At 45.0% G+C, this 51,962-nt stretch carries 49 protein-coding genes and 1 pseudogene; 26 read left to right on the top strand and 24 right to left on the bottom strand.

Features of this window, described 5'->3' with window-relative positions; genetic code table 11:
• The 15 genes from BCT49_RS15770 to BCT49_RS15695 all read right to left on the bottom strand — a co-directional run.
• On the bottom strand, window positions 1–1,058 hold a 1,058-nt coding region (locus tag BCT49_RS15770; protein WP_102436447.1), incomplete at its 3' end, for a flagellin.
• Between the two features lie 709 nt (window positions 1,059–1,767).
• On the bottom strand, window positions 1,768–2,904 hold the full coding sequence (locus BCT49_RS15760) for a flagellin (RefSeq protein ID WP_004736187.1): 1,137 nt from the start codon (window positions 2,902–2,904) through the stop codon (window positions 1,768–1,770).
• A 422-nt stretch (window positions 2,905–3,326) separates the two neighbouring features.
• On the bottom strand, window positions 3,327–4,517 hold the full coding sequence (flgL, locus tag BCT49_RS15755; protein ID WP_004736186.1) for a flagellar hook-associated protein FlgL: 1,191 nt from the start codon (window positions 4,515–4,517) through the stop codon (window positions 3,327–3,329).
• A 9-nt stretch (window positions 4,518–4,526) separates the two neighbouring features.
• On the bottom strand, window positions 4,527–6,407 hold the full coding sequence (gene flgK / locus BCT49_RS15750) for a flagellar hook-associated protein FlgK (protein ID WP_102436445.1): 1,881 nt from the start codon (window positions 6,405–6,407) through the stop codon (window positions 4,527–4,529).
• Between the two features lie 209 nt (window positions 6,408–6,616).
• Entirely contained in the window at window positions 6,617–7,552 is a 936-nt protein-coding gene (gene flgJ, locus BCT49_RS15745) for a flagellar assembly peptidoglycan hydrolase FlgJ (protein ID WP_102436443.1), read from the bottom strand.
• A gap of 10 nt (window positions 7,553–7,562) precedes the next feature.
• Complete coding sequence (locus tag BCT49_RS15740; protein WP_017106350.1) at window positions 7,563–8,654, bottom strand: flagellar basal body P-ring protein FlgI; 1,092 nt, start codon at window positions 8,652–8,654, stop codon at window positions 7,563–7,565.
• Window positions 8,655–8,747: 93 nt separating this feature from the next.
• Window positions 8,748–9,524, bottom strand: coding sequence for a flagellar basal body L-ring protein FlgH (gene flgH / locus BCT49_RS15735; protein WP_102436441.1), 777 nt, complete (start codon window positions 9,522–9,524; stop codon window positions 8,748–8,750).
• 151 nt (window positions 9,525–9,675) lie between these two features.
• A complete protein-coding gene (flgG, locus tag BCT49_RS15730; protein WP_004736180.1) occupies window positions 9,676–10,464 on the bottom strand; it encodes a flagellar basal-body rod protein FlgG in 789 nt (262 codons plus the stop codon).
• A 21-nt stretch (window positions 10,465–10,485) separates the two neighbouring features.
• Window positions 10,486–11,235 (bottom strand): flagellar basal body rod protein FlgF, encoded by a 750-nt coding sequence (locus tag BCT49_RS15725; protein WP_004736179.1) that lies wholly within the window; start codon window positions 11,233–11,235, stop codon window positions 10,486–10,488.
• A 262-nt stretch (window positions 11,236–11,497) separates the two neighbouring features.
• A complete protein-coding gene (gene flgE / locus BCT49_RS15720) occupies window positions 11,498–12,802 on the bottom strand; it encodes a flagellar hook protein FlgE (protein WP_004736178.1) in 1,305 nt (434 codons plus the stop codon).
• A gap of 50 nt (window positions 12,803–12,852) precedes the next feature.
• On the bottom strand, window positions 12,853–13,566 hold the full coding sequence (gene flgD, locus BCT49_RS15715) for a flagellar hook assembly protein FlgD (protein WP_004736177.1): 714 nt from the start codon (window positions 13,564–13,566) through the stop codon (window positions 12,853–12,855).
• Between the two features lie 17 nt (window positions 13,567–13,583).
• Entirely contained in the window at window positions 13,584–13,997 is a 414-nt protein-coding gene (gene flgC, locus BCT49_RS15710) for a flagellar basal body rod protein FlgC (protein ID WP_004736176.1), read from the bottom strand.
• Between the two features lie 4 nt (window positions 13,998–14,001).
• The gene (gene flgB / locus BCT49_RS15705; RefSeq protein WP_004736175.1) at window positions 14,002–14,397 is read right to left on the bottom strand and encodes a flagellar basal body rod protein FlgB; all 396 of its coding nucleotides are present in this window, start codon (window positions 14,395–14,397) and stop codon (window positions 14,002–14,004) included.
• 254 nt (window positions 14,398–14,651) lie between these two features.
• Window positions 14,652–15,479 (bottom strand): protein-glutamate O-methyltransferase, encoded by an 828-nt coding sequence (locus tag BCT49_RS15700; RefSeq protein ID WP_102436439.1) that lies wholly within the window; start codon window positions 15,477–15,479, stop codon window positions 14,652–14,654.
• A gap of 11 nt (window positions 15,480–15,490) precedes the next feature.
• Complete coding sequence (locus tag BCT49_RS15695; RefSeq protein WP_017106345.1) at window positions 15,491–16,417, bottom strand: chemotaxis protein CheV; 927 nt, start codon at window positions 16,415–16,417, stop codon at window positions 15,491–15,493.
• Window positions 16,418–16,494: 77 nt separating this feature from the next.
• Here BCT49_RS15695 and flgA point away from each other — a divergent pair, with 77 nt between their 5' ends.
• The 3 genes from flgA to BCT49_RS15680 all read left to right on the top strand — a co-directional run bounded on the left by flgA (window position 16,495) and on the right by BCT49_RS15680 (window position 18,229).
• The gene (flgA, locus tag BCT49_RS15690) at window positions 16,495–17,241 is read left to right on the top strand and encodes a flagellar basal body P-ring formation chaperone FlgA (RefSeq protein WP_102436437.1); all 747 of its coding nucleotides are present in this window, start codon (window positions 16,495–16,497) and stop codon (window positions 17,239–17,241) included.
• Window positions 17,242–17,420: 179 nt separating this feature from the next.
• Entirely contained in the window at window positions 17,421–17,738 is a 318-nt protein-coding gene (gene flgM / locus BCT49_RS15685; RefSeq protein ID WP_029223448.1) for a flagellar biosynthesis anti-sigma factor FlgM, read from the top strand.
• A gap of 65 nt (window positions 17,739–17,803) precedes the next feature.
• Window positions 17,804–18,229: a flagella synthesis protein FlgN gene (locus BCT49_RS15680; protein WP_102436435.1), complete on the top strand. Its 426-nt coding sequence runs from the start codon at window positions 17,804–17,806 to the stop codon at window positions 18,227–18,229.
• Between the two features lie 280 nt (window positions 18,230–18,509).
• Here BCT49_RS15680 and flgP read toward each other — a convergent pair whose 3' ends face one another.
• Together flgP and BCT49_RS15670 are read right to left on the bottom strand one after the other, a co-directional pair.
• Window positions 18,510–18,941: a flagellar assembly lipoprotein FlgP gene (flgP, locus tag BCT49_RS15675; RefSeq protein WP_102436433.1), complete on the bottom strand. Its 432-nt coding sequence runs from the start codon at window positions 18,939–18,941 to the stop codon at window positions 18,510–18,512.
• A 9-nt stretch (window positions 18,942–18,950) separates the two neighbouring features.
• Window positions 18,951–19,586, bottom strand: a complete 636-nt coding sequence (locus BCT49_RS15670) for a FlgO family outer membrane protein (protein WP_017106341.1) — start codon at window positions 19,584–19,586, stop codon at window positions 18,951–18,953.
• A gap of 192 nt (window positions 19,587–19,778) precedes the next feature.
• Between BCT49_RS15670 and BCT49_RS15665 the strand changes: the two genes are divergently transcribed.
• Both BCT49_RS15665 and BCT49_RS15660 read left to right on the top strand, forming a co-directional pair.
• Window positions 19,779–20,912, top strand: coding sequence for a flagellar assembly protein FlgT (locus BCT49_RS15665; RefSeq protein ID WP_102436431.1), 1,134 nt, complete (start codon window positions 19,779–19,781; stop codon window positions 20,910–20,912).
• 139 nt (window positions 20,913–21,051) lie between these two features.
• Window positions 21,052–21,558, top strand: a complete 507-nt coding sequence (locus BCT49_RS15660) for a hypothetical protein (RefSeq protein ID WP_017084506.1) — start codon at window positions 21,052–21,054, stop codon at window positions 21,556–21,558.
• A 141-nt stretch (window positions 21,559–21,699) separates the two neighbouring features.
• Here the strand turns inward: BCT49_RS15660 and BCT49_RS15655 are convergent, their stop codons facing one another.
• The 3 genes and pseudogenes from BCT49_RS15655 to BCT49_RS15645 all read right to left on the bottom strand — a co-directional run bounded on the left by BCT49_RS15655 (window position 21,700) and on the right by BCT49_RS15645 (window position 24,459).
• On the bottom strand, window positions 21,700–22,941 hold the full coding sequence (locus BCT49_RS15655; RefSeq protein ID WP_102436429.1) for an NAD(P)/FAD-dependent oxidoreductase: 1,242 nt from the start codon (window positions 22,939–22,941) through the stop codon (window positions 21,700–21,702).
• A gap of 25 nt (window positions 22,942–22,966) precedes the next feature.
• On the bottom strand, window positions 22,967–24,040 hold the full coding sequence (locus BCT49_RS15650) for a methyltransferase (RefSeq protein WP_102436427.1): 1,074 nt from the start codon (window positions 24,038–24,040) through the stop codon (window positions 22,967–22,969).
• A 29-nt stretch (window positions 24,041–24,069) separates the two neighbouring features.
• Window positions 24,070–24,459: pseudogene (locus tag BCT49_RS15645) on the bottom strand (hypothetical protein).
• 72 nt (window positions 24,460–24,531) lie between these two features.
• Here BCT49_RS15645 and BCT49_RS15640 point away from each other — a divergent pair.
• The 17 genes from BCT49_RS15640 to BCT49_RS15560 all read left to right on the top strand — a co-directional run bounded on the left by BCT49_RS15640 (window position 24,532) and on the right by BCT49_RS15560 (window position 40,256).
• Window positions 24,532–25,299: a beta-ketoacyl synthase chain length factor gene (locus BCT49_RS15640; RefSeq protein WP_102436425.1), complete on the top strand. Its 768-nt coding sequence runs from the start codon at window positions 24,532–24,534 to the stop codon at window positions 25,297–25,299.
• On the top strand, window positions 25,296–26,066 hold the full coding sequence (locus BCT49_RS15635; RefSeq protein WP_102436423.1) for a lysophospholipid acyltransferase family protein: 771 nt from the start codon (window positions 25,296–25,298) through the stop codon (window positions 26,064–26,066). The genes BCT49_RS15640 and BCT49_RS15635 overlap by 4 nt, the downstream gene beginning before the upstream one ends.
• A 104-nt stretch (window positions 26,067–26,170) precedes the next feature.
• A complete protein-coding gene (locus BCT49_RS15630; RefSeq protein WP_004736154.1) occupies window positions 26,171–26,431 on the top strand; it encodes a phosphopantetheine-binding protein in 261 nt (86 codons plus the stop codon).
• A 10-nt stretch (window positions 26,432–26,441) separates the two neighbouring features.
• Window positions 26,442–26,699, top strand: a complete 258-nt coding sequence (locus BCT49_RS15625) for an acyl carrier protein (protein WP_017040432.1) — start codon at window positions 26,442–26,444, stop codon at window positions 26,697–26,699.
• Complete coding sequence (locus BCT49_RS15620) at window positions 26,699–27,256, top strand: septation protein IspZ (RefSeq protein WP_102436421.1); 558 nt, start codon at window positions 26,699–26,701, stop codon at window positions 27,254–27,256. The genes BCT49_RS15625 and BCT49_RS15620 overlap by 1 nt, the downstream gene beginning before the upstream one ends.
• Before the next feature lie 6 nt (window positions 27,257–27,262).
• Window positions 27,263–28,651 (top strand): AMP-binding protein, encoded by a 1,389-nt coding sequence (locus BCT49_RS15615; RefSeq protein ID WP_102436419.1) that lies wholly within the window; start codon window positions 27,263–27,265, stop codon window positions 28,649–28,651.
• Between the two features lie 89 nt (window positions 28,652–28,740).
• Complete coding sequence (locus BCT49_RS15610) at window positions 28,741–29,103, top strand: 3-hydroxyacyl-ACP dehydratase (protein ID WP_102436417.1); 363 nt, start codon at window positions 28,741–28,743, stop codon at window positions 29,101–29,103.
• Window positions 29,096–30,901, top strand: coding sequence for a glycosyltransferase family 2 protein (locus BCT49_RS15605; RefSeq protein ID WP_102436415.1), 1,806 nt, complete (start codon window positions 29,096–29,098; stop codon window positions 30,899–30,901). The genes BCT49_RS15610 and BCT49_RS15605 overlap by 8 nt, the downstream gene beginning before the upstream one ends.
• Window positions 30,879–32,426 (top strand): HAL/PAL/TAL family ammonia-lyase, encoded by a 1,548-nt coding sequence (locus BCT49_RS15600; RefSeq protein WP_102436413.1) that lies wholly within the window; start codon window positions 30,879–30,881, stop codon window positions 32,424–32,426. The genes BCT49_RS15605 and BCT49_RS15600 overlap by 23 nt, the downstream gene beginning before the upstream one ends.
• 73 nt (window positions 32,427–32,499) lie before the next feature.
• Window positions 32,500–33,003, top strand: a complete 504-nt coding sequence (locus tag BCT49_RS15595; protein ID WP_102436411.1) for an acyl-CoA thioesterase — start codon at window positions 32,500–32,502, stop codon at window positions 33,001–33,003.
• Complete coding sequence (locus tag BCT49_RS15590) at window positions 32,990–33,688, top strand: LolA family protein (protein WP_102436409.1); 699 nt, start codon at window positions 32,990–32,992, stop codon at window positions 33,686–33,688. The genes BCT49_RS15595 and BCT49_RS15590 overlap by 14 nt, the downstream gene beginning before the upstream one ends.
• Window positions 33,660–36,032 carry an MMPL family transporter gene (locus tag BCT49_RS15585; RefSeq protein ID WP_102436407.1) on the top strand — a complete coding sequence of 791 codons (2,373 nt, stop codon included), beginning with the start codon at window positions 33,660–33,662 and terminating at the stop codon, window positions 36,030–36,032. The genes BCT49_RS15590 and BCT49_RS15585 overlap by 29 nt, the downstream gene beginning before the upstream one ends.
• A complete protein-coding gene (locus BCT49_RS15580; protein WP_102436405.1) occupies window positions 36,029–36,652 on the top strand; it encodes a DUF3261 domain-containing protein in 624 nt (207 codons plus the stop codon). Before BCT49_RS15585 ends, BCT49_RS15580 begins: the two co-directional genes overlap by 4 nt.
• Window positions 36,653–36,657: 5 nt before the next feature.
• On the top strand, window positions 36,658–37,857 hold the full coding sequence (locus BCT49_RS15575) for a beta-ketoacyl-[acyl-carrier-protein] synthase family protein (protein ID WP_102436403.1): 1,200 nt from the start codon (window positions 36,658–36,660) through the stop codon (window positions 37,855–37,857).
• Entirely contained in the window at window positions 37,850–38,314 is a 465-nt protein-coding gene (locus BCT49_RS15570) for a hotdog family protein (RefSeq protein ID WP_017106323.1), read from the top strand. The genes BCT49_RS15575 and BCT49_RS15570 overlap by 8 nt, the downstream gene beginning before the upstream one ends.
• The gene (locus BCT49_RS15565) at window positions 38,311–39,036 is read left to right on the top strand and encodes a 3-ketoacyl-ACP reductase FabG2 (RefSeq protein WP_004736137.1); all 726 of its coding nucleotides are present in this window, start codon (window positions 38,311–38,313) and stop codon (window positions 39,034–39,036) included. Before BCT49_RS15570 ends, BCT49_RS15565 begins: the two co-directional genes overlap by 4 nt.
• The gene (locus tag BCT49_RS15560; protein WP_102436401.1) at window positions 39,033–40,256 is read left to right on the top strand and encodes a beta-ketoacyl-ACP synthase; all 1,224 of its coding nucleotides are present in this window, start codon (window positions 39,033–39,035) and stop codon (window positions 40,254–40,256) included. Before BCT49_RS15565 ends, BCT49_RS15560 begins: the two co-directional genes overlap by 4 nt.
• An 83-nt stretch (window positions 40,257–40,339) precedes the next feature.
• On the opposite strand, the gene gltX is transcribed toward BCT49_RS15560, so the two are convergent.
• Window positions 40,340–41,767, bottom strand: coding sequence for a glutamate--tRNA ligase (gene gltX / locus BCT49_RS15555; protein ID WP_065113415.1), 1,428 nt, complete (start codon window positions 41,765–41,767; stop codon window positions 40,340–40,342).
• Between the two features lie 331 nt (window positions 41,768–42,098).
• On the opposite strand from gltX, the gene BCT49_RS15550 reads away from it, so the two are divergent.
• A complete protein-coding gene (locus BCT49_RS15550) occupies window positions 42,099–44,882 on the top strand; it encodes a heavy metal translocating P-type ATPase (protein ID WP_102436399.1) in 2,784 nt (927 codons plus the stop codon).
• Window positions 44,872–45,312: a DUF411 domain-containing protein gene (locus BCT49_RS15545; protein WP_041472752.1), complete on the top strand. Its 441-nt coding sequence runs from the start codon at window positions 44,872–44,874 to the stop codon at window positions 45,310–45,312. Before BCT49_RS15550 ends, BCT49_RS15545 begins: the two co-directional genes overlap by 11 nt.
• A 249-nt stretch (window positions 45,313–45,561) precedes the next feature.
• Here the strand turns inward: BCT49_RS15545 and BCT49_RS15540 are convergent, their stop codons facing one another.
• Both BCT49_RS15540 and BCT49_RS15530 read right to left on the bottom strand, forming a co-directional pair.
• Entirely contained in the window at window positions 45,562–46,254 is a 693-nt protein-coding gene (locus BCT49_RS15540) for an oligogalacturonate-specific porin KdgM family protein (protein ID WP_065104930.1), read from the bottom strand.
• 536 nt (window positions 46,255–46,790) lie between these two features.
• Window positions 46,791–49,442 (bottom strand): beta-N-acetylhexosaminidase, encoded by a 2,652-nt coding sequence (locus BCT49_RS15530; RefSeq protein WP_102436397.1) that lies wholly within the window; start codon window positions 49,440–49,442, stop codon window positions 46,791–46,793.
• 405 nt (window positions 49,443–49,847) lie between these two features.
• Between BCT49_RS15530 and BCT49_RS15525 the strand changes: the two genes are divergently transcribed.
• Both BCT49_RS15525 and BCT49_RS15520 read left to right on the top strand, forming a co-directional pair.
• A complete protein-coding gene (locus tag BCT49_RS15525) occupies window positions 49,848–50,735 on the top strand; it encodes a TraB/GumN family protein (protein WP_102436395.1) in 888 nt (295 codons plus the stop codon).
• A 121-nt stretch (window positions 50,736–50,856) separates the two neighbouring features.
• Entirely contained in the window at window positions 50,857–51,279 is a 423-nt protein-coding gene (locus BCT49_RS15520) for a hypothetical protein (protein WP_102436393.1), read from the top strand.
• A gap of 83 nt (window positions 51,280–51,362) precedes the next feature.
• Here the strand turns inward: BCT49_RS15520 and BCT49_RS15515 are convergent.
• A partial coding sequence (locus BCT49_RS15515; RefSeq protein WP_102436391.1) for a CsgG/HfaB family protein occupies window positions 51,363–51,962 on the bottom strand: 600 nt, incomplete at its 5' end.

Below are 51,962 nucleotides of genomic sequence, written 5' to 3'. Positions count from 1 at the left end.
ATCTGAGACTTAGTCATCTGAGTCGTTTCTTTCGCGAAATCGGTATCTTTAATACGGCTCTTAGATGCGTTAACGTTCTCGTTAATGTTGTCTAAGTTGCTGATAGCGTGGTCGAAACGGTTTTGGAAAGCACCCAGTTCAGCACGGTGGCTGTCTACGTACTTAAGTGCCGCATCGATTACTGCTACAGATTCTTGTGCACCGCCAACTGATGTTACGTCGATAGTATCAACTGTTACATCTTTACCAGGTTGCATGCCTAGTTCACCAGCAAGGCTGCCAGAGAATGCCACTTCGCCTTCAACTTTGTTGTTACCAGTAAACATTTGTAGCTTACCGTCTTCAGTTACAGACGCTTTAACAGAATCTTGTTGACCGTTGATGTACGTTGCTAGCTCTTCGATGTCGTCGCCCGCTTTCGCAGACACATCGATTTCTTGTGCTTGGCCGAAGTTATCAGTGAACGACATTTTTAGGTCGTTTGCGCCAGCTTGAACGTTCCAGTCTTTGTCTTTCGCGTTCTCAGTTTGGTAGCTCTTACCACCCATCTGAGCGTTATCAGAGCGCATGTCTTTCAGTTGAAGCATTACCGCTTCACCGTTATCCGCACCGATTTGGAATGATTTAGTACCGTGAGTACCGTTAAGCAGCTTGTTGCCACCAAAAGACGTGGTTTCCGCAATACGGTTCAGTTCGTCGTTCAGTGCTGTTACTTCTTCTTGAATCGCTACACGCTCAGATTTTGAGTTTGAGCCGTTTGAAGATTGTAGAGACAAATCACGCATACGTTGCAGGATGTTGGTTGTCTCGTTCATTGCACCTTCAGCAGTTTGTGCAATAGAGATACCGTCGTTCGCGTTACGAACAGCAACATCAAGGCCGCGGCTCTGAACGTTCAAACGGTTAGAGATTTGTAGGCCCGCAGCGTCATCTTTTGCGCTGTTGATTTTAGAGCCAGAAGCTAGACGCTCCATTGATGTTTGTTGTGCGCTGTTTGCGTTGTTTAGGTAACGTTGCGCTGTCATCGCTGAAACGTTTGTATTTACATTCACTGCCATGGTGATTTCTCCAATTGATTTTCCGGTATAGCGGTTTCCGACGTCTCGGAAAACCAAGTAGTTCTCTCAAAGTTACTTTTAATAACGGCTCAAAATCCCGAAGCTTTAGAAAAACTTTTAAAAAACCACAAATAAAATATTAACTTCATATTTATCATAAACTTAAATTTAACGCTTTTCTAAAACAACGATTGGATTTAATTGGCTAAAGATCCGAATTTGTTCAAAAAACACGCTAACTGACGTTCAAGTTGCTCAAAGCTCAGAAATGATCAATCACCAAAGATCACAGATGGGCTTAAAGATTGTGCAATTTATCTAGCCAAGGAGAGCATTTGTAACGAAGAAAATGGGTTGAATGGAAACTTAAGGATCAGAAAACTAAAGTTAGTAACCAGTGGGAAACGTAAAAGACAAGAAAGCAGAAAGATAGAAATAAGAAATAAGAAATATAGGAAACAGAGAGAGATAAAGAACAGAAAGGAAAAAGCCCCTTTTCCTTTGAGAGAACCGGGGCTAGTTGGCAGGTCAGAGCCTGTGTGGAGATCATCGAGAAATGAACACATTTCTGACGCGCCGTTGCATTCTTACCGTAAAAATGAATAGCAGGTGAGAGATGAGAGAGCTAAACACTCATAGTAAGTATGCTTGCCAGTTTCCCTTGCTGCATGGCTCACGTCTGAACACGAGCAGCAAGTTCAACCAATAACTATTGCAATAGTGTCATTGCAGAGTTAGGCAACTGTTTTGCTTGAGCAAGTATCGAAGTACCTGCTTGTTGCAGAATTTGTGATTTGGTCATTTGCGTCGTCTCTTTCGCAAAGTCCGTATCTTTGATTCGGCTGTTAGAAGCGTCTACGTTCTCTTGAACGTTTGCCAAGTTATTAATACTGTGGCTTAGACGGTTCTGTTTAGCACCCAAATCAGCACGCTGTGAATCTACGTACTTCATTGCAGAATCAATCACGCTGATTGCGTTTTGTGAACCTGCAACGCTAGTCAGGCTGATATCTTGAACCGATGTTGCACGGCCTTCACTCTTAATACCTAGCTCAGATGCTAGGCCACCAGAGATCGACATTGCACCGTCAAGGTCAGGTTCAGCAACGAATAGCTGTATGCGACCATCATCGGTAACCGATGCGTTTACAAGATCAGATTGACCATTAATGTAAGTAGCAAGCTCTTCGATATCATCACCCGCTTTGGTATTGATATCTAGAACGATGTCTTCACCTGCTTTGGTTCTGAATTCAAACTTAAGGTCGCTCGCCGTTGGCGGCACTTCCCAACTTTTATCTTTACCATTTTCAGAATCGAACGTAGTGCCGCCCATACGGAAATCATCAGCACGAACACTAGTGAGTCCCATAATCATCGCTTCACCAGAGCTAGAACCAATCTGGAAAGATGCTTCACCAAATGAACCATTCAATAGACGACGGCCACCAAAAGAGGTCGTTTCAGCGATACGGTTTAGCTCATCTTGAAGTGCCGAAGACTCTTCATTAAGCGCGGTACGTTCCGCTGCCGAGTTCGTACCGTTTGATGATTGAATCGCCAGATCACGCATACGTTGTAGTACGTTAGTTGATTCGTTCATCGCGCCTTCAGCGGTTTGTGCAATTGAAATACCATCATTGGCATTACGCATTGCCACGTCTAAACCACGTGATTGCGCCGTTAAACGGTTAGAGATTTGTAGACCGGCTGCATCATCTTTCGCGCTGTTGATTTTATGTCCTGATGACAAACGCTCCATAGAAGTCGCTAAATCATTAGACGCTTTATTCAGGTAACGCTGTGCTGTCATAGCAGAAACGTTAGTGCTTACATTAATAGCCATTTTGCTCTCCTTATGAGTTCGCAAACTTTCTGCGAAGCGGCCAGCTTTACTCTCATATGGATAAGCACTGACCGTGTATTACTCGCTAAACCCTATGCAGAGTTTAAGATCTGTATAAATCATTTTATGACCAACACAGATACAAGTTATATGCCAAGTTTAATACTGTTTTGATTAATTTTTAATATACGTAAAATCAATCACTTAAATTAAAACTTAACTCGATTTGGTTTAACTAGCTTGGGAAAAAAAAGTACCTTCATTGACCCATTGCCGCTTTTTGCCGCTATTTTCAAACAGATGATATCCTGTATAAAAAACCGGCAAAGGTTGAAGTGATTCGCTCATACGGCATAGCACATACGGCAAAGAATCTAACTTCAATGGTGAGGGTTAATTCACCACTAAATACCGATTGATTATTAAATATAGTTAAACAAGGTCAGGTCTTTGGTTTTACCAAACGCTTGTTGAGAAGCTTGCAATGCTCGAGAGTTTTCATTGAACTCAATGATGGCTTTCGAGTAATCCAAATCTTCAAAGTTGCTTTTCGCTTTGGCTAAAGACAACTTAAAATCTTCATGTTGTTGCTCTTGAATATCCAGCGTACTTAAACGCGCACCAACATCGGTTCTTGCCTTAGTCAAATGGATAAACGCAGCATGGAACTCTTCGGTTACTTGGTGCAGTTTCGCTGTTGCTGATGCATCCGATACCGGGTTTTCAGCCTGTTCAGCCGCTTCTTTGAACGTATCAAAGATAGAGAAGGTCTCTCGCGGTTCTAAGGTGATCGAATCACCTTTAGTGATTTGTCCTTTGATTTGGATATTCAGCCCTTCGTAGACAATGCCAGTCGAAGGATCAAAGTCTTCCGCAGCCACCACAGCGCCATCTTTTTCAAGTTGATAAGCATAATTTCCGGTCTGCATATCAACGAACGTCACTTTATACGTTGACCCATCTTCAGCTGAGTTCGTCGCACGTTCCAAAAGTAATTCAGAAGCGGGTTCAAGTTCGTACTGAGGTTCGTAATCACCAAACGGGTTATCTATTTCCATAAATAACTTACTGCCCGGATCATTCATTGCCATCTCGAAGCTACTCGCTACACGCATCTTTCGCTGATAGTCATCGCCCTGATAACTGACGTTACCTTGATTATCTCTAAAGAAGGGTTGATTCTTCGGCTTAGTGCCTGCGAATGTATAGTTACCCGACTCATCTTGAGAGTTAGCTAGGTGCAGAAAGTTATTCGATAGCTCTTGGATCTCGCGTTTCTTCGCTAAACGGTCCTCTGGAGAGAGCGCACCGTTAATCATTTCCATCACGGTTCGCTTAGCTTCATCAGCAAAACCCTCGGTGTTGGAGACCAATACTTCGTGATGCTCCAATCGATTACGAACCAAGACGATTGCGTCACTATATTGCTTAAGCTGCTCTGATTGCTGACCAATATTTTGTAAATAGTGGGTCGCAAGAGGATCATCACTTGGCGACTGCAACTTCTTACCGGAAGCAAGTTGTGCTTGGTTGTGATGTATCTTGTTCTCTTGACGGCGCAAGTCGTTCTGAACAGATTGGTAATTGTGGAAGCTAGAAATACGATTCAACATTTATACTTCCTACCTCAGAGCCAAAATAGTATTGAACGTATCATTGGCCGCTTGCATGATGCGTGAGGAAGCCATGTACGCTTGCTGAAATTTCATCATATTTGCCGCTTCTTCATCGAGGTTAACCCCCGACACTGAAGCAATACGTTCCTGAGCGGATTCCTTTTCTAAGGTGGCAATGTCGCTTAAGCGATTTGCCGTCGACGCTTTCAGGCCCGTGTTGGTATTCAAGTTGTGGTAAAGGTCTAAAATCGTAGACTCACCATCATTCAAGATCTTACCGGTTTGGAGATCTTGCAGCTTACGCAAGTTACCGTTGTCACCCTCTGATGGGACAAGGTTTGCCGTAAATTTATCGTTTACCACAGCGCCAGCGGTCAACTCGAAAGTCGTGCCATTAATCGTAACCGGCCCTTCAGGTGGGTACGGCTGCGGCTGCATTAAAATATTGCCTTTAGGGTCAGTCACGGCAAACTGCTCACCTTTTGGTGAAACAATCACTTCAAACTCACGCAGTTGACCGGCCGCTAGGATCTTGAACCCCGCCGAGCCTTTTGCGAACGTTGTCGATGCCTCATAACTTTGTGCGGCAATATCTCTAGGGTCTTTGGTTTCCATCTGAATCTGAGCAGCAAAATTACGAGTTGGACGCAGTAACAGCTTCTCACCCAATTCAGGCGGGTTTCGAACTTCGACTCGCATACCATCTAGATAAAAAGCATTACCAGCTGCATTAGTGCTAACTTTTACCGTTTCACCATCAGGCTTGGTCACGACATAGTCACTGCCGTCATATTTAAGACCGTACTCGCCGCCTTTTAAGGCAGAGGTGTCATCAATATATACGGCGACATCAGCCTTTGATTGGCTACCAGCCGTCACGCGTGATTTCGCCACGCGCTCAGAGTTCACATCGGTGAAAATGTCTTGGCCAACGTTGCCATTGAGATCCAAACCTTGTGATTGAAGTGAGTTTACTTTCTCAGAGAAAGCCGTCGCCAAACGTCCAAGCTCGTCCATGATGTCAGGGATATGTTCGTCTCGCATATCGAGCATGGCACCGATTTTTCCATCGATATCATTACTGGTAATCGGCTTCAAAGACTTACCTTCAACTATCGCTAGTCGACGCTGATGCGTATCAGGTAAACCATCTACCAACTTCAGTTGACTTGCTTCACTACCAGAAACTAAGGTATGACCATTACCAATATGGACGTTAAATCCTTCCGCATTAGAGCGCGGCGTTACCGTCACTTTGGTGTAGCCAGATAACTCATTGATCAGCTTTTCGTGCTGATCTCGTAAATCATTGTGAGGCCCTGGTGTTCGCATCATCAGACGCTGAACATCACGAATCTCAACCGCAATTTGGTTAACACGTTCAATGCCGACTTCTAACTTTTTATTCGTAGAATCAGACTGTTGACGCACCGTTTCATGAAATTCATTCAAGGTTTTAGTGACAAGCCCTGCTTTCTCTAACACGACTTTACGCGCACCCACATCATTCGGGGTATCAGCGAGAGTCTTAACAGAATCAAACCATTCATTGAGGTTTTCTGGAATCTTCTTTGAAGCGACCGACGACAACATGCTCGACAGCATATCGAGGTTGGCTTCGGTATCGCCTTTGTTAGCGGCATTGGTTGTCGATAAGTTAAGTTCTTTAACGGCAAACTGATCCCAAGAGCGGCGAACATTTTCCACATGCACACCCATACCGTAGGATTGCCCACCGTACTGGCGCGGGTCGTTCACACCTTGAATCACAGACTGACGGCTATAGCCCTCTGTGTTGGCGTTAGAAATGTTATGACCTGTGGTGTTTAGCTGTCTCTGAGCCGTAAGAACACTTTGTGCCCCTACATTCAGAAGATCCGACGCCATAATGCCCCCAAAAAACTTAACAAAATCAGGATAAACTGATTAACTACTGGTTTAAAAAGCAATATATGTGCCAATAGGAAAAACAGAGGACTAAAAGGCAATAATTTATTGAAGTATAAGGAGATAACGATGAAAGACGTGGCAAGATCGGAAGGGACAGATAAGAAAAGAGCCTGCCAATAGCAAGCTCTCGATGTTGATTAATGACGCTAGTTCATCTCATCAATTTTAGCTTTAACTCGTAAAACCTTGTCAGCATAGTTAGGGTCAGTTGCGTAACCGGCTTGATGAATGCCTTTGATGAAATTCTCTGAATTGCCTTGATGCTGTAGCGCTGTTTCGTATCTTGGGTTTTCGTTCAAGAACTTCACGTAATCATTAAAGCTCTCTTCGAAATTAGAGTAAGAACGGAAAGAAGCGGATTCTTTAACAGCTGTTTTGCCATGGAACTCAAGCGTTTGAGTCGCGACCTTATCGCCCTTCCAACTTCTATCTGCTTTGATGTTGAATAGGTTATTACTGTTGCCCAAAGAGTTCTTAATCATCTTAGAGCCCCAACCTGTTTCAAGTGCCGCTTGTGCTAATAGCAGTGACGAGTCAACACCGAGTGCGCTCGCCGCTTTTTCAGCGTAAGGTTTCATCGACGTAACAAACGATTCTGGGGAATCAAATGAAGCGGGTTGTTTTGCTGCTGACAGCGCTGTTGCTGACTTAGCAGATTGAACTTCAGAGACTTTCTCTTCTGAACGACCTGAATACTGAGGTCTTTCCAGTGAGGTATCAAAACCTTCACTGCGAACCTTATCTTCTGTCGCGTCGCTTGCTTGGCCTGCACTTAGCTGAGCAACAATCATATCCGCAAGACCAAGCGAACCTGATGCACTGAGTTCACTCGCCATTTGGTCATCTTGCATCTGACGATAGAACTGCTCATTCTGGCTGTTCAGCATATCTGACTTGAAACTAGAGTTTGCATCACGCATCGATTTGAACAACATAGATGTAAAAATCGATTCAAACTGTTTTGCCGCTGCTGTGAGTGCTTCTTTTTCGCTACCTTCTTCACCGTTTACCGCTTGTTGACGAAGACGGTCTAAACTGCCGATGTCGTGAATAAAGCCGATGTCATTGTTATTCTTAATCATGCTTTATCCCCTAGATAATGATCAATTGGCCTTCAATCGCACCCGCTTGTTTCAGTGCTTGAAGGATTGCCATTAAATCAGAAGGCGCTGCGCCCACTTCATTGACTGCACGAACCAAATCATCCAGCGTTAAGCCCGGTTCAAATTTGAACATCTTGCCATCGGCTTCGGTTACTTCAATATCTGAATCAGGAACCACCACTGTTTGGCCACCAGAGAATGCATTCGGTTGGCTCACGTTGAGGTTTTCTTTGATTGCGACCGTCATGCCACCGTGCGTTACCGCAGCGGCTTTTAGACGAACATGCTTACCAACCACAATCGTACCAGTACGTGAATTAACAATGATTTTTGCAGAGCCCTCTGCAGGATCAAATTCGATGTTTTCGATGGCAGAGAGGAAAGCCACACGTTGGCTGATTTCACGTGGTGCGCGAACTTTTACTGAAGTCGCGTCGACCGCTGAAGCCATTTGCGGACCTAGGAAATTATTCACCGCATCAGCCAAACGCTGAGCTGTTGTGAAATCTGATTGAATGAGGTTGAAAGTGATGTAATCGCCACGACCGAATGGAGTTGGGATCTCTTGTTCAACCGTCGCACCACTAGAGATGATGCCGACATTAGGATTGTTACCGACGATTTTAGAGCCGTCGTTACCTTGAGCACTAAAGCCACTTACCACCAAGTTACCTTGTGCTACCGCGTACACTTGACCATCTAAACCTTTTAGGAAGGTTTGTAGCAAGGTACCACCACGTAGGCTTTTTGCAGAACCAATAGAAGAAACGGTGACGTCAACTTCCTGACCTTGCTTAGAGAAAGCAGGCAGTTCCGCGGTCACGATAACAGCCGCTACGTTTTTGGTTTTTGGCTTGGTGCCAGGCGGCAATTGAATGCCAAAATTTTGCAGCATTGCGTTAAACGTTTGATCGGTAAAGGGAGTTGTCTCACCGGTACCCGGCAAACCTGTAACCAAACCATAGCCGACAAGTTGGTTACTACGAACACCCGCCACTTTTGCCACGTCTTTAATACGCGCAGCATGGGCACTGGTGGCAAGAAATAGCATGCCGAATAGTACGAGTGTCAGTTTTTTCATTGAGTAACCTGTCTGTATTGCTTTGATTTATAATGAGTTAGCTTGAAATTAGATAATTCAGGGAGTGTCAGTATGTCGACACTGTCTCAAGCTCTACAAAGATACATTAAAGAATCGTGCCAAGAATCCAGGCTCTTGCATATCTTTCTGAACGCCAGTACCTGAGTACTGAATTCGTGCGTTAGAAACTCGGTTCGAAGCAATGGTGTTCTCGAAATCAATATCATCAGGGCGGATGGTGCCACTTAGACGGATATACTCGTCGCCTGTGTTCAGTGTCATCCACTTTTCACCACGAACTACTAGGTTGCCATTGGCTAATACTTCGATCACTTCTACGGTGATGTAGCCACTGATGCTGTTACTTTGATTGGCTGAGGTATCACCAGCAAAGGTGTTGGTGTTACTCAAGTCGTAAGAGAAGTTGTACTTGTCTATGGTTAGCTCTTGACCACCAACGGCCAATGGCTCCATTGACGCGTCGTTCGACTTAGACATGTCTGCGTTGGCTTTTTTGGTCGCTCGTGTATTTTCATCGAGTGCAACAGTGATGATGTCACCAATACCGCGAGGCTTTGAATCATCGTACATGCTGCCAATATGGCTCACATTGAACAGTGAACCTGTCGCTGCGGCATAGTGTTCAGGTTTCTTCTTTGGGTTGATTGGCGCCCATGCAGGATCGCCTGCGATTGGATCGGTTCTGCCACGAAGGGTATCAATAATGCCAGAGCTCTCTTCAGCCGACTTATCGCCTTCCACTGCATCAACGACTGTGGTCGCGTTTTCTTGTGCTGGAGTTTCAATAGGATCCAGTACAGCACAGCCTGTCATAGACAAAACCAGGGCTAAACAAAAAATACGTTTCATGGCGATATACTCTCAGCAGGCAATGGTAAATAGATCAATGAATAGAAACTCGTTTATCCACAAGAAACAGATCTATTAATTGTAAATAAGTCAGTAAACGGTAAATAAGTCAGTAAACGGTAAATAAGTCAGTAAACGGCAAATAAACCAATTACAGCTGTTGGTTAACAAAGCTCATCATCTTGTCTACCGACGAGATAACTTTCGAGTTCATTTCGTAAACACGTTGAGCTTCAATCATATTAACCAGCTCTTCGGTTACGTTTACGTTCGATGTTTCTAGCATCGACTGACGGATGTTACCCAAGCCATCGAAGCCCGGAACGCCCTCTTGCGGATCGCCACTTGCGCCCGTTGGTAAGTAAAGGTTTTGACCTACTGGCTCTAAACCACCTGGGTTTACGAAGTCAGTAATGGTGATTTGGCCAACCACGACGTTGTTTTGCTCACCACGTAGACGAACAGACACTTCACCATCGTTACCAACCGTCACCGAAATCGCATCTTCAGGAATAACGATTTCTGGTTGCAGAGCATAACCTTGACCCGACGTTACGATCGCGCCATCACCGTTCAGTGTGAACTGACCATTTCGGCTGTAGCCTGTTTCGCCGTCTGGCATTTCAACTTGGAAGAAGCCGTCACCTTCGATCATCATATCTAAGCTATTCGATGTCGTTTGTGCGTTACCGTGAGTGTGAACTTTTTGAGTTGCCACGACTTTAGAACCGGCACCCAACATCAAACCACTTGGCAGCTCAGTGTTCTGAGACGATTGGCCACCCGGCTGATTGATGTTCTGATAGAACAGATCTTCAAATACCGCACGACTCTTTTTAAAACCAATGGTTGAGGCGTTGGCAAGGTTGTTTGAAATTGTTGAGATATTGGTTTGTTGGGCGTCTAAACCTGTTTTACTTACCCATAATGCTGGATGCATAGCAAATTCCTTTAAATTCTATTAGCTCATACGAAGCAGTGAATCAGACGACTTGTCCATTTCCTCTGCTGTGCTCATCATCTTGACCTGCATTTCGAATTGACGTTGTAGGTCAATTAGACTGGTCATTTCACCAACAGCATTTACGTTGCTGCCTTCGATGGCACCTTTTAGCAACGTTACTGCTGCATCTGCTTCGTATGCCTGATCTGGGTTTTTCGAACGGAATAGACCATTCGTATCTTTAAATAAGCTTTGATTATCTGGACGCACAAGTTTGATACGGTCGACAATCGCTAATTCTTCAGCTGGAGCGCCTTGAGGAATCACCGAAATGGTACCGTCTGTGCCGATTTCTACTTTACTGATAGGAATAGGTAGCGTGATGGGTGCGTCGTTCTCACCTAACACTAAATGACCGCTTGCGTTCGTTAGCAAACCGTTTTGGTCAACCTTTAGGTTACCGTTACGTGTTAAACCTTCACGGCCCGTGTTGTCCATTACCGAAATCCAGCCATCACCTTGAATCGTGACATCGAGATCGCGGCCAGTGGTGACCACACTACCTTGTGCGAAATTATGACCCGGACGTTCTGTCATGCTGAAAACACGAGTAGGCATGCCTTCACCGTACGCTTGCATTGAACGTGCTTGTGCTAAATCAGCACGGAAACCCGTTGTACTTACGTTGGCAAGGTTGTTAGCACGTAGCTGCAAAGCTTGCATATTTTGCTTAGCGCCACTCATGGCAAGAAACAGTGCACGATCCATAATTTTGCTCCAAAAATCATCTTCTGGGGCTAATAAAGCAAACACTGTGCCAATATTTTTAACTGTTATTTATCAATAATTTAAATAGAAAACAACGAAGAAGAGGGATCACGAAAGGATCATTGAGGAAGAATTGTTGCCAGTGGCATTACCGTGCGGCAATAGGGGCGGCAAATAGAACAGTCATATCAAATTCATCAACAATACCCAATTCAATAACATTGAATTGGGTATTCGCAGATGATTCAAACGCTCGAAACGATTAACGAATCTGAAGAATATTCTGTTGCAGTTGGTTGTGTACTTCTAGAGAACGCGAGTTCGCTTGGAAGTTACGTTGAGCAGAAATCAAATCAACCAGTTCTTGAGTCATATCGATGTTCGACTGCTCTAGCGAGCCGTTGTTGATGCTACCAAATGAACCTTTATTCGATTCACCCCAGATTTTTGAACCTGAGTCATTAGTAGAATCCCACTGAGTGCCGCCTTTCTTATCTAGACCTTGCTCATTGGGTACACGAACCAAGCCTACACGGCCAAGCATCACATTTTCACCATTTGAGTAAGTACCTAAAACACTGCCGTACTCATCGAAATCGATTTTGGTTAAGAAACCTGTTGTCGCGCCATCTTCATCAAACTTAGTCAGTTCAAATGGAGCGGCAAACTGAGTTGACGAATCTAAACCAAACTTAAGCACTTGCGTTGGATCAGCACCGTTCAAATCAATTGGGTTCGCTCCAGCACCTAGTGCTTCAGAGTTAATTGGTTGGCCATTGTTAAGGCTCGCCAACGTACCGTCATTGTTGAACTTCATTGTGTGACCAACATGACCTTGTGCATTTGTCGCATCACCACCAGTAATGTTGACCGGCTTTTCGCCGTTCTCATCTGACATGGTGTAGTACGTCTGCCAAGTGTTTGGTTGAGTCTGATCTTTGAGGTAGTAAGTCGTTAACTTGTAAGACTGACCCATAGAATCGTATACCGTCGAAGACGTTGCACGGTTATAGGTATCAGCATCTTGGTAGTTAAATGCAGCCGGGTCTTTAAGATCACCGTTTGCAGGAAGGTTAACTCCTACTTCAATGTTTTCTGTCTGTTTTGGCTTACCAAACTCAGCAGGAATGTCGAGTGGCTTTGGTGCGTAAGAAAGAACTTCACCCGAGTTAGGATCAACATCGTAACCTAAAAGAAACTCATCGTTAGCGGTAACCATGTAGTTGTCTTTGTTTAGGTGAAATGCGCCATTACGCGTGAGTTCATTGATCTCCGGTACCATACGGTCTTTCGATACTGCAAAGAAACCTGTACCACTTACACGTAAGTCCATTGGGTTGTTAGTATAAATACTTGAACCTTCATGGAACTGTTGCGCCACTTGGCTAGCTTGCGCACCGCCACCTGCCGTCGTTTTTGCGTTAGTGAATAACGAACTTGAGTAAACATCGCCAAACTCCGCACGCGACTCTTTAAAGCCGAATGTGTTTGCGTTCGCAATGTTGTTACTGGTTGTATTCAGGTCTAGTTGTGCAGCGGATAGACCGCTTAAAGCTACATATGACATTCCAATATTCTCCTAATCTCTCTAGCTAGCATAATCACTCTTTCAAAGCGTTACGCTTTACCAACTTCTAGTACTTCAGCAAGTCGTACTGGCGATGTGAAACCAGCCAGATTGAGTAGTACGTTGCCATCACCCTTACCAAGAAGCACACTGTTCACGTTCGCATAACTCGACACTTGGAACTCTGTGTTCTCGCCATCCAGTAAACCCGACGCTTTCACGTTGTATTTACCAGCCGGCAATGGGTTACCGTCTTCGTCTTTTCCGTCCCATTCAACACGTGTGTCGCCTGATGGTTTAGAGCCGATATCAAAAGTGCGAACCAATTGGCCAACTTCGTTCTCAACACGGACGATTACATTGTCCATTGCCTGAGGAAGCTTAACCATGGACGCCATACCGCCATCACCGGGTTTCACACCTGCCGCACCAGGAACCAATACATCGCGGCCAACCAAAGAGGATGCCTGTAATGCTTGGTTAGAGGTCATTGATGAATTCAAGCTTTCAAACTGTGTATTCATTTTGCCAATGCCATCTACGGTCGCAAATGAAGCCATTTGCGCAATCATCTGGTCATTGCTAACCGGCTTAAAAGGGTCTTGTTGGGCTAATTGCTTAGTCAACAAAGATAAGAAGTCTTCTTGTTTAAGATCCTGCTTACCTGTTGTTTCGTCGGGCTTTTTAGCGCCATCTTGAAGACTCTTCAGCTGGTCAACATAGGACAAGCCGCTTTGACCAACATTGTTGTTGATTCCAGCCATGTGCTACCTCCTTATCCTTATTGACCCATCTGCAGCGTACGCAGCAGCATTTGTTTACTCGAGTCAGCAACCTGTACGTTTGTTTGGTACGCACGTGATGCCGAAATCATGTTTGCCATTTCTTCCATAACGTTCACGTTAGGCTTGTAGATATAGCCTTCGTTGTTCGCTAATGGGTGATCTGGGTTGTACTCCGCGCTTAGCGGCTTATCGCTTTCCACAATACCTAATACTTTCACAGGCACAGTGTGACCACTGTTACGTGCTTTATTTAACTCTGCGCCGAACACTGCGTGACGAGCCTTGTAAGTTTCTTCAGCAGAACTACTTACACTGTCCGCGTTCGCAAGGTTGCTCGAGGTCGTATTTAGACGAACAGATTCAGCACTCATCGCAGAACCAGTCACATTGAATACATTGAATAAACTCATCTAATTATTCCCCTTTAATCGCTTTAGTTAAATTCTTGAACTTACTTCCTAAGAAGTCGAGAGAGGCTTGGTGCCTAATTTGGTTTTGCATGAAAAGGTTTCTTTCCAAATCCAAATCAACCGTGTTGCCATCTCCTGTATCAGGTTGGGTAGGAATTCGATACTTCGTTTCCCCGTTCACCGTTGTTGAGGCAGAAATGTGCCGACCATCTGTACGACTAAGACCAATGCTTGCCCCAGAACTTGCCGCCTGCAGTGATTTCTTAAAGTCTAATCCTTTTGCTTTATACCCAGGCGTGTTGGCTTGCGCGATATTGGTGGAAAGCACCTCAGCGTTACGCTCACGTACACCAACCGTGTGTTGGTGAATGCCCAAAGCATTGTCAAAAGAAATAGCCATGTAAACCTCAACTCAAGAACTGACTGTTATGAGATAACCAAAGCAATATATATACCAACTTTTAAAACAAAGCGGGCTATCAATACTTTTACAGGTTACTCGTGGGTAAACTTGCAATATACAAGCCAAAAAATAGAGTAAATTGGAATTTCACTCTGACTTAAAGATATAGCTTTAACGGAAAAAAGAAAACCCAGCACTAGGCTGGGTTTTGATATTAGACAGTAACGTTACACCTTATGCGGTGCCAGCAATTACTTTAATTTGTAGATAATGCCAGGGTTACAACGAACCATTTCAAAACGGTCGGTCAAACCTGTTAGCGATTCTGAAGCACCCAATAGTAGATAGCCACCCGGGTTTAGGCTGTTTGCCATTTGGTTCAGTACCTTCGCCTTCATGTCAGGCGAGAAGTAAATCAATACGTTACGACAGAAGATGATGTCGAACTTACCGAGTAAGGCATAGCTGTCCATCAAGTTCTGCGGACGGAAATTGACCATGCGCTTCACATTATCTTTAACTTTCATACGGCCATCACCCGCATCTTCAAAGAAGGTACGGCGACGTTCAGGAGAAAGGCCTCGACCCAGCGCTAGATTGTCATAAGCGCCTTTACGACACATATCCAACATACTCGCTGAGATATCCGTACCCGTGATCGACACGCTTGGCAACATACCCGGCTTACGAGCTTGAGTCTCAAGAATCGTCATTGCCATTGAGTATGCTTCTTGACCTGAAGAGCTTGCCGCAGACCAAATCTTAATAGGACGTTTATTTGCCGCTATCTCCGGTAGAAGCTTATCCGCAAGCACAGCAAACGGGTAAGTATCTCGGAACCAAAGTGTCTCGTTCGTCGTCATAGCATCCACTGCTGCCACTCTCAACTCGCGGTTTCGACCTGTTACTACATCTCTCAACAAATCAGATAACGACGCTAAATTAAACTTCGTTACTAATGGGCTTAGGCGGCTGCGCACTAAGTACTGCTTGCTATCACCTAATACAATGCCACATTGAGATTCTAAGAAACGGCTGAAATCGCGATACTCTTGATCACTTATTGTTATAGCAGTCATTAATGTCTCTTTTAGTTAGTTAACGCAGCTTTAACCGCTGCACCAAGCTCATCAGGGTTGAATTTCGCGATGAAGGAGTTAGCTCCCACACGCTCAACCATGGCTTGGTTAAATACACCACTCAATGATGAGTGTAAAATTACGTATAAATCTTTTAGCTCTGCATGACGGCGAATCTCTGCAGTCAGCGTATAACCGTCCATTTCAGGCATTTCGATATCAGAGATCACCAATGAAATTTGATCGTAAATACTGCCTTCTGATGACATCTGCACCAGCTTCTCATAGGCTTCTTTACCATCTTTCACCGAGATCACTTCAAAACCGATCGACTCAATCGCACGCTGAACCTGCTTACGAGCAACTGTAGAGTCATCTGCAATCAAGATACGGCGAACTAATGGTTTCTCTTGTTCAACTTTCGCAATGTCTTCAGCAATCTTGCTGTCCATTGTTTCATCAACAGGAGAGATTTCGGCAAGAATCTTTTCAACATCAAGAATCTCTACCAATTCATTATCAATGTTGGTTACCGCTGTCAGGTAGTTAGCTCTACCTGCGCCATCTGGCGGTGGAAGAATCGATTCCCAGTGCATGTTAATAATGCGCTCTACTGAACTGACCAAGAAACCTTGAATCGTTCGGTTAAACTCAGAGATAACCACAAAACACTTTTCAACATCCGTTGTAGGACGGCCACCAATCGCTAAACTCAAATCGATCACTGAGATCGTTTGGCCACGAATGTGTGCTACACCTTTAACTAGTGGGTTCAAGTTTGGCATCTTTGTCAGCTTAGGGCATTGAAGCACTTCTTTTACTTTAAAGACATTTATGCCGTAACGCTGACGCCCCATTAGGCGAAAGGTTAGTAATTCTAATCGGTTTTGACCGACGAGTTGCGTACGCTGATTCACCGAATCAAGAATACCCGTCATGAGCTCATCTCCATATCAAACTTTTTTGGATAAAAAGTGTTAGTCTACTGCAGGCTACGAACTACCAGAGAAACAGAATGACGTATTATAAAACAAATCTGCCTCCTTTTTCTATAGCAATGTGTAGAGCTACTTTTAAAACTGTCGCTAAGTTTATCGGCATTTTGTCAATATTGTTTAGTTTTTTTGTACAAGCTGCGACTCCAGAACAAATTGAAATGATTCAGTCTGCGGCGGAACAACACATCCTTGAGACCATTGACCAGCCTCGAGGTGGCGAACTCTTTGTTAATGCAGCAAATATTGACTCAAGAGTAAAAGCAACAGATTGCCCAATCCCTCTTGAAACCAGCGCTTCAACCACGACAAATACCCGCAGTAGCATTACGGTTTTAGTGCAATGTATACCGGATGAGTGGCGGATTTACGTACCTGTTCGACTCTCAATGTCGGTGCCGCTCGTTACCACCACTCGTTCTTTAGCAAGAGGCGAGATCGTCGGTCAATACGATGTCACCACCGCCATGATTTCGCTTAACAAGTTTCGTCGTCAAGGGTTCACTCTTCCCAAGCAAGTCATCGGCGCTAAAGTAAAAAAGAACCTAAGACCGGGTGACGTTGTCGAAAGAGGCGATATCTGTGTCGTATGTCGAAACGAGAAGGTTATCATACAGGCAGTAAAAGGTGGCATGACCATTACCACCAAGGGTACTGCGTTAACTGATGGCTCAATGGGCGATCAAGTAAGAGTGAAAAATGACAAATCTCAGCGTATAATCGAAGGTATTGTTACCAACATGTCTGAAGTCACGGTTTACTTTTAACGCTTTACTTCTAAATGGGTGATAATCGTTAGTGATTTTAATCTCAATTCTAACGCTGAATATTACGGCTGCGGTGTTTTGCCCCTTTTCGACTATTGGGCTAAAAATTGCTAAAGTAATCGAACCCTTGGTCGATATTGACTGTACAGGTTCCCATTTTTGAAGAAAAAGGCTTAACTATGGCAGGCATCGATAATATTCGTTCAGGGCAAACCCTAACGACCACAAACCGATCAGCAGCGCGCTCTGATTCTAGCTCTCAGGCATCACGTTCTGATGTTGCAGCTAAATCACCGACAAGCAAAGACGCGGTTTCACTGAGTCAACAAAGCAAAGCAATTGGCCAACTCCAACAAGATATGGCAGCACAACCAAGCTTTGACACCGTAAAAGTTGCAGCGATCAAAGAAGCGATTGCGAACGGTTCATACACTGTCGACCCAGAAAAACTGGCTGACAACATGATCAAGTTCGAGAATGAGTTAAAAGGTCTTTAAGCGATAGATCCCTAATTCAAGCTATCTCCACTTAAAGAACACCAAGGTTTTAGTAGGATAACGTTATGGCGGCACTAGCAGATTTAGTTAATTTCCAACTTCAAAATGCCAAAGCCCTATCTGATCTATTAGATTCAGAGAAAACCGCTATTACTAGCCGAAAATCGACCGACATTGAACGCATCGCTAAAGAGAAAGTTGTCCTAGTTGAACAATTAAGAACAACCGATCAACGAATCGAAGCGCATAGCAATATCTCCGAACTGACCGAGAACCCAGATCTGGCTCAGTTAGTTAAAACCATCAAATCTATTGTGTACGATTGCCATCAAGCCAACCTTGTTAATGGTGAAGCCTTGAATCGAGCACACCTCAGCTTTAAAAAACTCAGCAATATGATGCAGCAAAGCCACGGAAAAATCGGCATGACCTACAATGCCGGTGGTCAAACGCATACGATTTCTACGCTTGGTACCAACGTTAAAGCCTAATCAAGCTACCAGCCTTCTCTATTCTCTATTCTCTAGCCAGTACCGTAATTCAACCCGCACCTTTCGCAACACCCATTTCTACTTATCCACTTCCCTACTCAACTTATATTTCTTACAAGACCTAGATTCCACACCCAACCTGTAAATACAAAAAAGCGGCAAGTATTTTCATACTTGCCGCTTTTACATTCACTGTCGTTATTTTTTGCCGCCCTGCCATCTGGAAAGCGAGGGCAACTTATACGACTCGTCGGTCATATAACTTAAATGGTCATAAAGACTAGAACAGCGTTTGTTGTCTCTTCTCTGGCACAGCTTGAACTTCGCCGTAATCGCGCAACTGTTCCATCTTACGAATATCGAGCTGAAGTTCGGTCACGTAACTATCGCCAACTGGGTAACTGCGCACCACTTCCGCACCACGAATCACACCGTCGACAGCTCCTGTCGTTCGTTCGGTACCCAAGCGTTGATCTGATAGTTCAGCTCGACCACTCACTCGCATGCCATACACTTGCTCAGCAAGTTCACGGTAAGCATCAATTTTAGATGCTCGCATAGCACGGATGCGTTTTTCTTCGTCGTTACGGCCTGATTGCTCACTGATACTTGCGTAACCAACAGCAACTAAAAAGTCGTCTGGTCGCATACTTTGCAATGGCTGGCAGCCAACAAGCAGTAAGGCAGCAACAACAAATATTAACTTCTTCATCACGAACTCCTAAGGGCGAAGAATAACAGTGTATGGCTGAGTCATCGTTGGATCAGAACGAATGATGACGCCATCTTGAGTTCGAATACTGTTCAGAGTATCTAAGTCACGGCCGATACGGTCTGCAGGCAAGAAGCCTTGCGCAGAAGCAACCACAATGCGGGTTTGCATGCCCACCACGCGAGCATTAACAAGCACACCGCCCTCTTGGCGTAGCATCGTACCCGTTAGCACGTATTGCACGTCTTGTTCCTGTGCGAGGTCTTTCCAATCACGGCTTAACGCGAAGTCACCTTGGTGAGTCACTTGAATAGAGCCCGTTGTTTTGAAATCAACGACCTTAAAGCCACGACGCTGAAACTGGTGAATGAAGCCTTCTGAAACGGAATTACCTAGCCAGTTTGTTGTGTCCATATGTTGCAGGTCAACAAACGAAGTAATCGCAATTGGAGTTCTCGCTGAAATACTCGTATTCGAAATGATCAGATCTTCAGTCATACTTTCCACGAAAAAATCCATGGTATGACGAGGGCTGTCCATCAACATAAACTGACTGCCTGAATACTCAGACTTGCCGTTATAGATGGGCGAATAAGCACATGATGTCATCAACATGACACTCATTACTACGAGCCAGTTTTTCATTCTCTTATCTCCAGATATATTTAGTGCTACCTGTTCCAATATGTTCTCACCATTATTCTTTTCAATGGATTACAATGTTGGAACAGTCTTTGCTTTTCATTAATGGTTCAGATTAAGAAAAACGCACTTAAGTCAGCTTCAAGCTTATAGTTATTTGTTAAGCAATATTTATACCCAACTGGTAACGAATAGATGAAAAAAATAATATCTTACTTATTTTCAATAAGTTCACTGATAACCATAAGCTTCAGTGCTCATGCCTCTTGGTATGAAGTTACCGGTACAGCAGCCATCGTATCGTCGGAAGAAAGCGCACGCATCCACGCGCTGGAAGACGCTGTATATAAAGCGGTGCAGTTCTCAGGTGCTGATATTGGTAGTATCTCCAACCTCACGCCCTATCTAGATTCGAGTAAAAAAGAATTCCAGTTTACCAACCATGAAGTGCGCTACATCTTGGTTCAGAAAGAGAAAACTCGTGGTGGCAATTTAATGATCACCGCAAGGATCGACATCTATCCTTCGGCAAATGCTTGCCATGAGAGCCAATACAAAAAGACATTTCTCGTCGGCAATATTGATGTAGCCTCCCCACAGCAAGCCGTTATGGGCAGAATCTATAACATTGGTGATGACTTCAGCCATGTCGTAGACAGACAATTGGCGCAAGAGTCTCGCAGTTTCGTTTCTGTGGGCACAACTGACTTCGACATTGATAAGCGCCAACCAGAAGTGATCAAAATGATTGCCCAAGACACGGGCGCTCAATACATCATTGGTGGCGACATTACCGACTTAACCGCAACGATTGAATCTAAGCTGTTGAAGGACGATGTTATCAACCGACAATTTGCGTTAGAAATGCAAGTCTTTGACGGCAAGACGGGGCATCAGGTGTACAACCGCAGCTATCGTGAAGTGGCTAAGTGGCCATTTGCAAAGACCAGTGAAGTTGATACCCGCAGTGCTCGCTTCTGGGCATCGACCTACGGCAGTATGATGCTGCGCGTCAGTCGTAACATCATGTTGGATCTAGAGTCAGAGGTGTCTTGTAAGATTACCCTTCCAGAGGTTGCCGCTGTATTTGGCAATACGGTGACCATTGACTTAGGGCGAATGCATGGCGTGCAGAAAGGGGACAAACTGCAACTGTGGCATACAGGTTCGTTTATCGACCAGCGAGGTTTACCGCGTAACAAGGTATCTCAAAGTGATATCACACTGACGGTTTCTCGTGTTTATGAAAATGAAGCCGAACTCACGATTGATCAACCTAGCCTAGCTGGAAGCATTCAAATTGGTGATGTGATGCAGAAAATCATGTAGTTAGCGTCACTCCCGTCCCATAGTTTCTAATAAAGCCTTAGCACTTTTGTTAAGGCTTTATTTTTTTCATGATGATTAGTTTCGGTTTTAACGTATTTGTCGTAACCTTATTAATAACATAATCATCATTTAGCAAACTATGAGCCAGAATAATCTGATTGGTGCGACCGGTTATCGATTTATATCGAAAGGCCAAACCGCTTTTAAAATCCACATCCATACTCCTGAAGATACGGTGTTACATCGTTCTGTCGGTTTTGTTCGTATGGGTGAAGACAAAGCACTAAAGAAAACCATCAAGTTAAGAGATGAGCTTGGCAGAAAGCTCTGGGGAAAGTTTTGGCCAAAAGTCCTTAGAGAGCCCTATTTGATGACACGTTTACCGCACAGTTTAGAACCTAAGATAGTATTCAAACCAAACCCTACTCAGACAGATCCTGAACATCGAGATGAATGCTACATCGCTAAGTGGCGCGTATTCTCTGAAAGTGGTGAATACAAATACAGAACCAAAGTATGCTCTATACGCAAACACGGTCGACTCGCGGCCTACAGCCAAACCAAACGAGCGCTGCTTGAAGCTCACAAAGATGTGATTGAGCTGCTTATCTTCATGGGACGACTCAACAGCATCGACCTGAAGTAGTATCAACCTCAGTTAAGAGAATTAGCTAAGAATCAGCTTCCCATATCTATCAAATACAAAAACAGCCGCATTGCGGCTGTTTTGATTTTAGGCTATGTCATCATCGTGCTTTCGCATGTTGCTACATCCTAAATCGACTACCTAGCTTCGGCATATCTCTGCCAGTGTCGTCAATCGACGCTTTGACTCTTTCACATAAGGATTGGTCTGATCCCATGCGTAGCCAGCCAAAATTGAGCACACCATCTGCTTAATCTTCGGGTTGGGATCCTGATAGAAAATCACATCCTGCAAAGTACCTGAGTACCAGCCCTCAACATAAGTTCTAAAGGTATTTACGCCAACCATCAACGGATCGGCATAATCACGATCCCAATCAACCTTCTCTCCATTGAGTTGCTTTTCCACACACTCAACCGCAAACTGAGCCGACTTCATCGCAATTGTCACACCTGATGAAAACACAGGATCAAGGAACTCACCGGCATTGCCCAATAGCGCATACTTGTCTGTTGCAAGGTGTTTTACGTTGGCAGAATAGCCACCGATTTCACCGGCAGGGTTTGGATACTCTGCATTCGCCAATATTTCAGCCAAACCCGGCTCTTCCGTTGCCAGTTGCTTAATCGCGGCAATCTTGTCTTCTGGGTATGACTCAAAGAACTTAGGCTCCCCGACAATACCAAACGAAGACACACCGTTACTAAACGGGATCAACCAATACCAAACATCAGGGTTGGTTGGGTGCACCGAGATCAGAATTTTCTTGCGGTCATATTCAAGGTCGGTATCAACCTCTGAAATATGGTCGTTAATGTGCGTGAAAATAGCTTTGCGTGGAGGAAGCGATGATGGCTCTTCCAAATCAAGCATCTTAGGCAGCACGCGACCAAAGCCACTGCCATCTAGCACATACTGAGCCTCTAGCTGATAGCGTTCTCCATCAAGCACTTGTACGTCTAAAATGGTGCTGTCTTCAGTGAAGTTAATGCCCATCAACTCATGTTGATAATCAATGGCAACACCTTGCGCCTCGGCAGTGTCTGCTAACACCTTATCAAAGGCGCCTCGTTGAACCTGAAACGTGGTTCCCGGCCCAGCAGAGAATTTATCTTCAAAATTAAACGCGGTGTACACGCCATTTTTACGAAAAGCGGCACCATCTTTAAATTGGAAGTTAGCGTCAGCCACCGCTTCGCTCATCCCAGCTTGTTCAATCACTTCCATGCAAGCAGGTAGTAAGCTTTCACCAATAGAAAAGCGCGGGAAAAGGCTCTTTTCAATCACTCGAACATCGATGCCTTTTTTATGAAGCAAAGACGCGGCAATAGACCCTGATGGCCCAGCTCCGATGATCACGACTTGAGTTGACAGTTTTTTCATTAATTTAAGCCATGTTTGTTATTTTTTATTGCGCGCCAGCTTTCAATTCAAGAAGCGTATGACCAAGACCGATATCGTCGGTACGTGTCACCACTTCAAAGCCAGCTTCTTCAACGATCTCTAGGAAATCTTCACTGCGGTAAAAACGGCTGTTGCCGTTGGCCAAGCACGTAAAGTACAGCGAAGTCGCGTTTAAGCTATAAGAAGCCGCATCGTATTTCTGTGCATCCCAAAACAGTTCAAGGATATAGACCGTCGCCTCTTCTGACATATGAGAGCGAACACGCTTTAATATGCTCAGAATTTCCATTGGCGAGAAGCAATCAAGGAACTGGCTCATCCACCACACATCCGCGCCTGTAGGCAACGCTTGTTGTTTGTCGAGCATGTTGGCTGGGAATGGCGTCACTCGGTCTTGATGGCCATGTTGTGTCGCGTTTGCCATTGCCATTTCTAGCTGCTGTGGCAAATCGACAATCGTTATCTCAACATCTGAGTCGTGGTTGCAGCACTGCATTGCCCACTTACCCGTGTTACCGCCAATATCCACCAGCGATTTAGGTTTCTTGCTGAAGACTTTCTCAAGCAAAACAGGGAACGAACGATCGGAATAGAAGTGATCAAACTTGAACCAGCTCTCTTTTGCTTTTTCTGGCAATTGAGACAAGCCTTGGTAAATAGTTTCCCAGTCACCCAACTCTTTTAAACCCGCAGGTGTACCTTCTTCAATCGCTTCCGTTAGGTGCATCATCGCGGCGTAACAAACATCGGCAGTAAAATCCATGTTTGCGTTAGTCATGCCGTCATGCAAAAGATAGAAGCCAAGGTTGGCCATTTTGTAGTTAGGCTTTTCCCACGTAACAATATGAGCACTCAACGCCATATCGAGCAGAACTTTCACGCCGTACTCGGATACACCGGTTATTTCAGAGAGCGTATCTGCAGGTAAACCATCGTTGCGCGCATCATCCAAGGCTTTTAAAATACCTAAATCACGAAGTGTACGAGCAGTATGAAAAACAATCGGAGCGAAAGACAACTTTTGCGCTTCTGTTTTTGCTTCTAATGCATTGAATGGATCTAATTTATATTCCGACACGAAAAACCTAACTTTAAAATAATAGAGGGTTACTCAGCAGCCATTTTTGCAAGCTTACGTTTAATATCAACGTTTAAGTTATTAACCCAGCGGTTGTAATTACGGTGTATTTCACCATCGTCATACTTCAAATTCTCTGATTCAACGTAAAGAATAGAGTAAAACTTGTCACTATAAGGAATTTCAACCACAGCATGGTGCGAGCGAACATACAGCTCTGCACGGATCAAGCCAGGCTTTATTTCTGAAACCAACCAACCTCGATTCTCAGCCGACTCATAAATAGCTGATTTCACCTGTTTGCTTTAAAGATTAAGTGCAACTGGAGTATCCTCAACATTCATTACAGGTTGGACACGTCCACACCCTGCAAGAACGAATATGAATAACATTGAAACGGCTATTTTTAGTAATTTCATTTAGATTCCTTATCTGTGTTTATTTATAAGCACGCGTAGTATTTAGTTAGACCCAAAGCAAATCAATACTCTATGTCAAATCAATCCCAATTAATGTCGTTTAATATTGAGAAATGGTCTGCAAATTCTGCGGGGCTCAATTCTGATGCCGAATGGCAAACATGGAGCAAGAATTTAGATTGGCCACAAGATGGCTCAACTGAATTTAAAGCTATCCCGCCGATGATGCGACGCCGAATGAGCCTGCAAAGCAAGCTTGCCGTCCAAACCGCATTAACGCTATTAAAAGACACCTCGATTGATTATCTGGTTTTTGCAAGCCGACACGGTGAACTGCACCGAACCGCCACATTGATTCAGTCGATATTAGAAGGTGACGATGCCTCGCCAATGGCGTTCTCGCAGTCGGTACACAATACCGCAGCTGGGCTAACCACCATTGCCGCAAAAGCGCCGATTCCATTGACCTCTATTGCAGCTGGGCAAGATACTTTCCATAATGCTCTGATTGAAGCTTATCTTTACCTTCACCAATACCCGTCGCATCGTGTGTTAGTTATCGATTTCGACCAGCCTCTACCTGAGCTCTATCAAGAGTTCGAAACTCAAAGCTATGCCGACTATGCTCTGGGTTTAGTTCTCACAGCAGGCAATGAATACTCGATTTCAAGAGCCGTATCGGTATCAAGAACTGTAACCAGCGAAAGCTCATTAGCTGAATTGCCTCAAGGCCTGCAAACACTGCAGAACATTCTTCAGAATACACAGCATTGGACAATTGCAGGTAAACACCAAGCTTGGACTTGGGTAAATAGCGCGAAAGCTGGAACTCAACAATGAGTAAGGTCGACCAATATTGGCGAGTATTCGCGACAGGCCTCTGCTTTACCATCTTCGGATTAGGAGGCTTAGTGCTTAGCTTCTTGATCTTGCCATCGATCGCCCTCATCACGTCGGATACCATTCAACGAGAGCTTAAGGCTCAACGATTGATTCGCTTTTCATTCAATGCGTTCTGCCAGATCATGAAATTCACAGGCGCTATTGATTACCGAATTGATGGTGCGGAACTACTGCGTGAAGATCGCAACTGCATCATCGTCGCCAATCACCCAAGCTTGATTGACTATGTGCTGATCGCCTCTCAACTTCCTCAATGCGATTGCCTCGTTAAGGCAGCAATATGGGAAAACCCTTTTATGAAGAGGATCGTCAAAGCTGCGGGGTACATACCCAATCAAGCACCTGACGACCTTTTAGAACGCTGTGAAGAACGTTTTTCTCGCGGTAACGTATTGCTTGTTTTCCCCGAAGGCACTCGCACAACGCCCGGAATTGAGCCATCCTTACAACGTGGTGCGGCACAAATTGCCACTCGAACACAAACCGATTTACGTGTAATTCATATTACGGTTTCTCCGTCATTCTTAACCAAAGAGAAAAAATGGTATCAAGTTCCTGCTACGAAACCCTTTTTTCATATCGCGGTGAAAGGTAAAATAGAAGTCGCACCCTTTATTGAAAATTCGAATAACTTAACTTCGGCAGCAAGACGCCTTAATCATCATCTTGCACACACTATTTTCCCTTCCGAAGAAAGTATTTAGCCAATCAATAAACAACAGGCGATATCAGCATTTCGAAAATACATCGCATAATGTAGAATCGCCCCCTTAAAGCAGCATTTAGATAAAGCATTAAGTAGGCCAAAGTGGAAACATTACACAACGAACTGAAACAACTGATCATCGACGCATTGAACCTTGAAGACATGAGCATTGATGAGATTGAAACAGAAGCTCCACTATTTGGTGATGGACTTGGATTAGATTCTATTGATGCGCTAGAGCTTGGCCTTGCTATCAAGAAAAAGTACAACATTGTTATCGATGCCGACGATTCAAACACTCGCCAGCATTTTGCATCGGTAGAAAACCTAGCAAACTACATCTCATCTCAAACGAACAACTAGACAGATCTTTATGACACAAGCTAACCACCAAGAAGTATACAACCAGGTTAAAGATGCGCTTATTGAGCTGTTCGAGCTTGATGCTGAAGATATCACTCCTGAAGCTCACCTTTATCTTGATCTCGACCTAGACAGCATTGATGCGGTTGATTTGGTCGTTCACCTACAGAACGTAACAGGTAAGAAGATCAAACCTGAAGAGTTCAAAGCAGTACGCACCGTTAATGACGTTGTGGAGTCTGTGGCTGAACTATTGAAGGACGCATAATGCGTCCTCTGCTGACTTTACTGTCGGCAATCATACTTTTCACTTATCCAATAGCGGTTTACTTTGGACTCAACAAGTTTGGCCTACAAACCGTTGGTATCGCCTTGGCCGCTATCTTTGCTGTCCGTATTTTTACTGGCGGTCAGGCTAAAATCAAAGAGCTAAAACACTTAGCTTGGATCAGTGGAAGTGCCGGAATTGTTCTGCTGGCACTAGGATTAACCTTCAAGCAGCATGGCTGGTTAACCTATTACCCCGTCATCGTTAATGTTTGTATGTTGGCTGTATTCGCTTCAAGCCTATGGCAACCTCAAACGATTATCGAGCGCCTTGCTCGTCTCCAAGAGCCTGAACTTCCGCAAAGTGGCGTTGATTACACACGAAAAGTCACCAAAGTTTGGTGCCTGTTCTTTGTTGTCAATGGCTCTATCGCCCTTTACACCTGCTTCCAACCTCTTGAAATATGGACCCTATACAATGGCTTACTCAGCTATTTGTTCGCCGGGTTACTTTTTGCAGGAGAGTGGGTAGTAAGACAGCGCATTCGTCAGAGTTAAATTGTTATGACCCAAACCGTCTCTTACACTTCCTTGTCTGAACTTCTCAGCCAGAAAAGATCGCCAGATTCTATTGTCTGCTTTGATGACAATAGCGAGATTACGTGGCAAACATTTAACGACGATTTATCTCGACTCGTACGCTTTTTATCTTCATCCCCTTTTCAACGAGTCGCGATTTATACCCAAGACAGCTACCTATTTTCGGTGGCCTTTTTAGCGTGTGCAGTCAGTCACAAACACATCATCTTACCGGGTAACTACCAACCTTGTGCGCTTGCCGAGCTGAGTGAACATTTTGACTGTCTGCTAGTTGATGACTCGATTGGCGAAGTTGAAGTGAGTGACGTTCGCAATATCCAAACCTTATTGAACTCAAACACCGAAGCGCAAAAGCCTCTAACCGATAATCTTCCAGCCATTGATTTGGCAGCAATCCAATTGACCTTATTTACTTCAGGTTCAAGCGGTACACCGAAGGCAATCAATAAAACACTAGAACACCTAGATATCGAAACAGCTCAGCTAGATAAGAACTGGGGCGAATTACTCAAGAGTAACCGAGTCCAAAGTACCGTCTCGCACCAACATATCTATGGTTTGCTGTTTAGAATCTTATGGCCGCTATGCTCTGGTGTTCCATTTGCTCGAAACAACCTTGAGTACCCAGAACAGATTCTGTCTCACGCCAATAAAAACTGTGTACTGATCAGCAGCCCTGCGCTACTCAAACGATTAAAGCATGAGACCAACAAGGTACAACTTGCAGGAATCTTCTCTTCGGGTGGCCCATTGCCTACCGAGTCGGCTCATCAGTCACGAGATTTACTTGGTCATTTACCTATCGAGGTGTTTGGCAGCACAGAGACTGGCGGTATAGCCTTTCGCCAGCAACAGAGCGCTCAAGCGCCTTGGCAACTTTTTGACTGTATTGAGGCTAGTCTCAACAGTGAGAATTGCATTAAGTTATTGTCGCCCTACATCGATCAGAATAACTGGTACCAAACCGCTGATGAATGCGAAATGGTCTCGGAGAATCAATTCATATTGAAAGGTCGAACTGACCGAGTGATCAAGATAGAAGAAAAACGAGTATCACTGGTTGAAGTCGAAAAGCGACTTGAGCAACTTCCTTGGATAAGCGAGTGTGTCGTCATTCCATTTGAAGAACCGGAACGCTTAATCTTGGCGTCGGTTTTGGTATTATCAGATGAAGGCCAAACGAAACTCGCCACCATGAGTAAAGGTAAATTCTGGTTAATGCTGCGTTCAGAACTTAGAAAATGGTTAGAACCGATCGCTATCCCAAGAAAGTATCGTATTGTTGATGAGATTCCACTCAACAGCCAAGGTAAGCGACTAACCTCTCATATCGAACAGCTAATAAAATCATAGAAACCGCTGATCGTATTTTACACTGAGATCATCTTTTTATATTTTTGTCAGAACACCCATTTTCAGCCCAAGGATTCTAAGCACGCGCTATGGATAAGAGAAAACCAAACGTCATTGCTGTTGACATTGTAGAGAAAGAATCGACCCTGACACTCCATATTACTGGAGACATCACCGACTTTAAGGGGCACTTCAAGAGCTTTCCTATTCTTCCAGGTGTTACACAGATTGATTGGGCACTTCACTATGCAGTCCAAGAGCTGAATGTCCCTGGTTACTTTAAAGGCATGGAAGTCATCAAATTCCAAGAGCCAATCCTGCCCGACTCGACCATTCAGCTGTCACTCAAGTGGGATGCTGACAAAGACAAATTGAGCTTCAGTTACACCTCAAACAACGGCGAACAGACTCACTCTTCAGGTAAAATGAAGCTGGGAGAAAAAAGTGAATAGCACTCCCATCGAGGTTGTTTCTCAACACTTAGCGAAAGAAAGCAGCTACAACGCTTGCTTCCTTGTCCCGTGCTTTAACCATGGCGCAACCATGCCTGCTGTGGTTTCTTCGCTCCATCATTTTGAGTTGCCAATCATCATCGTTGACGATGGCAGTGAACTCACCACCAAACAGTTTCTGACTCCCCTTGCTGATAACCCAAACGTAATTCTGGTCACGCTTGAGCAGAACCAAGGCAAAGGCGGCGCAGTAAAAGCTGGTATCAAAAAAGCGCAAGAGCTCGGCTTTAGCCACGCCATTCAAATTGATGCAGATGGTCAACATGACTTAGACGCCCTACCCGCGTTAATAGAAGCCTCTCAAAGTCATCCACAGCGTCTGATATCAGGCCAGCCGGTCTACGATGAGAGTGTGCCTAAAGCAAGGCTCTACGGGCGCTACGCGACACATATCTGGGTATGGATAGAAACCTTATCTCTGTCGATTAAAGACAGTATGTGTGGCTTTAGAGCGTACCCGATCAATCAAACACAAGCGGTACTGAACAAATACGATGTTGGTTCGAGAATGGATTTCGATATCGAGATTTTGGTTCGCTTGTATTGGGAAGGCTGCGATATTGATTTCGTTGAAACACGCGTTATATACCCAGAAAATGGCGTCTCTCATTTCGACGCGCTGTGGGATAACGTAAAAATCAGTTGGATGCACACGAGACTGTTCTTCGGCATGCTGCCAAGAGCACCAAAGCTGCTCGCTCGTCATTTCAAATCAGATTCTGCTAAAAATGGTCAAAACCAAGATTCCTTGGCTGAATCAAGCAAGAACGAGTCAGAACAACCACACTGGTCTCGCACTCAAGAACGCGGCACCGTACTCGGTATCAAACTACTATTGGCGGTTTATACCCTATTAGGCCGCGGTGTCTTTAACCTGATTTTGCGCGGTGTGATGCGTTATTACCACCTAACGGGCAAACGCGCGCGAAACGCTTCTGAGCAATACTTGTTCCAGCTAAAGGCCTACGCAGAGCAACAGAATATCGAGTTACCCGCTGAGTTAACCAGTTATAACCATCTGCTTTCGTTTGGCCATACGATGCTAGACAAGTTAGCCGCATGGAAAGGCGATTTCTCGGCAGATAACCTCACGATTCATGGCCAAGAACAATTCGAGAGCATGGTAGCAAACCAACAAGGTGTGCTGATTCTGGGTTCTCACCTTGGCAATATCGAACTGTGCCGCGCTTTAGGTCGCAGACACTCGAACATCAAAATCAATGCACTGGTTTTCACCGAGCACGCTGAACGTTTCAATTCAGTAATGAAAGCGGTCAACCCTCAGTCTGATTTAAACCTGATTCAGGTGACTTCCATGGGGCCTGACACGGCTATTTTGTTGCAGCAGAAGTTGGAGCAAGGCGAGTGGATTGTGATTGTTGGTGATAGAACTTCCACCAGCAAAGAGAGCCGTTCAATATGGGCAGAGTTCTTGGGTAAGGAAGCGCCCTTCCCTCAAGGGCCATTTATGTTAGCCTCTGTTCTCAAAGCCCCCGTGTTCTTATTGTTTGGGCTACGTGATGACTCACGAGCTAAGCCGCACTTTAATGTCTATTTCGAGCATTTTAGCGACAAGATCGAGCTACCAAGGAAGACACGCGAACAATCTTTACAGCAAGTCGTGCAAAAATATGCGAACCGACTTCAGCACTACACACTGAAAGCACCGCTTCAGTGGTACAACTTTTTTAATTTTTGGACATTGAGCAAGCACCATGACGAAAAAGAATCCAAATAGCATCACCTTTGGTGCCGAACGCCTCACTATCGAGGACGTTGTCGCTATCTCACAAGGCGCAAAAGCCTCGATGAACTCAAGTAACCAGTTCACATCTAAGATCGACCGTGGTGTCGCTTTCTTAGAACGCCTACTCAAAGAAGAAGGCGTGATCTATGGTGTGACAACGGGCTACGGTGACTCATGTACCGTTGCGATTCCGCCAAATCTTGTTGATGAATTACCACTGCATCTAACGCGCTTTCACGGCTGTGGTTTAGGCGAAATACTGTCTCACGAGCAAGCTCGTGCAGTATTAGCAACACGCCTGTGTTCTTTATCACAAGGTGTCTCTGGTGTGACTCATGATTTGCTCAACCAGATCGTTACTCTGATTAACCAAAACATCTCACCGCGTATTCCTCAAGAAGGGTCGGTTGGCGCCAGTGGCGATTTAACGCCGCTGTCTTATCTGGCGGCCGCACTGATTGGTGAGCGTGATGTTATCTACAAAGGCGAAATTCGCCCTACTAGTGACGTCTACAAAGAACTAGGAATTAGCCCTATCAAGCTTAAGCCAAAAGAAGGCTTGGCATTGATGAATGGCACATCAGTGATGACAGCATTAGCTTGTATCGCTTACAAGCGCGCGGAATACCTAGCTCAGCTATCAACTAAAATCACGGCAATGGTGTCTGTGGGTATGCAAGGCAACGATTTCCATTTCGATGAAGCTTTGTTTGCAGTGAAGCCTCATCCGGGTCAACAGCAAGTTGCAGCATGGCTACGTGATGACTTACAAGCGGATCGCCCGCCACGTAATAGCGATCGCTTACAAGATCGTTACTCGTTGCGTTGTGCTCCGCATGTTATCGGTGTAGTTCAAGACTCTCTACCTTGGCTTCGCCAAATGATCGAGAACGAGCTAAACAGCGCCAACGACAACCCAATTATCGATGGCGACAATGAGCGCGTACTGCACGGTGGGCACTTCTACGGTGGCCATATCGCAATGGCAATGGACACGCTAAAAACAGCAGTAGCGAACCTTGCAGACCTACTTGATCGCCAAATGGCGCAGCTAATGGACTACAAGTTCAATAACGGCCTGCCATTTAACCTAACAGGCGCGGAAGGCGAACGTAAGCCAATCAACCACGGCTTCAAAGCGGTACAGATCGGTGTGTCAGCTTGGACAGCAGAGGCATTGAAGCACACCATGCCAGCAAGCGTGTTCTCTCGTTCAACCGAGTGTCACAACCAAGACAAAGTCAGCATGGGCACCATTGCGGCTCGTGACTGCTTACGCGTTCTTGAACTGACTGAACAAGTAGCGGCAGCGTCACTTCTGGCGGGTACACAAGCGCTTGAGCTTCGTAAGCGCCACAATGAGCTCGATGAGCACCACATGAGTGAAAATCTAAAGCACATTCGCGACGAAGTACTGAAAGAGTTTGAATTTATCGTAGAAGATCGACCACTTGAAGGCGATCTACGCCACTTTATTTCTCGTATTCAAAGTCAGCATTGGTCACTTTACTCATAGAATGGTTAACTTCATAAAGTAGTTAACCTCATAAAGTAGCCAACCCTTTACGCAATATTGTTGAGAGCGATTTATGTCTGAAATCCTTCATCCATTACAATCTGAGGTGACTCTGATTACCTCATTCCAAGATGCCGACCCGATGGGGGTGATCTATCACGGCAATTACTTCCGATTTTTTGAAGAAGTAAGACGCATCATGATGGATAAGATTGAGTACAACTATCATGAGATGAAGGATTCCGGCTACATGTGGCCAATCATCGATACGCGCGTGAAATACATCAAGGCAATACCGTTTAATCATCAGATTAAGGTAACGGCTAAATTGACCGAATGGGAAAATCGCTTGCGCGTTGATTACGAGATTCATGATGCCAACACAGGTGCTCGCATGACACGCGCCCACACCATGCAGGTTGCTGTGACCATCGAAGAACAAGAGATGTGCTTCGCTTCACCGAAGATATTTACTGATAAAGTCGAACACTGGCATCAGTTTGGTTGCTTACCTCTAGCTACTGAACATCCATCTCAAGCCTCTAACAACCAACAGGTGAAACATGAGTCTGTTTAAACGCAGTCGCAAACACATTAGCATCGCGCTACTGGGGCTTGCTTCTATGGTGGCGAGTAGCTTTGCTGGTGCTAGTGAGAACACGATTGCCGTCGGTTCAGTTTCAGATCTGCAAACGGTGTTGAGCACAAATAGCATTGTCCGTGGTGAGTTTACTCAAACACGTAACATGGAAATGTTCGCCCAACCTCTGACGTCACAAGGCACGTTTTTATTAGATAAGTCGAGTGGTTTGCTGTGGACGCAAGCAACCCCGTTTCCTGTGAGCCTAGTGCTAACCGATAACAAGCTGAGCCAAAGGTTTGCTGATCAACCCGCTAAGATCATCACTGACAAAGAAAACCCAATGGCGTTTTATTTCAGCCATATCTTCTTGTCGGTATTCCACGGCGATACGCAAAAACTTCAAGAACAATTCTCTCTGTCATTTGAACCTGCGAACGAGCTAAGCTCAGATGAAAGTGCAGGCGCAAGTACAGAGAACGCGTTATGGACACTGACCCTAACGCCAAAAAGTTCTCCAATGAATGCGGTGTTTGAAGCCATCACGCTGCAAGGACACAATGACATTGAGCGCATTGAGCTAAAGGAGATTCGTGGAGACAGCACGGTGATCGAATTTAGCCAGCTAAGCCATCAACCGGAAGTATTATCAGATGCCGAAGCGCAACAATTTCAACTCTAAGCTTGCCCTTGTCTGGCTAGTTGTCGTGGTGCTGTTTAGCGGACTGTTGATCAAACAGTTCGCTTTTTCTTCTTCAGTGCCTATTGAAAGCAACATCATGAAATTGCTGCCAGAAAACCAGCAAGATCCCATGGTCGAACAAGCCTTTCAGCAGATTTCCAACTCCATGAGTGAGCAAGTGGTGTTCATCTTGAGCAGCCCCGACATCAAGAACACCATGGCGGCAACCAAAGCATTTGAGAAATCGCTCAATCAAGACTCCTTCACAGGAAAACAAACACTCTTCAAACACGTTCAAGGCAAGATCAACGCCAGCACGCAAAGCCAATGGAGTGACTTCTATTTTCGTCACCGAGCTCAACTGCTAACGGAGCATCAGAAAGAAACACTGACCCATTCCCCAGAGTCTCGCGCACAGAATGTGATTCAATCGCTATACAACCCTTTCTCAGGAGTCACTGCGACCGAGCTAACTCTAGATCCATTTCTGTTATTTCGTGACTACATCAGTGCCGTTGGTACCCGTTCGAGCAACTTTGACATTAAAGAGGGCTACCTAACCGCACAATCGCAAGATCAGTCACACATTTTGGTTACCGCAACCTTAGCAGGCTCTCCCTACAGCTTGGCTATTCAAGAGCAGCTTCCGGAACTTGACGCTTTAGAGCGAGACATAGAGAAGCAATTTGACGTCAAAGTTCAGCACACTGGCGTGGTTTTCTATGCCAATTACGGTACTCAAAGTGCAAAGTCTGAAATCAGCACCATTGGTTTAGGATCATTAGCGGGTGTAATTTTATTGGTGTGGCTAACGTTTCGTAGCACCCTGCCGCTTGCCTTATCTTTACTCTCCATCAGCACTGGGTTATTGGTTGCACTGGCAAGCACGGTCGCGATCTTCGGCAAGATCCATCTGTTTAGCTTAGTGTTTGGTGCCAGCTTGATTGGCGTATCCATTGATTACTCTTTTCACTATCTCACTGACCGCTTGGCTGCGGGTAATCACTGGCAGAGTGATAAAGGGCTAAAGCATATCTTCATTGCGATTACCTTAGGGCTACTTACTAGCTTGATAGGTTATTTAGGTCTGCTGGTGGCTCCTTTCCCTGGCTTACAGCAGCTTGCTTTGTTCTCATCTATTGGGCTTATCGCCGCTTACGCCAGTGTAGTGTGTTGGTATCCAGTATTGGCCTTCAAACCGAGTCAACAACACGAACTTCCGTTAGCGAACCTATGGCATGCATGGCTAAACTTATGGAGCAAACCTAAGTTCAGAATCGGCTTGCCGCTCGTCGTCACCGTTATTAGCGTGGCGTCAATCAGCCAAGTTCGTTACGACGACGATATTCGACAACTTCAGGCGATGCCTGACCAACTCAAACAACAAGAGCAAGCTATCTCTGAGATCTCAGGACTAGGTAGTGCTCAGAACATGTTGTTGGTGAGTGCGAAGGGTAATCAGGCGTTACTAAACAAATTAGCATTGATCAGCTCTGAGTTAGATTCGTTGGTCGATCAGCAAGGTATCTCTGGCTATCGCAGCGTTAATCAACACCTACCAAGTGAGCAAGAGCAACACGACAACTACCAACTGGTTAAACAGCTCTACGCTAACCAAAGCGCTACCTTACAAACCACACTCGGTTGGCCGAGCTTCCCAGAGCTTCCCAAATACCAACCGATCACACTGAATGAGTTTTTGGAATCTCCAGTATCAGAGCCTATTCGCCCTCTTTGGTTAAAACCAATCAATAACCAAGCAGCGTCGGTGATTATGATCAAGGATGTCACTAATTCAGAGCTGTTCTCTCAATGGCTCGATTCAAGCTTTGCTCAACAACAAGGCGTGAAGTACCTCAATAAAGCCGATGAGATCTCATCTCTGTTTGCTGAATACCGAGTTAAAATTACTGAGCTGTTATTGATAGCGTTTGCGGCTATCGGAATGGTGTTAGGTTGGCGTTACGGTGTGAAGCAAAGTCTGTTAATGCTGTTGCCGTCATTGATTGCCGGAGTGGCAGGTTTAGCGGTCACAGGTATTTTAGGCTCGACACTAAACCTATTTAACCTGCTTGGGCTGATTCTAATTTTAGGGATTGGTATCGACTACACCTTGTTCTTTACTGAGCAGAAAAAGTCACTGAGTACCTTACTGGCGATCACCTTGTCTGGTCTCACAACGCTGCTTTCATTTGGCCTTCTTTCACTGAGTCAGACTCATGCCATTCATAGCTTCGGTGTTACCGTCCTGACTGGTATTTTTGTGGCGTGGTTACTTTCACCACTCGCGATTAACACCGAACAAGCCGCGGAAAAATCAAACTCTCGAGAGGCTTTTAGATGAACAAAACAATCAAGATAGCGCTCGTCGTTGGACTGGGCTTATTACTCAACGCTTGTTCGATGGTGTCTCAACAGCCAACAGGCGCAAGTGTCTCAATCGACAAAGACACCGAGCTAAACTTGCCGCTGCCTGCTGAACTGGGGTACGCATTTACGGCGAGCCAGCTGATCAGCGCAACATGGCAAGACGATACCCAGCAATTGCCTGTTCAAGTCGAAGTTACACCGGATAAAGTCGTTTTAGCGGGTTTTTCCTCTTGGGGAACGCGCATTTTATCGCTGCAATATCAGAACCAAGCGATTGAGACTCAAGTTCTATCCGGTCTTGGCGCAACCCTGCCGCAACCCGAGCAGGTGTTATTTAATTTAATGCTGACTCTATGGCCAATTGAAGCATGGGCGCAGCCTTTGCAAGGCATCGGCTGGCACTTGGTCGACACAGAAAACAGCCGCACCGTGTTTGATGAAAACCAACAGGCAATTATTCAAATTGATTACCAAGCAGAGCCCGGAACACACAAAACCACGGGCAACATTGTTTTCAAACATTTGACCCAAGGCTACACCATCACCATACAAACGTTGAACTCAACGATTGTCGATAACCCAAGTAAGAGCTGAACATTATGCCTATTTATATCCAAGACTGTGGTTTCCACTCCGCATTAGGCTCAAGCGTTGCTGACATTCATGGCAGCCTCAAAGGTGCGCGCGAATCAAACATGGTTGAAGTAAGCGATATGCTGAATGATGGTAAGCACACTATCGTCGGTAAGGTGGCTGGAAAACTGCCGGAGATCCCACCTGATCTAACGCAATACGCTACTCGCAACAATCAACTGGCGTTATCAGCTCTTAATCAAATCAAAGACTCTATCAAGCAAGCAAAATCACAATTTGGCGCAGACAGAATTGCTGTAGTTATCGGCACCAGCACCTCGGGTATCTCGGACGGCGAAGCAGCATTCAAACATAAACTGGCACATGGTGAGTTTCCTGAGCATTACCATTATTCAAAACAAGAACTAGGCAATACCTCTGAATTTGTTAGCCAACATTGTGCATTAACAGGACCAAGCTATGCGATATCGACCGCTTGCTCGTCCAGTGGCCGCGTATTTCTGACCGCTCAACGTTTGTTAGATTCAGGCATGGCTGATGCTGTGTTGGTTGGAGGTGTCGACACCTTATGTAAGCTGACGCTCAATGGTTTTCATGGTCTTGAAGCACTTTCAACCACACATTGTAAGCCATTTAGTGCAACACGAGATGGTATCAACATCGGAGAAGCAGCAGCATTTATGTTGCTCAGCAAGGCAAAACTGGTCGGTGTTAATACAACCCCAAACACGTCGAACATTGCCTTGTTAGGCTGTGGCGATAGCTCTGACGCACACCATATTTCAGCGCCTCACCCTGAGGGGAATGGTGCGGAGCAAGCGATGATAAAAGCGTTAGATTCTGCTCAGTTGCAAGCTGAAGACATCGGTTATATCAATGCTCATGGCACCGCAACTCCACTCAATGATTCAATGGAAAGCAAAGCCATTCATCGTATTTTTGCAAACAAGGTTCCCGTCAGTTCCACCAAGCCTCTCACCGGGCATACTCTTGGAGCCGCAAGTGCAATAGAGGCTGCAATAACATGGCATATTTTAAAATATGACTTACCGCTTCCCTTACAAAAATGTCAGGATAAAGCTGAAGATATTGAGATTGATTTGGTAAACTGTTCCCAGAAACTTAAAGTAAAGAACATCTTAAGCAATTCTTTCGCTTTTGGTGGCAACAACATTAGCCTGATTTTTGGTGTAGTAAATGACTGATATCCCTTCTGTAGACCAACTTCTCCCACACGATGATCCGATGATATTAATCGATCGTGCTATCAACGTAGAGGCGTTGTCGATTCACTGTCAGGTCGATATTGGTGCTCATAACCTGTTCTTTAATGCCGAATCTCAAACCGTACCAGCGTATGTCGGTATTGAGTTTATGGCTCAGTCTGTAGCGGCATGGTCTGGATACCATGCGCTGAAAAACGGCACGACTCCTCCAATCGGCTTCTTACTCGGTTCTCGTCGCTACAAGTCACTGTGTGATGAGTTCACTCAAGGTCAGACCCTTGATATCTACGCCGAGCAACTGATGGAAGACAGTGGCATGGCCGTGTTTACCGCCCGAGTCGAAGACCAAGGTGAGTTAGTGGCTCAATGCCAACTCAACGTCTACGTGCCGACCGAACAAAAATTACAAGAAATGAAAACTAGGAGCCCATCATGACCCGTCAGGTTTTAGTCACAGGTGCCAGCAAAGGCATTGGTAAAGCGATCGCTATTCAACTCGCGAAAGACGGATTTGAAATCGCCGTTCACTACATGGGTGACAAGCAAGGTGCTGAAGACACATTAAAGTCGATCACCGAACTGGGTGGTGCTGGACGTCTTATCCAATTTGATATCAGCAACCGCAGCGAGTGTCGCGAAAAGCTTGAGTCTGATATTGCCGAGCATGGCGCTTACTATGGTGTTGTAAATAATGCCGGTATTACTCGTGATACAGCATTCCCAGCCATGACGGAAGAAGAGTGGGATGGCGTTATCCATACCAACCTCGACAGCTTCTACAACGTACTTCATCCGTGCGTGATGCCAATGGTTCAGAAACGCAAAGGTGGTCGAATCGTTACTCTGGCGTCGGTATCCGGCATCATGGGTAATCGCGGTCAAACCAACTATGCCGCAGCAAAAGCGGGCGTGATTGGCGCGACTAAGTCACTTGCTTTAGAACTCGCAAAACGCAAGATCACAGTAAACTGTGTGGCTCCGGGTTTAATCGATACTGGCATGGTGGATGAGCACGTGAAAGATCATGCGCTTCCTCAAGTGCCACTGCGACGTATGGGTGAGCCAGAAGAAGTAGCAGGACTAGTGAGTTACCTAATGTCTGATATTGCAGGCTACGTTACTCGCCAAGTGATTTCAGTCAATGGAGGCTTAGTATGACCCGCCGCGTTGTTGTAACTGGCATGTCTGGTGTTACTGCCTTTGGTAATGATTGGCAGCACATCGAACCAAAACTAAAAGCCTGTGAAAATGCCACTCAATATATGCCAAGTTTTGAGCAATATGATGGTCTTAACACAAAGCTTGCTGCGCCTATTGATGATTTCCAATTACCAAAACACTACAAGCGTAAACAAGTACGTGGCATGGGACGTGTGTCTCGTCTAGCAACCGTTGCAACAGAAAATGCATTGGAGCAAGCAGGACTGATTGGCCACGACGTTTTGACTAACGGCGAAACAGGCATTGCTTACGGCTCTTCGACCGGCAGTACTGATGCCGTTGGTGCATTTGGTGTGATGCTTAACGAGAAATCGACACGCGCAATCACCGCAACCACCTACGTTCAAATGATGCCACACACCGCTGCGGTAAACGTAGGACTGTTCTTTGGCCTACGCGGCCGCGTGATTCCCACCAGCAGTGCCTGTACTTCAGGAAGCCAAGCCATTGGTTACGCCTATGAAGCGATCAAACACGGCTACCAAACCGTGATGGTTGCCGGTGGTGGCGAAGAGCTATGCCCAACTGAGTCTGCCGTTTTCGATACCCTTTTTGCTACCAGTTTAAAGAACGACACACCAGAAAAGTCCCCTAGCCCTTACGACAGTGAGCGAGATGGCCTCGTTATCGGTGAAGGCGCAGGTACACTAGTTCTTGAAGAGTATGAACATGCTGTTGCTCGTGGCGCAAAAATCTACGCTGAGATCATCGGTTTTGCCAGCAACTGCGATGCCGCTCATGTGACTCAACCTCAGATGGAAACCATGCAAATCTGTATGGAAAAAGCTCTAAAAGATGCTCAACTTCCGGCTGAAAAGATTGGCTATGTTTCTGCGCACGGTACCGCGACTGAAAAAGGCGATATTGCAGAAAGTAACGCAACCGCGAATATCTTTGGCGAAGTGCCAATCAGTTCATTGAAAAGCTACTTTGGTCATACGCTTGGCGCATGTGGTGCGATTGAAGCTTGGTTAAGCCTAGAGATGATGCATAGCGGTTGGTTCAGCCCAACCCTAAACCTTGAGAATGTCGATGAACAGTGCGGCAAGCTCGATTACATCACAGGCTCAGGTCGCGAATTGGATGTTGAATATCTAATGAGCAACAACTTCGCCTTTGGCGGGATCAATACTTCCGTCATCTTCAAGAAAATCTGAGCTTAACTAGATAAAACTCAAGACAAATAAAAAGGGTCAGTAACCAAGTTACTGACCCTTTTTTGAATCTAGCAATCGCTCAATTAAGCGTTAGCTTCACGCTCAGCGATGAACTCAAGAGCCATCTTGATGCGAGCGATTACGCGCTCTTTACCAACAAGCTCCATCACAGCATCAACAGAAGGAGACTGACCACCGCCAGTTACTGCTACGCGAAGTGGCATACCGATTTTACCCATGCCGATCTCTAGCTCTTCACAAACCGCTGCAATCACACCATCTTTGATGTTTACAGTAGTGAAATCTTCAAGTGCTTCAACCTTAGCAAGAGCAAGTTCTAGTGGGCCTTTAGCAACACCACGTAGGTGCTTCTTAGCTGCGCCAGCTTCAAACTCTGAGAAGTCTTCGTAGAAGTAACGAGACTGCTCAGCAAGTTCGATAAGCGTGTTACAGCGCTCGCCAACTAGCTTGATCACTTCAGTGATCGCTGGGCCGTTTGTTATATCGATCTTCTGTGCGTCTAGGTGCCATTGCAGGTATTTTGCAACGTACTCAGGCTCAGAAGTCTTGATGTAGTGGTTGTTCAACCAAAGTAGCTTTTCAGTGTTGAATGCAGATGCTGACTTGCTGATTGCTTTAAGGCTGAAGAATTCAATCATCTCTTCTTGAGAGAAGATCTCTTGGTCACCATGAGACCAACCTAAACGAACTAGGTAGTTGTTCAGTGCATTGGGTAGGTAACCTTCATCGCGGTATTGCATTACAGAAACAGCACCGTGACGCTTAGAAAGTTTCGCACCGTCATCACCAAGAATCATTGCACAGTGAGCGAAAGTTGGAACTGGCGCGCCTAGTGCTTCGTAGATGTTGATTTGACGAGGTGTGTTGTTGATGTGGTCTTCACCACGAACAACGTGTGTAATACCCATATCCCAGTCATCCACTACAACTACGAAGTTGTAAGTTGGAGCACCGTCTGTACGACGAATAATTAGGTCATCAAGTTGGCTGTTAGAAATTTCAATGCGACCACGAATTTGGTCATCAAATACTACGCTGCCTTCTTTAGGGTTACGGAAACGGATAACGCACGCATCACCTTCTTTTGCTGCTTCGTTTGCTGCAACAATTTTAGGGTGGTTCGCATCGTAACGAGCCATTTCCTTGTTTTCTTCTTGCTCTGTACGAATTTCGTCAAGCAGCTCTTTAGACGCGTAGCATTTGAATGCTTTGTCTTCAGCAAGTAGCTTATCAACCATTTCGTTGTAACGGTCAAAACGCTTAGATTGGTAGTAAGGACCTTCATCCCATTCCATACCCATCCATTGCATGCCTTCTAGAATTGCATCAACCGCTTCTTGAGAGTTACGCTCAAGGTCCGTGTCTTCGATACGTAGAACGAATTCACCACCTTGGTTCTTAGCGAATAGCCAAGAGTAAAGTGCAGTACGTGCACCACCAACGTGAAGATAGCCAGTTGGGCTAGGAGCAAAACGAGTTTTAACCGTCATTTAAATACCTTGATTATGTAGGTGATTCTTTTAGTGGGGTCTAATACAAAGTCTGTAATAGCCAAATATCACTAAATTTTGGGCGCTATTTTATCACCACCGCTTAAATCTACAATCAGTAGTGAATGATTAATGTGCTGTTCTTGCGCGAAAGCCACTGTAGAAAGGCCAAATTCAGCTTCGATGTAGCGAATCTATAGCCTGAGCCAATAAATTATAGCCACGCTTTTCTTTAACTCCCGCTTATTTCACCAACGTAACTCACCCATTCATATACCACTAAGATCAAATTCTTGAATTTATGTTTGACCTTACCCTTACGGGAAGGTTTATGTTAGGCGTAGATGAGAATTGGAGTATCGATATGAACCATTACACAACCGCGCTCAACGGCCTAAATTGCATGGGTTGTGCGAAGAAAGTTCGCACACTGTTTGGCGAATTCGACAATACGACGATCAATGATATATCGCCGACATACATCGATATTTCGACTCCAATTAATTACGTTCAACTCAACGAACAGTTGGCGACGCTTGGTTATAGCATGGGCAATAAACTGCACCTTTCGTTATCCGGTCTTAGCTGCGGTAAGTGCGTGAGCAAGCTGACTCAAGCACTTGAACAAACCGAGCAAATCTCAGAGCTAGAAATCAGCAAACATGAATTGTCATTGGTTACCCTGCTTTCAGAATCCGAGCTTATCGAGCTGATCGAAAGCGTCGGTTATCACGCAACCCCCTACTCTGAAGCGAATGATCTTTTATCGAGTTCAGATTCAGAAGAAGATAAAAAACCAACACCTGCAGAATCAGCACAAGCTAAACCTGCAACTAGCCAATATACCTATCACCTTGTTCTTGAAGGAATGACGTGTGCGAGTTGTGTTTCTTCGGTAGAGAAAGCACTGAAAAAGAATGAGTTCGTCGACCAAGCTCAGATCAACCTCGCTGAACAGACGGCCTTAGTTTTCACTTCTAAAACACGAGACGTCATCGAAAGCGCGCTAATAGAGTCCGTAAAAGCCGCAGGTTATGGCGCCGAGTTCGTTGATGACGCGGCAACTCAACAACAAAAACAACAAGAACAGCAACTTCGTACCCAAAAAGCTTTCCTAAAGAATTCAGTAAGCGCGCTGCTTATCGGTGCTCCGCTGATGGCGTGGGGCCTGCTCGGTGGCAGCATGACCATTGCTACATTTAACGACCAATTGGCTTGGGGCTTGGTTGGTGTGGTCTGTTTGATACTGCTCGCGACTTCAGGACGCAGCTTCTTTACTAACGCTTGGCAATCACTGATGCACAAGCGTGCAACCATGGATACGTTAGTTGCTTTGGGGACAGGCGCCGCGTGGTTCTATTCAATGTTGGTTGTTCTGATCCCATCGTGGTTCCCTGAAGCTTCTCGTCATGTCTATTTTGAAGCAAGTGCGATGATTGTTGGTCTTATTTCTTTAGGTCACTACATTGAAGCCAAAGCCAAAGCACGCACCACTAAGTCTTTACAGGCACTGATTAATTTACAACCTCAAAAAGCCGTGGTTATCGTCGATGGTAAAGAACAAACCATCGCCGTCGAAGCTATTCAAGTCGGTATGCAAGTACGAGTGAAACCGGGAGAAAAAGTCCCTGTCGATGGTGTCGTGGTATCTGGCGAATCTTATATCGATGAGTCGATGCTGACTGGCGAACCGCTTCCTAACGTTAAATCGATTAATGATAGCGTTTCAGCCGGTACCATTAATGGTGATGGCAGCTTAATTATTGAAGCGACAGGAATAGGATCAAGCACCATGCTGGCTCGAATCATTCAAATGGTTCGCCAAGCACAAAGCAGCAAGCCTGCGATTGCTAAACTCGCTGATTCAATCTCTGCCGTTTTCGTACCTGTTGTGGTCGCGATCGCAGCCATTACCGCCCTAGTTTGGTTTTTTGTTGGACCACAGCCTAGTGCAAGTTACATGCTCGTGGTATCAACCACAGTGCTGATCATCGCCTGCCCATGCGCATTGGGCTTAGCGACACCACTCTCAATTACTGTCGGCGTTGGCAAAGCCGCAGAGTTTGGCGTTCTGATCAAAGATGCCGATGTGTTGCAATCTGCAAGCAAAATCGACGCAGTCGTGTTTGATAAAACCGGCACCCTAACCCAAGGTAAACCAACCGTTCAGCAGGCCTTTTATGGCGATTTATCAGAGCAAGAACTGCTGGCTTACGCCTATTCGGTAGAGGTAGGGTCAGAACACCCATTAGCGAAAGCCGTTTGCCAATATGCAGAGAGCTTACAAGTTTCAGCGCTACCCCATAGCGAGTTCGAAAACCAACGAGGGCTTGGAGTACAAGCAATAATTAACGGCAAGAACGTTCAAGTCGGCTCACTTAAGTACCTCACCCAACTCAACATCAATACAGACATTGGCGCAGACTTTATCGAGCTTTGTCGTACACAAGCATGGACACCCATCTTCGTTGTAATCGATCAAAAACTGGAAGGCATATTTGGCATTTCAGACGCATTAAAAATAGATAGCAAACAAGCCATTGCTCAACTAAAATCCGCCGGAATTCACACCGTGCTATTAACGGGCGACAACGATTCTGTTGCTCAAGCAATAGGTAAAAGCGTCGGTATCGATGAGGTTATCTCGGAAGTACTACCAGAGCAGAAAGCTCAACACATTGTTCAACTGCAACAGCAATATAAGAGTGTGGCCATGGTCGGAGACGGTATTAACGACGCGCCTGCACTTGCTCAAGCAGATATAGGCATCGCAATGGGTAGCGGCAGTGATGTTGCGATTGAAAGTGCACAAATGACGCTCCTCAACTCGTCGCCACTGTCTGTAAGCAACGCGATCGAACTATCCCAAGCGACCGTGAGAAATATGAAGCAAAACCTGTTTGGTGCCTTCATCTACAACTCGCTTGGCATTCCAATTGCGGCTGGTGTGCTCTACCCATTCTTTGGATTTTTACTTAGCCCTGTCGTGGCAGGCGCTGCAATGGCGATGTCATCTATCACCGTAGTCAGCAATGCCAACAGATTAAGACTGTTCAAACCCACTCATTCTAATATCAACAAAAACCATATTCATGAGGTTAACCATGATTCGTAAAGTTATGACTCTTACTGCACTCGCTGCAATTTCAGGACAAGCTCTCGCTACTGATGTTCTCAACCATAAGTCTCCATACTGTGGCTGCTGCACAGAATGGACAGAACACATGCAAGACGCAGGTTTCGATGTCACAGAGAAACTCCATGATGACATGAATCCTATCAAGCAGAAGTTAGGAGTAACGCCAGAGCTGGCTTCTTGCCATACGGCAGAGATCGATGGTTACGTATTTGAAGGGCACATTCCAGCAGAGGACGTGAAAGCCTTTTTAGAAAATCCACCACGCAATGCGATTGGCTTGGCGGTTCCAGGCATGCCAATGGGCTCGCCGGGCATGGAATATGGCGATAAGAAAGACGAGTATTCTGTTTATGCGTTTAACGAGAAAGGTCAGGTGTTTGAATACCGTCATTACAACGGGAAATAGAGCGTAAATAGACCTGCGAACAGCAATAAAAATAGAGCCTAGCATTAAGCAAACCCAAGACTGTGGTTTACTTGCTAGGCTCTTTGCTTTTGGACAGTAAAGCAAATCTTGTCGCGGTACCAACCGGGCTGTTAGTACCGCTATGTTCCCCTCGCTAATTTAGCTAAGAAGTTATTCAACAAAAAAGCTATTTAACAAAGAAGCTCACTCGGCTAATAATCTAATCGACTAAACGCCAAGTGAATCAGCTTAGAAGCCGTAAGAAGCACCGAATACGAATGCGTTGTTCTGCTTAGAGTCGCCGTTTGCGAAATCTACACCGTTAGCTTGGCTACGGAACTCAAAGTAAGGTTGAACGCCTTGACGAGTCCATGTTGCACGTAACTCGTGGTCCATTGCTTCAGCTTCGATCATGTATACGTTGTTGTAGCTAAGCGCTAGGTCAGCATTCACTGTGTAAGCAATGCGGTTATCCATGCGGTAGTCAGTGTCAGCATCAGCAGAAGTATCATCGATGTGTGCACGAGTACGGTTGCTAATAGAGATACCGTTATCGAAGTTGTAACCAATCTTAACTAGTGGACGGAACTGAATGCTCTCACCCGCAGAGAATAGATGTTGGTAACCCGCAGCAACCCATAGGTTGTCAGTAATGTTGAAAGATTGCTCACCACCAACAGTGATGCCAGGAGTAGTATTACCTGCACCGCCATTTTCAGACTCAAGTTTACCCAGTTGGATGCCATCAAACTCAGAGTAAACCGTGAAGCCGCCTAGAGAGTTGTCAAACGTGTGACCAGCTTCTAGCGTAGAAGTCATATCAGAACCGTGGATACGGCCGTCATCGTGAATTTGGATGTTACCTGTTACGTAAGAAGAACCAGCGAAAGCACTAGAAGCGAAAGCAAGAGAAAGAGCACTTAGAGCGATAATTTTTTTCATAGTAAACTGCCTTAGTTTGATTTTTTCAGCGGCATATCTTCGGTACATCATTCACCTTCACCGCTTGAGTAGTTGGTAGCCTCCCTGGCATGAAATCTATGTTGCTCGAATTAATTTGCGTTTCAAAATAAAAGAACAAGCAGAGTGATCTCTCTCACTATCAAAAAAGAACAAGTTATTTAACACTTTAAAATCAGCCACTTAAAAACATAAAAATTGATAAAAAACTCAAGACGCAAAAACATACAGATCAAGATCACATTATTTTACGACGCAAAATTAGATTCAGTTAGTTCAATCACATTTGATTTAGAGTTTTTTATAGGGGACTTATTTTTTGAAGAGAATAATGAGAAGCCCGTCACTTTTGCGACGAAACTCACCTTATGTGCATTGTTGACGATATAAACAAAGACGGTTTCTATATGTTTCTGTTTAAGAGAAAGACTTAACTCGCCTTAAACAAAAAGAGCTCCCACTTTTTACCTTGAGTAAGATAATAACGAGGGAGCTCTTCTATTAATGTTGCTTATCGATTATTTAATTGATGTTACTCGACTTACTTTCTCGCCACTTTCAGAGATAGAGCGGATGTAAGTTTCGCCTGAAACCGAAGGACGTTGTTGCTCATCGTACGTTAACCAGTTTTCACCATCAGCAGAGTATTGCAGCTCTACGCCTGGGAATTGTACGTTCATCGCTAGCTTGCCATCAACAACCTGAGCGCCCGGTACTGGCAGTCGGTAATCAATGCCCGCTTTCTCAAGCTTAGCCAGTTCACGTTGACCAACAATATTCGCGAAACGATTAAAGTCACTGTTTAGAGCCTGCTTATTTACTAGGTCGGTATCTTGAGAGTATTCAACGCCCACTTTGTAGTCGTTTTCCCAATCCGCTCTGTGCCATGCGCGCTCTGCTGCTGCAAGTACGCGAGGGAACACCATGTATTCATACTGCTCATCGGTACGTACTGTTTCAGACCAAAGTTGTGCCGACAAACCGTAGAAAGGTTTCGCTTCAATCTCGCCTTTACCAGAGAAACCATTGCCGTCACGGTCTAATGATGTTTCTGCGTTTTGTGGCATGTTTTCTGGTGCGAATCCAAACATCTTACGGGTATCGGTAGCACGCGTTGCCCAGTAGTAGCCGCGCTCAGCTGCATCCACTTCATATGGCATATCCATGTATACGTAGTCTGGGTTAGAAACAATCACGTCATACCCTTTTGCTGACCAATCGTACACTGATGAAGTTCCGCCCCAGTAAAGAACGTCCCAGAAGTTGACGCGAGTGCTTTCGGTTGCAAATGCTTTCTCGCCTTCGCTGTATTTCAGGCCATCTTGCCATGCTTGGAAGTGAGGAATGCCTTTGTCAGCAACAATCTTAGATACCTGCTCTGCAAAGTGACTTGGCAGATGACCAAAGTCGCTTACCGTTCCATCAGCGATCAAAGACTGACACTGAGGAGACTGTTGGAATGGCTTATCTTGCTTAGACAAATCGATGTTACCTTTCCACGCCACTTTCTCTTCTGCATTAATATCTTGTAAGCCAGCGCCTAACTTGATGTTTTTCGCTTCATCGCCGCCGAAGTGCCAAGTCGTAAGTGGAACGCCCGCTTCTTGGTGCATTGCCGCTACTTCAGAGATAACTTTATCTACAAAGTGAGTAGAAGATTCCATACATGGATTAATGAAGCTTTGCTTATCGTAAAACTGAACTGTGGTTACGTTCGATGTATCTTGTGGATCCATCAGACGGTATTCGTTCGCTTCCGCTTCTTTACCTTCCGCCATTAGGCGAGTGTAACGCGCTTCCATTGATACCACTGCAGAACGAGCGTGTGCTGGCATATCAATTTCTGGAATTACTTCGATGCTGCGCGCTTTTGCGTAACTTAAGATCTCGACGTAATCCGCTTTACTAAAGAAACCAGAGCCAAAGTTGTCTGTTGTTGGACCTGAACCTAGCTGAGGCAGTAAACAGCTTTGCTCTTCCAAATCAAAACAACGATTAGACCCTACATCCGTTAGCTCTGGTAAACCTGGGATTTCTAAACGCCAACCTTCATCATCCGTTAAGTGAAGGTGAAGTTTATTCATCTTGTATGCAGCCATTTGATCTAGCGTCGCTAGGATGGCATCTTTTGAGTGGAAGTTTCGAGCAACATCCACCATCACACCACGGTAATCAAAACGTGGTGCATCTTTGATCGACAGTTGTGGTAGTGATTCAGCGTTCTGACTGTCTATTAGGCCAAAAATAGACTGAACTGCGTAGAAAGCACCTGTTTTATCAAACGCTTTAATCGCAATCCCCTCTTCCGAGATGCTTAGTTCATAAGCGCCAGATTTTGCTAAATCACCCGTAAACTGAGTAGGAACAACGGTAACACTTACTGGAAGGTCACCACTCACATCTACGTTTACCACTTCTGCACGTTCTTCAATTGCAGCGAACTGCTCAGTATCAAATGCCTCTTTCGGTAGGGCAATACCACCAGCAATGCTCACAGATCCTTCACCCGCTTCTACCGACATTGGCGTTGGTAATAGCGTTGTTGATACGTCTTGCGTTGCTAGATCCGCATTCTTTTCGAAACGCGTCACCGCTGTAGCCATTACGTTATTGTCATCAGGTGTACGTTTAAGGTTGTTACCCTCTAGGCCCGTTACGAATGACGAGACATCTTCCGTATTCAATGAAGCAATCATCTTAGGTTCTGCGTTTAGCGCTGTTACGAATGCACCTGGCATAAAGTCAGTTTCAAACAGTTGCCAGTACTCACTCGTTAACGGAAGAATCACTTCTTCACCAGCGGCAAAACCATCGAACTTATCTGTAGGTTCTAGTTTGTGTAGGTCACCCGTTACACGAGTGATTTTAAACTGTTCGTTATCAACATCTAAGATGAGGCGAATACTGTGGAAGTAGATAGTCCAATCTTTCGAATCAATCGCTTCACCGTCATTGGTCAAGGTCATGTTCACTTTATTACATGACGCCCACTCAGCACCTAAGTCCTGACAAGCCATACCCTCATTCGCACCGTGATTGGTTAGGATTTCATATTGCACATCAAGGTTATCAGCCAGTGCATTAACAACCTGTTGCTCAGGAGCTTGTGTCACTGCACAACCCGTCAAACCAGCCAATACTGCTACAGATAGTAAGTTTCTCTTCAACATCGTATTCACCCATTAATTTAAAAATTGAATCAGAAGCAAAGTGGAGCGCTTCGAAAGTTAGATAAACTATATGGTCTTATTTTTTGCCGTGAATTAAATCAGGCCAATTCAGTGATCAGCTTCAAATCTCAAAAATATTGATAAATTTAATTTTAATAAAATCATCAAGTTACAACTAACGACACTTCCGTCACTTTTATTTTGACGTAATAACTGAGAATTAAATCACAATCTTTTCAAAGGATTTCATAAAATCGTGTTGTTGATAGAGAGAAAGGTTTAACAGTTTGTTCGTGTTGTTATACTTTTCGTACAAACAACGTGACATCGTTCTCAAAAAAAACCGTTAAAAAACTCCGTCAAAATCTTTTTTAACGAGTTTATGTCTTTCTAAAGGAGCTTTCTTTGCGCACATTCTTGTACCTTACGTTACTCACACTTGCCTTTTCAGCAAAGCAAGCTGTCGCCGAACCTCTTTATTGGCAAGCTAAAAAGGATGATTTGACCCTCACTATCTTAGGTTCTGTGCACGTTGGGGATGAGAGCATGTACCCGCTTCCCGCACAGATCACTGACACGCTAAAAGAGAGCGACGGATTAATTGTCGAGACGGATATAAGAAAGACAGAAGGCGTGGTGTATCCCACGACCACAGTGACCACGGGTGATATATTAAGCGAAGATCAACAGCAGTTATTAACAAGCATTTCCAAATCTTTGGGTATGTCGACACAACAACTACTGAGCTCCCCACCTTGGGCAACATCTCTGTCGATACAAATGCAGCAGTTAAAGAACCTTGGTTACGGCTCCGCGGGCGGTGTAGACGCAACACTCGCCTATAAAGCGACGATACAAGACGTTCCAGTGCTCAGCCTAGAGCCACTACAATTTCAAATAGACCTCATTGCAGGGCAAAAAGATTCTGGTAAAGAGTGGCTAGTGACAAGCATTGAAGAATTTGACCAAACAGACCGTGTGGTTCATTGCCTAATTGAGAGCTGGCAAGCTGGAGATGTAACCAAACTTGAGGAATTTGCAGAGCTGTCTGAAATGCCCACCGAGCTTGAGAAAGCATTTCTAACGGATCGCAACGTTGATTGGGCAAACAAGCTATCCTCCAATGATTGGAAACTCGACTCAAAGGGACACTATGTGCTGGTCGTCGGCACTTTACACCTGATTGGCGAAGGCAACCTTTTGCAGCTATTAAAAGAGAAAGGTTTCAATGTCACTCAACAATCACAAAGCCGACAAGCTCAGTGTCAATTTGAGGTTAGTAACGACAGCTAGCTCAATTCGATGCCATGACTTTCTCATAATATAACCATGACCTAATAACAGAACCATTACATTTAATAGCACCATAACGGTGCTATTATCTTTCGCTCTTTTTATATACGGTGTTGTTCTCATGAAACCAGTACTCTTCGCTTTACCTTTAGCCCTCGCGATCCTGATGCCCACGGCAGCGTCTGCCAAAGAAACTTGTACGATCGAACAATTCCAACCAATAGACATTCAGCCTGATACAAAAGGCGGCGTACTAGATAAAGAAAGCGGACAGTTTTTGATTACTGAGAAGCCACCAATGCGATGCGCGAATATTACATTCACGACGTCTACAACACGCAACCGTATCGCAAGCCAAATGAATAGTAATTTTGAAGCAAGTTTCTACGATGGCCAAACGGGTAAATCTCACTCGGTGACTTTTAACGAAGATGAAGTACAGGCAGGTTACATTCGAATTGGTCCAAATAACCCTGTTGAAGCGTATGTTTGCTTTGTTACCTCAGAGACACCAATCAAGAACATCACTTGTGATGTGAAATAGAACATTTGAGTGGTTGAAAAAAAACAGGGCTAAGGGAAAAATCCGTTTTCCGCATAGCCCTATTTTGCTGCTTACTCGGTTGCTTACAATATGTCGGCGCTCTCTTCGGAATAACGAGCAATAATTGGATTTTGTAGTGCATTAGGATCGCCCGGCGACCACATTCCACGCTTCATGCCTTTTACAATAAGATGTATTACCGCAGCATCAATCGCTGACATCACAGCGATATTAACGGGTTCATTTTGGCTGTAGCCCATTTCAACTTCTAATAGTTCTTTGTAGTCAACAAATCGAAATGCGCCGAATCCTATCTCATGTGATGAAATGGTTTTTGTCGTAGTCACACTCAACAGAACTTGCCCTGTTCTTACATCAACGGCTCTTAAGTTAACTGTCACTTGATCGGTTCTATACTGCCCTGAACCACCAATCCCCAAATACTTAGCACCTGCCCCGCCCGTTACGATATTAGAGTCGTAAGCCACAATGCCACCTTCTATAACAATGTTTGCAGAACTTAAGGACGACAAGTCTGCTCCATGGTTATTAACGACTTTATCTTTTTTCTGAGCGGCACGAATAATCTTACGTTCCGTTAACAAGTTCTGTAGCCCTTCACGCTCTAGAGGAACAAACCACTGGGAATCTATCAGTGCCGTAGTGAAGTGGTCAAGTAAAAC

This window comes from Vibrio lentus, from assembly GCF_002875945.1.
GTDB classification, from domain to species: domain Bacteria; phylum Pseudomonadota; class Gammaproteobacteria; order Enterobacterales; family Vibrionaceae; genus Vibrio; species Vibrio apostichopi.
Note: the sequence above shows the minus strand (reverse complement) of the source record. Positions and strands in the feature narration are given on the sequence as shown.

Excerpts from the sequence above, each read along its gene's own strand:
- BCT49_RS15760 (WP_004736187.1), bottom strand. The coding sequence starts at position 2,904 with ATGGCTATTAATGTAAGCACTAACGTTTCTGCTATGACAGCACAGCGT.
- flgL (WP_004736186.1), bottom strand. The coding sequence starts at position 4,517 with ATGTTGAATCGTATTTCTAGCTTCCACAATTACCAATCTGTTCAGAAC.
- flgK (WP_102436445.1), bottom strand. The coding sequence starts at position 6,407 with ATGGCGTCGGATCTTCTGAATGTAGGGGCACAAAGTGTTCTTACGGCT.
- flgJ (WP_102436443.1), bottom strand. The coding sequence starts at position 7,552 with ATGATTAAGAATAACAATGACATCGGCTTTATTCACGACATCGGCAGT.
- BCT49_RS15740 (WP_017106350.1), bottom strand. The coding sequence starts at position 8,654 with ATGAAAAAACTGACACTCGTACTATTCGGCATGCTATTTCTTGCCACC.
- flgH (WP_102436441.1), bottom strand. The coding sequence starts at position 9,524 with ATGAAACGTATTTTTTGTTTAGCCCTGGTTTTGTCTATGACAGGCTGT.
- flgG (WP_004736180.1), bottom strand. The coding sequence starts at position 10,464 with ATGCATCCAGCATTATGGGTAAGTAAAACAGGTTTAGACGCCCAACAA.
- BCT49_RS15725 (WP_004736179.1), bottom strand. The coding sequence starts at position 11,235 with ATGGATCGTGCACTGTTTCTTGCCATGAGTGGCGCTAAGCAAAATATG.
- flgE (WP_004736178.1), bottom strand. The coding sequence starts at position 12,802 with ATGTCATATGTAGCTTTAAGCGGTCTATCCGCTGCACAACTAGACCTG.
- flgD (WP_004736177.1), bottom strand. The coding sequence starts at position 13,566 with ATGGCTGGAATCAACAACAATGTTGGTCAAAGCGGCTTGTCCTATGTT.
- flgC (WP_004736176.1), bottom strand. The coding sequence starts at position 13,997 with ATGAGTTTATTCAATGTATTCAATGTGACTGGTTCTGCGATGAGTGCT.
- flgB (WP_004736175.1), bottom strand. The coding sequence starts at position 14,397 with ATGGCTATTTCTTTTGACAATGCTTTGGGCATTCACCAACACACGGTT.
- BCT49_RS15700 (WP_102436439.1), bottom strand. The coding sequence starts at position 15,479 with ATGACTGCTATAACAATAAGTGATCAAGAGTATCGCGATTTCAGCCGT.
- BCT49_RS15695 (WP_017106345.1), bottom strand. The coding sequence starts at position 16,417 with ATGACGGGTATTCTTGATTCGGTGAATCAGCGTACGCAACTCGTCGGT.
- flgA (WP_102436437.1), top strand. The coding sequence starts at position 16,495 with ATGACGTATTATAAAACAAATCTGCCTCCTTTTTCTATAGCAATGTGT.
- flgM (WP_029223448.1), top strand. The coding sequence starts at position 17,421 with ATGGCAGGCATCGATAATATTCGTTCAGGGCAAACCCTAACGACCACA.
- BCT49_RS15680 (WP_102436435.1), top strand. The coding sequence starts at position 17,804 with ATGGCGGCACTAGCAGATTTAGTTAATTTCCAACTTCAAAATGCCAAA.
- flgP (WP_102436433.1), bottom strand. The coding sequence starts at position 18,941 with ATGAAGAAGTTAATATTTGTTGTTGCTGCCTTACTGCTTGTTGGCTGC.
- BCT49_RS15670 (WP_017106341.1), bottom strand. The coding sequence starts at position 19,586 with ATGAAAAACTGGCTCGTAGTAATGAGTGTCATGTTGATGACATCATGT.
- BCT49_RS15665 (WP_102436431.1), top strand. The coding sequence starts at position 19,779 with ATGAAAAAAATAATATCTTACTTATTTTCAATAAGTTCACTGATAACC.
- BCT49_RS15660 (WP_017084506.1), top strand. The coding sequence starts at position 21,052 with ATGAGCCAGAATAATCTGATTGGTGCGACCGGTTATCGATTTATATCG.
- BCT49_RS15655 (WP_102436429.1), bottom strand. The coding sequence starts at position 22,941 with ATGAAAAAACTGTCAACTCAAGTCGTGATCATCGGAGCTGGGCCATCA.
- BCT49_RS15640 (WP_102436425.1), top strand. The coding sequence starts at position 24,532 with ATGTCAAATCAATCCCAATTAATGTCGTTTAATATTGAGAAATGGTCT.
- BCT49_RS15635 (WP_102436423.1), top strand. The coding sequence starts at position 25,296 with ATGAGTAAGGTCGACCAATATTGGCGAGTATTCGCGACAGGCCTCTGC.
- BCT49_RS15625 (WP_017040432.1), top strand. The coding sequence starts at position 26,442 with ATGACACAAGCTAACCACCAAGAAGTATACAACCAGGTTAAAGATGCG.
- BCT49_RS15620 (WP_102436421.1), top strand. The coding sequence starts at position 26,699 with ATGCGTCCTCTGCTGACTTTACTGTCGGCAATCATACTTTTCACTTAT.
- BCT49_RS15615 (WP_102436419.1), top strand. The coding sequence starts at position 27,263 with ATGACCCAAACCGTCTCTTACACTTCCTTGTCTGAACTTCTCAGCCAG.
- BCT49_RS15610 (WP_102436417.1), top strand. The coding sequence starts at position 28,741 with ATGGATAAGAGAAAACCAAACGTCATTGCTGTTGACATTGTAGAGAAA.
- BCT49_RS15600 (WP_102436413.1), top strand. The coding sequence starts at position 30,879 with ATGACGAAAAAGAATCCAAATAGCATCACCTTTGGTGCCGAACGCCTC.
- BCT49_RS15595 (WP_102436411.1), top strand. The coding sequence starts at position 32,500 with ATGTCTGAAATCCTTCATCCATTACAATCTGAGGTGACTCTGATTACC.
- BCT49_RS15590 (WP_102436409.1), top strand. The coding sequence starts at position 32,990 with ATGAGTCTGTTTAAACGCAGTCGCAAACACATTAGCATCGCGCTACTG.
- BCT49_RS15585 (WP_102436407.1), top strand. The coding sequence starts at position 33,660 with ATGCCGAAGCGCAACAATTTCAACTCTAAGCTTGCCCTTGTCTGGCTA.
- BCT49_RS15580 (WP_102436405.1), top strand. The coding sequence starts at position 36,029 with ATGAACAAAACAATCAAGATAGCGCTCGTCGTTGGACTGGGCTTATTA.
- BCT49_RS15575 (WP_102436403.1), top strand. The coding sequence starts at position 36,658 with ATGCCTATTTATATCCAAGACTGTGGTTTCCACTCCGCATTAGGCTCA.
- BCT49_RS15570 (WP_017106323.1), top strand. The coding sequence starts at position 37,850 with ATGACTGATATCCCTTCTGTAGACCAACTTCTCCCACACGATGATCCG.
- BCT49_RS15565 (WP_004736137.1), top strand. The coding sequence starts at position 38,311 with ATGACCCGTCAGGTTTTAGTCACAGGTGCCAGCAAAGGCATTGGTAAA.
- BCT49_RS15560 (WP_102436401.1), top strand. The coding sequence starts at position 39,033 with ATGACCCGCCGCGTTGTTGTAACTGGCATGTCTGGTGTTACTGCCTTT.
- gltX (WP_065113415.1), bottom strand. The coding sequence starts at position 41,767 with ATGACGGTTAAAACTCGTTTTGCTCCTAGCCCAACTGGCTATCTTCAC.
- BCT49_RS15550 (WP_102436399.1), top strand. The coding sequence starts at position 42,099 with ATGTTAGGCGTAGATGAGAATTGGAGTATCGATATGAACCATTACACA.
- BCT49_RS15545 (WP_041472752.1), top strand. The coding sequence starts at position 44,872 with ATGATTCGTAAAGTTATGACTCTTACTGCACTCGCTGCAATTTCAGGA.
- BCT49_RS15540 (WP_065104930.1), bottom strand. The coding sequence starts at position 46,254 with ATGAAAAAAATTATCGCTCTAAGTGCTCTTTCTCTTGCTTTCGCTTCT.
- BCT49_RS15530 (WP_102436397.1), bottom strand. The coding sequence starts at position 49,442 with ATGTTGAAGAGAAACTTACTATCTGTAGCAGTATTGGCTGGTTTGACG.
- BCT49_RS15520 (WP_102436393.1), top strand. The coding sequence starts at position 50,857 with ATGAAACCAGTACTCTTCGCTTTACCTTTAGCCCTCGCGATCCTGATG.